The following is a 56,335-nucleotide window of genomic DNA, read 5'->3' as shown; positions in this document are numbered from 1 at the left end:
CCGGCATGAGCGAGTGGCCCGACCCCGCCCTGGACTACGTCCAGGCCATCACGGACACGAAGCTCGTCCTGGGACACCGCTACGCGCAGTGGTCCCTGACGGGTCCCTCGCTGGAGGACGACATCGGCGGCGCCAGCGCCGCCCAGGAGGAGGTCGGACACGTCCGCCAGCTCTTCCGGCTCCTCGAGGACCAGGGACGCGACTCGGACTGGCTCGACGGACACCGTGACCCCGAGGAGGTCAACAACGTCGCCAGCCTCGATTCGATCGACGGCGAGTGGCCCGAGTACCTCGCGACGATCGCCACCGCCGACCGCGCCGCGTGGTATCTGCTCGACGCCATCGACCACGAGGACTTCGGCGGGATGGTGACGAAGATGGGCGAGGACGAGTACTTCCACCTGGAGTACCACGACGCCCGCCTGGAGAGCCTCGCCGAGAAGGAGACCGAGGTCATCCAGTCGACGCTCGAGGAGACGTTGCCGCAGGCGCTGGCGTTCATCGGCCCCGCCGAACACGACGCCGAGTCGGACCCGCTGTACGGGGCCGGCTTCACCGACCGTCCCGTCGCCGAGATCCGCGAGTCCTACCTCCGCCACTTCGAGGACCTCTTCGAGGGAACGTCGGTCTCGCTCGAGAACGTGGACCGCTCGGCGCCCGACCTCGAGGCGTGGAACGAGACGCGCCGCCGCGTGAACGGCGGATCGATCCCCGAAGCGGACCTCGTCCAGATCCGCGGCGACAGCAACGAACTGTACGTGATGGATTGATGACGGTGACCTCCGAGAACCGAACCGGCGGGGACGTGGACCCCGACGTCGAGGGCGCGGACGCCGACGAAGGGGATGCGGATCCCGACGTCCCGGATTCGGACGCTGACGTTCCGGATTCGGACGTCGACGCCGCCGCCGGGACCGACCGCGGCGACGACGAGCCGACGGTCCGGTGTCCGTTCTGCGAGTCGACGGACGTGGAGCAGGAGTCGCAGTTCGGCAGCGAGATCTCGAAGTCGCAGTACTACTGCAACGGCTGCCACACCGTCTTCGAGCGGATCAAGTACGACGGCAAGCGGCCCGACACGAGCTGAGGGTCGCAGCCGTCGGATCGGCCGAGGACACCACGGCCGCGACCGTCGGAACGCGACGTGAACGCCCGACCCGGAATCGACGTAGAGCGCGGCGAGAGCTTCTGCTGCGGCGATATACGCGTCGTTCGGTATGAGAAGCTATTTATATACTGGTTCCGATCCTACGGATACATGCAATCGTTCACCGAGCTCGACCTCGAGTACTTCGAGACGAACCTGGACGACCACGTCGGCTACCTCCGGCTGGACCGCCCGCCGGCGAACGCCCACCACATCGACGTCCTGCTGGAGCTCCAGCGTGCCGTCGAAGTGATCCGGTTCGACGACGACGTCCGCGTGGTGCTGTTCGGCAGCGCGAACGAGGACATCTTCTCGACCGGCTTCGACATCGGCGTCCTGCAGGAGAAGTCCGGCCAGCAGATCGGCTACGCGAGCCAGACCAGCAAGGAGGTCATCATGAAGATCCGCACCACGGACACGATCTTCATCGCGATGGTCAACGGCCACTGTATGGGCGGCGGGCTCGAGCTCGCGCTCGCGTGTGACTTCCGCTACGTCGGCGACGACGACGACTACAGCGTCGGGATGCCGGAGGTCCACCTGGGCCTCATCGCCGGCGAGGCCGGCACGCAGCTCCTGCCCCGGTACATCGACCGCTCGACCGCGCTGAAGATGATGATCACGGGCGAGACGCTGACCCCCGAGGAGGCGACCGAGCGCGGCATCTTCGACGAGATCCACCCGCCGGAGGAGGTCGAGGACGCGGCCCGCGAGTTCGCGGACCAGATCGTCCAGAAGCCGAACCTCGCGGTCGGCAACAACAAGCTCGCCGTCAACGAGGGGCTCGAGCTGCCGCTGTCGGACGCGCTGGCCCACGAGCGCGAGCTCCAGAACCGCCTGCTCGGCTCGGACATCGCCAAGGAGGGCGTCGACGCCTACATCGACAAGCGCGACCCCGACTTCCTCGCCGTCGAGAAGGGCGAGAAGGAACCGGGAAGCAGCGAGTAACGACCGAACGCGCGACGTCACGGCTCGACGCGCGGTCTCATACCGGGTCTCCCGTTTTTCAACGACGACGCTCCTGATAGCGTCCCGTTCGTTCGATCGAGCGCTTCCGTCCGGATCGACCGTTTCGGTTTCGTCTCGATCCCGGCCGGGTGATACGGCAGCGGTCGATCAGTCACGGTAGCGGTCGATCAGTCACGGTAGCGACCGACCGTTGCGGCGAGCGACGGCCGAGCGTCCGCCGTCGACTTATAAATCGAGCGCGTGCTCGGCGACCGTCGTCTTCTGGATCTCGGTCGTTCCGCCGATGAGGCTGAGGATCTTCGCGTCGCGGAAGTAGCGCTCGAGGGGGTAGTCCGTTCGGTAGCCCTTCCCGCCGTGGATCTGGATCGCGTTGCGGGTGACGTACTCGACGACGTCGCTGGCGACGTACTTCGCCTTGCTCGAGGCGCGGGTGTCGCCCTCGCCGGCGGCGATGTCGTGGGCCGAATCGTAGACGAGGTGGCGCGCCCCGTCGAGCTTCGCGTCCATCTCGGCGACGAGCACCTGCACGGCCTGGTACTGGCCGACCGGGTTCCCGCCCTGTTCGCGGGCGCCGGCGTACTCGATCGCCTCCTCGAAGGCCGCCGTCGCGATGCCGGTCGCGATCGCGCCGAGGCCGGTCCGCGCCATGTCGATCGTCCCCATCGCGATCCGGAAACCCTGCCCGACCTCGCCCAGCAGCGCGTCCGCGGGGACCGCCACGTCATCGAACGCGGAGTCGCCGGTGACGTGCCCACGCATTCCCATGAACTCCACGCGGTCGAAGGTGAATCCCGGCGCCTCCTCGGGGCTCGGGACGAGGAAGACGCTCACGCCGTGCCCCTCATCGGGTGCCGGGCGCTTGCGCGCGACGACAAGGTGGACGTCCGCGACGCCGGCGTTCGTCCCGAAGGCCTTCTCGCCGGTGATCGCGTAGCCGTCGTCGGTTTCCTCGGCGACCGTCTCGAGCTCCGTCGGGGAGCTGCCCGCGCCGGGCTCGGTGAGCAGCATCGCGCCGATCGACTCGCCGCGGGCCATCGGTTCGAGATACGCCTCCTTCTGGGCGTCCGTGCCGTGGCGGGCGATCGGCAGCGCCGCGAAGGTGTGGCCCTGGATGCTCTCGGCGACCGCCCCGCTCGCCTGCGCGATCCGCTCGACCACGAGACAGTACGAGAGGAAGTCGGACCCCTCGCCGCCGTATTCCTCGGGCAGCAGGACGCCGAGCAGCCCGCGGTCGCCGGCTTCGGCGAGGACGTCGCGGGGGAACTCGTCGGTCTCCTCGATCTCCTCGGCTCGCGGGGCGACCACCTCGGTGGCGAAGGCGTCCGCCCGGTCACGGAACTCCCGATGCTCCTCGGAGAGCGTGCTCTCGATGAGGCTCATAGGCGTGATAGCGGCACACATCCTAATAAGTGCCCCGAGGTTCGCCGAGCTCGCGTCCTCGTCCGTCGCTCCCGTTCACGTTCTCGTCCGTCGCTCCCGTTCGCTTCCGAGCCCGGAGGGGACGATTTATGTGGGACGACCTCCCACTGGCGACCATGAGGGATGTGTACGTCATCGGGGCCGGCCAGTCGCCGTTCGGCTCGTTCCCCGACGAGACCTACCTGTCGCTGTTCGAGACGGCCTACGAGAACGCGCTCGAGAGCGTGGGCGGCGAGCTGGATCCGGACCGGATCGACGAGGCGTTCCTCGGGACCCTGGGCGTCGGCGGTCGACAGATCGGCCTGAGCAGCCCGGCGGTCACCGAGCACCTGGGACTGCACGGCGTTCCGACGACCCGCGTCGAGAACGCCTGCGCGGCAAGCGGCTACTCGTTCCGGTCGGCGCTGACGGCCGTCCGGGCCGGGACTGCCGACGTCGCGCTGGCCGGCGGCTACGAGGTGATGACCGACACGAGCGCCGACCAGACCAAGTGGTGGCTCGGCGTCAGCGGCGAGACGGAGTGGGAGCGCACGAGCGGGACGACCTTCGCCGGCGTCTACGCCCAGATGGCGAGCGCCTACCTCGACGCGTACGACGCGACGGTCGACGACCTCTCGCGGGTCGCGGTGAAGAACCACGGCAACGGCGCGAAGAACCCCAAGGCGCACCTCGGCTTCGAGTGCTCGCTGGAGGACGCGCGCTCGGCGCCCGGCGTGGCCGACCCGCTCAACCTCTATCACTGCTGTCCGACCACCGACGGCGCCAGCGCGGCCCTGCTGGCCAGCGAGGAGGTCGCCGCCGAGTTCGACGGCCCGGCGGTCAAGGTCGCCGGCGCCGGCGCGGCCAGCGGGCGCGTGGGGCTCTTCCAGCGCGAGTCGCTCACGAGCATCCCCGCGAGCGTGCAGGCCGGCGAGCAGGCCTACGCCGAGGCGGGGGTCACGCCCGACGACCTCGATTTCGCCGAGGTCCACGACTGCTTCGCGATCGCCGAGCTGCTGGCGTACGACGACCTCGGGTTCTGCGAGCGCGGCGAGGCCGGCCGGCTGCTCCGTGAGGGCGTCGTCGATCCCGACGGCGAGCTGCCGACGAACACCAGCGGCGGCCTCAAATCGAAGGGCCACCCGATCGGCGCGACCGGTACCGGCCAGGTCGTCGAGGCGTTCTCCCAGCTCCGCGGGGAGGCACACGTGCAGGTCGACGACCCGACCTACGGGCTCACCCACAACGTCGGCGGCAGCGGCGGCGGCGTGACGGTTCACGTCTTCGAGCGCACGGAGGTGGACGCATGAGCGCCGACCGCGACGACGCGGCCGATATCGCGGCCGACGGCGGATCCGCGCCGGACGCCGACGCGGTCGGCATCGAGACGGCCGCGATCCGGCTGCCCGAGTACCGTCTCTCGAGCGAGGCGATCGCCGAGGCGTGGGGAACGAGCCACGCGCCCGGCGTCGAGCGCAAGGCCGTCGCCGGCGCCGACGAGGACGCGCTGACGATGGCGGTCGCCGCCGCCGAGCGCGTGCTGGCCGACGAGGCCGACGGGACGACCGACGGCGACGATGGGACGGCAAGCCCCGGCGCCGTCGATCCCGACCGCGTCGACCTCGTGGTGACCGCGACGACGACGCCCCCGATGGAGGAGGGCGAGTTCACGCCGCGGCTCGTTCGCGCGCTCGGGCTGCCGGCCGACGTGGCGACCGCGACCGTCGGCGGCTCGACCGCCGCCGGCGGCGAGGCGCTCGCCCGCGGGCTCGAGGCGGCCGCCTCGCGGACCGCGCTGGTCGTCGTCTCGGACTGCCCGGCCGGCGATCCGGCCGAGACCGACCACCCGATGGGCGCCGGCGCGGCCGCGTTCGTGCTGTCGAGCGATCCCGCGGTCGCGGTCGGCGAGCCGGCCTGGCACGTCGAGGAGTATCCGGGGATCCGCCACCGCGAGCGCGGCGCCGAGACGGTCGACACTCTCGACATCACGACCTACCAGCGAACCGCGATCCGGGAGTCGATCAGCGCGGCGACCGAATCCCTCGCGCTGGATGCGGACGGCGTGCTCGACGCCGAGTCGCTCGCGGCGGTCGACGCCGCGGCGGTCCACCAGCCCGACGGGAGCATCCCGTACCGGGCCACCGGCGACCTCCCGTTCGATCCCGGAACGGTTCAGGCCGGAACGGTCGCCGACCGGATCGGCGATGCGGGCGCCGCGACGGTTCCGATCGGCCTGCTCGCTGCGGTCGCCGACGCGAACGTCGAGTCGGACGGTGCCGAGTCGGGCGACGCCGACCGCCGGAGCGTCGCGGCCTTCTTCGGCGGCGGCACCGCGGTCTCGTTGGCCTGTCGGGGCACGCTGTCTGTCGCCGGCGTCGAGGAGCTCGACGGCGGCGAATCGATCACCTACGACGAGTACCTCCGCAAGCGCGGCACGATCGTCGACGGCGATATCGCGGGCGGGGGCGCCCACGTGAGCCTGCCGAACTGGCAGAACTCCCTCGACCAGCGCTACCGGCTCGTCGCCGGTCGCTGTCCGGAGTGTGGCGGCGTCACGTTCCCGCCGACCGGCGCCTGCCGGGAGTGTCACGAGCGCGTCACCTTCGAGGAGTTCGAGGCGCCCCGGACCGGGACCGTCCGGGCCGTGACGGTCATCGGCCAGGGCGGCGCGCCGCCGGAGTTCGCCGGCCACCAGCAGCGCGACGGCGCCTACGGGGTCGCGATCGTCGACCTCGGGGCGGGCGACGACGAGATCACCCTACCCGGCCAGCTGACCGACGCCGACCCGAACGCCGTCGAAGTGGGCGATACCGTCACGGCGACGGTCCGGCGGATCTACGAACAGGAGGGCGTGCCGCGGTACGGCGTGAAGTTCGTTCCCGAGGCTGAGGCCGAGTGAGGGCGAGGTCGAGTGAGGGCGAGGGGATCGATCGTGAGGACGGGGTATCGACGGTCGTCCGTAACCGTCACTCCCGGCCGAGGTCGAACTCGTCCCAGCGCTCCGCCACCGACTGGCGGACGTTCTCCGGGAAGGACTGCTCGAAGGTGACCCGCGGCGCGATGTACTCCTCGTCCCAGCGCGGGTCCCACGTGGCGGCGATGTGGAGCCGCGAGCCGGTCTCGCCGTCGCGCCGGTAGCGCGTGGCGGTCGCGCTCGGGGCGTGCGGCTCGCTGAACGCCCAGTCGTTGGCCGGGTGCGCCTTCACCCACATGTCGTCGAGCGCCTTCGCGAGGTCGGTCGGGTCCGAGCTCTCGTCGACGATCAGGACCTTGTCGAAGAGCCGCGAGAAGGAGAACAGCGTGTTGGCGAGCTGCCACTCGAAGCCGGCGTAGAGGATCTCGCTGGCGACCAGACACATCCCGAGCCCGCCCTCCGGCGGGAGCCTGACCCACCGGACCGGGGAGACGCCCCAGTACCCGTTCACGCGCCGGTAGAGCCGCGCGGCCTCGACGAGGCTCACGAGCTGGGTGTCGTCCGACAGCGGGGCGCCCAGCGGCGAGACGGCCACGATCGGGTCCTCCCGGGTCGCGATCCGGTCGACATCCAGCACGACCGTCGCCGTCTCGCAGGCCGCCTCCCAGGCCGCACGCCGACCGTCCGTCGTGGTCGTCGTGCTCGCCGGATCCGGCGTCGAACCGGTGACCGTCAGCTCCCCGCCACCCGGCGCCGCCATCCGGAGGCGGCCGTCGATCCGGACCTCGGCGTCACGCGGGACGAGCCGGCCGTCGACGCGGGCGGTCGCCGTCGGCGCGATCCCGGCGGCGAGCTCGGGAACGTCCGTCCGCACGCGGTCGCCGATCCACCCCTGTAGCGCCGCGACCAACACCGGAGCGGAGACGCCGAGCAGCAGGCTAACCGCCGGCGGATCCGTCGGCGTTCCGGGTTCACGTCCCCCGCTTTTTGCGCCGCTCTCCTCGCTTCCATCCACCTTGTTCCCGTCCTCCTCGGCCGCGGCCGTAAGCCGCTCGCGGAACGCGCGCGGAACCACGAGCCGGAGCCGCGAGCTGCCCCGGACGCCGCCGCGAACCGGGACCCACGTCGTTCCGGATTCCGGGCCGAGATCGACCGCGAGCACCCCCAGCGAGACGACCGGGCGCGTGTTCGCCGAGAGGGTCGGCAGCCCGAGGGCGTGCAGGTCGAGCGTCGGATCCGGGGTCGCCGCGGGCTCGCCGTCGACCGACTCCGCCGACTCGGTCCGCTCGCCCGCCAGCAGCTCGAGCAGGTCGCCGTACTCGTGGCTCGGCGGCACGGTCGCGGGATCCTCGCCGGCCGTCAGCGCGTCGCCGATCCGGTCCCACGGCTCCCGGTCGCGGGCGGCGAGCTGGTCGGGGCCGCCGAACGCGCCGGCGACGAACCGGACGCGTCCGGGCGTGTGCTCGAACGCGAGCGCGGAGGCGCCTTCCCGTGCGGCGATCGCGGCGATCGCGGCCGCCTCCTCGTCCCAGTGGACGCGGTCGTCGATCGCGACGAGGTCCCCGCGCTCGCGCAGCCGATCGAGGTGGGACCGAAGTCCGGTTCCGCTCATCGGTGCCGCCCTCCCGCGCTCATCGGCGCCGCCCTCCCGCGCTCATCGGCGCCAGCCCCCCGTCGGCTCGTCGCGAGGCGGTCGGTCGCCCAACAGCGCGTCCTCGACGTTGACGTCGACGCCGGCCGCCCGAAGCGTCTCGCGTGCACGCCGCTCCAGCTCGGGCGGCCGGTCCGGCGCCGGCTCGGACCGCGTCGCGTCGATGTAGGTCTTCGCCGTCTTCGCCTTCGAGGTGCCGGTCTGGATGTCGCCCTTCTCGCTCGGCGTCTGGTAGATGTTGAGCGGCACCTTCGGCATCGTCTCGACGCCGAACTGGTGGAAGTCCGCGTCCGGGTCCGCGTGCAGCGCCAGCGCCTCGACGACCGCCCGGGAGTCCGTGGGCTCGACGTCGGCGTCGACGAAGACGAAGAAGTCGACGTGTAACATCCCCCAGGTGGTGAAGATGAAGTTCGCGAGCTCGTGGAGGTAGCCCGGCTCGCTGCGGTCGGTGGCGATGACGTAGACCGTTCGCGGCGTCGAGGTCCAGGGGACGCAGCACTCCACGTCGAAGCCGGCGGTTCGGAGGCCGAGCGTCGCGTCGGGGCCGACGCAGCCGGCCTCCATCGAGCTCGTGGAGTTCTCGGCGTAGCCGACGCCGGATCCCTCGACGCAGAAGGGGATGATCGGGTTCTCGCGGTGAGTGATCGCGGACACCTCCAGGACGGGCATCGACCGCCGCGGGCCGTGCATATAGCCGAAGTAGTCGCCGAACGGCCCCTCGTCGCGTCTGGCGTCGGGGAGGATCTCCCCCTCGATGACCAGCTCCGCGTTCGCCGGCACGCGCAGGTCGGTCGTCTCGCACTCGACGAGCTCGACCGGCTCGCCCTTGAGCCCGCCGGCGAACTCGGCCTCGCTCCGGTCGGTCGGGATCCACATCACCGAGGTGTACTCGACGGCCGGCTCGGCGCCCACCACGATCGCCACGGGCATCGGCTCGCCGCGGCGTTCGTACTTGTAGTAATAGAGGTTCGGCGTCTGCTCGCCCGCAAGCAACAGCACGCTGGCGGTCTCGCCGTCGTGAACCATCGCGCGGTGGTACGACCAGTCGACCCACTCCGAGTCGGGGTCGGGGGCGACGAGCGTGTGCAGGTTCGAGTAGCGCCCGCCGTCGCCGGCATGGATGTACGGCCACGGAAACCGGAGCAGGTCGACGTCCGCGCCCGTCACCGTTCGCTCCTTGACCGGCGCGTCGGCGGCGTCGACCGACGTCGGGGGGATCGGGTTCTGGAGCCGGTCGATCACCGCCTCGTAGAACTCGTACCGCGAGAGGTCCCTCGGGAGGTCGAGCCCGAGCGCGATCCGGTTCCAGGGACGGCTTCCGCTCCCGCGATAGGGATCCCCGACGAGCCTGGCGGCCTCGGTGCGTTCGAACAGCGGGATCCGCGCGTCCCGCTCGTTCGCCAGCATCGTGATCGCGCTGGCCTCGAGGTTCCAGGAGACCGACTCGTCGATCCGGGACAGGTCGTCGTGTGCCTCGAGGACGGTCAGGTACTCCCGCAGGCTGTCGATCGTCATCGGCGATCACCGCCGGACCGCCGCGCCGCTCGGGTCATTCGCCGGCGTCCGTGAGCGCCGACCGGAGCCCGTCCCGGTCCCGTTCCACCTTCCGGTCGATGTACGCCTCCAGCAGCTCCGGATACTCCTCGGCGAGGTGATCGAGCATCAGCTGCCGGCTCGCCTCCGAAACCGACTCGAACTCGCCGGTCCGCTCGAGGTACAGCAGGATCGCCTTCACCTCGCGCGACCGCGTGTTGATCACGTTGTTCCGTGCGGCGGTCTCGTCCATGATCGACTCGAGCAGCTCGACGTCGACGTCGGGCTCCTCGACGTCGGTCTCGATGACGTCGATGTACCACCGCTCCTCGACGTTCTCGTGGGGGCCCTTCAGCACCGTCAGCGGCTCCGGGTCCTCGAGCGAGTCGGGATCGCGGCTGACCCGGGCACGCGTGTCGAAGATCTCCTTCGTGTGTTGGTCGGTCACCTGCAGCCGGATCTCCCCGTCCTCCGGGTCCGGGGGCAGGTTCGTTTCCGAGGTCACGTACGTGCCGGGCATCGTCTGCCGAGTGGTACGGGGGGACGATAATAAAGCCTTGCTGGACGCTCACCGGTGCGGTCCGGTCCTCAGTCGGCGGCCGGCGGCTCGGCGGCGTCCGCTGCGGCGGCGTCGCCGTCGTCGTCCGCCCGCGGGAACTGGCCGATCGTCTCCGCGCGGAACGCCTCGACGTCGAACTCGTGGTCGTCGTCGAGGAACTCCAGCACCTGCTCGGCGTCCGCCATCGCGTTCTTCAGACACGTCGAGGCGCCCGGCGAGGGCGTGATGTTGAACAGGACGTCGTCGCCGGTGATCTTCGCCTCGCCCATGTCGAGGTCCTTCGCCTCGGTGTCGACGATCTGCGGCCGGACGCCGCCGTAGCCCGTCGCTCGCTCGATGTCGGACAGTTCGACGGTCGGAACGACCTTCCGAACGTTCGGGAGGAAGGCGCGCTTGCCGACCTCGGGAACGTCGTAGACGAGGTTCCGAAGGACGTACGGCAGCAGGATCCGGTCGGCGAGGATGTTCGCGTAGCTGAGGAACGAGTCGGGCGAGAAGCCGAAGACGTCGAGGAAGTCCCCGACGGTCGAGAAGCGGCCCCGCTCGAGGGTCGGCACGACCTTCGCCGTCGGGCCGAACCGCGTGATGTCCCCGTCGTGGACGTCCGCGTCGCCGTGGACCGCGGCGAACGGGAGCTTCTTCATCTGCAGGGTGTAGACCTTCCCGTTCAGCAGGTCGTCGGCGAGGAAGAAGCTCCCCGCAACCGGTAGCAGGGACATGTTCTGCCCGTAGCCCATCTCCTTGGCGATCTGGAGGCTGTGGGACCCGGCCGCGACGACCGTGGCGTCCGACTCGAAGATGCCGTTGTCGGTGGTGATCCGGAACCCCTCGCCGTCGTCGTCGATGTCGGTGACCGTCGTGCCGGTGTAGACGTCGACGCCGTCCTCCTCGTCGGCCAGGTCGACGAACGACTTCGAGACCGCGCCGTAGTCGACGACGTAGCCGTCGGGCGTCTGGAGCGCGCGCAGTTCCGTGTTCGGGTCGCGGCCCTCGACGACCTTCGGCTCGAGCTCCGCGATCTCCTCGCGACCGATCGAGCGCAGCTTGGGATACAGGTCGCCGAAGCCCTCATCGTGGTACCGCGACTCGAGCTTCTCGACCTCCTCGTCCCCGACCGCCAGCACCATCTTGCTGCGCTTGCTGTGCATCTCCCGGTCGGGGTCGTGGTTCTCGAGGTAGCCGGCCAGCAGCTCGGCGCCCTCCTTGACCTCCTCGGCCTTCTCGAGGGTGTAGTTCGTCTCGATGTCCCCGAAGTGCAGCGTCTGGGAGTTGTTCGTGTGATGGGAGTTGATCGCCGCGATCTCCGGCTCCTTCTCGATCAGCACGACGTCCTCGACGTCCGTGAACTTCGCTACCGTGTACAGTAGCGACGCCCCGCTGATGCCTCCTCCGATGATGGCTAGGTCGTATTCATCCGTCATGGTTGGCGTGAGGTGCTCTCGTGTTCCTCTGGAGCGTCAGCGGTTAATTTACTTTTCATACGCGATTCGCCCTCGGACAGCCCGAACGCGGAGACCGTGTTTGTGGCTCGATGACCTCGGGGTTGTGTCTCGATGACCTCGGGGTTGTGGTCCGATGACCTCGGAGTTGTGACTCGATGACCTCGGGGTTGTGGTCCGATAACCGCGAGGTCGTGGCTCGATGGCCCCGAAACGAATTTGTCCGCCCGCGGAGGCAACCCGGTATGGACCTCCGGATCGACCACGTGACGATCGCGGGACGGGACCTCGAGCAGCTCACGGCGGCGTTCACCGCGGCCGGGCTTCCGGCCGAGTACGGCGGGACGCACTCCAACGGCGTCACCGAGATGTCGATCGTCGGGTTCCGCGACGGGAGCTACCTCGAACTCGTTTCGACGGTGGAACCGGGACTCGAGTCGCCGTGGTGGGACGAACCGATCCGCCGCAACGGCGGCCCGTGTGCGTGGGCGGTCGGCGTCGACGACATCGCGGCCGCAACGTCGACGGTTCGCGACCGCGGGATCGCCGTCGATGGCCCCGCGGCGTACGAGCGCCGCCGCGAGGACGGCGTGCTCGTGGAGTGGGACCTCACGTTCCTCGGCGACGGCGACCCGGGATCGCTGCTCCCGTTTCTCATCAGCGATCGCACGCCGCGGAACCGTCGTGTCCGGCCGACCGGCGACCTGGCGTCGGCCCCGGTGTCGGGAGTCGACGTCGTGATCGTCGGCGTCAGCGACCTCGCTGCTGCCGTCGACCGGCTGCGGACCGGCCTCGATCTCGACGCGCCGGTTCGTGGCTCCGTCGAGCAGCTTCACGCCGACGTCGCCGTCTTCGAGGACGCGCCGGTCGCGCTGGCCAGCCCGCGGGACGACGGCTGGCTCGCCGAGCGCCTCGCGACGTTCGGACCGCTTCCGGTCGCGTACCTCCTCGGGAGCGACCCCGGCGTGACGGACCGGTTCGACGACCTCGAGACCGGATCGATGGCCGGAAGACGCGTCGACTGGTTGCCGCTCACCGACCCAGTCGGTCGACGATACCTGGGACTGGTCGGTCACGCGGCGGAAGCGGGAACGTGAGGCGAGGCGGAAACGTGAGGCGAGTGAACCGGTCGCGTCTGCGAACGCTTTTCACCCGGCGATCCGAGGGATCGGATATGCGTATTACCGACGACGACGGGGTTCGGACGGTCACCTTCGACCGGCCGGATTCGAAGAACGCGTTCACCGAACAGGCTGCACGGGACCTCGCGTCGGCGATCGACGGGACGTCGACGGCCGACCACGACGCGATCGTGCTCACGGGTGAGGGCGACGCGTTCAGCGCGGGCGGCGACGTCGAGGCGATGGCCGCCCGCGAGGAGACGGCGGCCGAGTCCTTCGAGCGCGTCCAGGACACGCTCGGGCGCGTCGTCGAGGCCGCGATGACGAGTCCGGTCCCGATCGTCGCGAAGGTGAACGGGGACGCCGTCGGCGCCGGGCTGGCGGTCACCGCCGTCAGCGACTTCGCGTACGCGGCCGCCGACGCCACCTTCGGCTGCGCGTTCGTGCGCGTCGGGCTCGTGCCCGACACCGGCGGCACGTTCCTGCTCCCGAAGCTCGTCGGGCTCCGGGCGGCCAAGCGGCTCGCGTTCACCGCCGACTTCTTCGACGCCGCGGAGGCGGCCGAGCTGGGTCTGATCAACGAGGCCGTTCCGGCGGACGAGCTGGACGCGACCGTCGACGACCTGCTCGAGACCCTCGGGAAGCGCCCCTCCGAGACGATCGGGCTCGCCAAGCGCGCGATGCACGAGAACCTGGGAACCTACTGGCGGGAGGCGCTCGATCAGGAGCTGTTGACCCAGTCGTTGGCCTACGGAACCCCGGACCACGAGGAGGGCGTGTCGGCGTTCCTCGAGGGACGCGACCCCGACTTCTCCTGACCGAGGCGATCCCCCTCGACCACCCGCGTCCGCGATCGGCTCCGTGAACCGACGTTTGACGACGCTCTCATATCAAATATAAATAACTGATCGAAAGTTTATATGTCTGGTCACGTGCCGCTCGACGGGCTCCCGTGACGCGGGATCGACGGTCGTCAGACCGCCGATTCGGAACGCCGCGACGCCGCGACGCCACGGTTTCGAGACGCCGGCTCTGCGACGCCGGCTTCCGACGCCACGACGTCAGAACTCCGCGACGGACGTGCCGGCGTCGATCACGGCGTCGGCGTCCTCGGGCAGCAGCGCGACGACGAGGTAGTCGGCGAACTCCTCGAAGTAGTCGACCACGCGGGCGATCCGGTCGGCGTCGATCGCCTCGAGGGAGTCCAGCAGCATCACCGGCAGCTCCTCGTAGACCTCGTGGACGAGGTAGCCGGCGAGCGCGAACACGAGGCCGATGACCTCCCGCTCGCTTTCGGAGAGGTGGTCGATCGTGTCGCGGTAGGTGGTCCCGTCGTCGGCCACGCGAACGATCTGGAGGTCGAAGGTGCTTTTCGTCACCTTTTGGCGCCCCTCGCGGACGTTCCGCGTCTTCCGCTCGATCCAGATGCGCTCGATGTTGTCGTACTCGAGGACCTCGAGCACGGAGGCCATGTGGTCGTTGAACGATTCGACCGACTCCTCCTCGATCCGGTCGACGCGCGTCCGGAGCTCGGTGAGCTCGTCGGCGATCTCCTCGCGCCGCTCCTGGAGCGACTCGTGCTGCTCCTCGGCGCTTTCGCGCTCCTCGATCTGGGCGTCGATGTCCGCCAGATCGGACTCCAGCCGGTCGATGCGGAGGTCGAGCTCGTTCGCCTCACGGTGGAGCTCGAGGACCTCGTCGTACTCGCCGCCCACGGTCTCGGTTTCCGCCTCGAGCTCCTCGACGCGCTCCTCCTGGTCGGCGATGCGCTCCTCGAGGTCGGCGATGCGCTCCTCGGTGGTCTCGATCTCGGCCTCGACGTCGTCGAGGCGGCGTCGGGTACGGTCGAGCTCGCGCTCCTTCCGTTCGATCTCCGACTTCTCGGAGGTGAGGTCGTTGATCCGTTCCTGAAGCTCGTTGCGCTCGCTGAGCTTCTCGGTCCGGAGCTCGCGGAGCCGGTCGACGGTCGCCTCGATCCGGTCGGCGTCGACCTCGGACCCGCAGGTCCAACAGACCGTTCTGTCCTCCGCGGCGACGAGCTGGTCGGTCAGCTCGCCGGTGCCGCCGTCGCCCGCGACGTCCGCCTCCTCGAGGTCGAGGCCGTCGCCCTCCAGCATCTCCTCGTTGAAGCTGATGACGCTGCCGAGCTGGCTGAGCGTCTCGTTCAACGCGCGCTGGCGGTTTCGGAGCTCCTCGATGCGCCCGGCGAGCCGCTGGGGGTCCTCGTCGGCCGCCTCGGCCTCCGCGAGCCGCTCCTCGAGCTCGTCGCGCTCGTCGGTCAGGTCCTCGAGGGTCGTCCGCTCGGCCTCCAGCTCGAACTCGAGGTCCTCAAGCTCGGAGCGGGCCTCGCGGAGCCTGTCGAACGCCTCCTCGATCTCGCGCTTCTGGGACCGGCTCTCCTCGAGGCTGACGTCCGCCTCCTCGATGGCCGTCTGGAGCTCCTCGCGCTCCGCGCGCGCCTCCTCGAGCTCCGTTTCGATCTCGTGGCGTTCCGTCTCGAGCGACGGGAGCTCGCTCTGGAGGCGCTCGTACTCCTCGATCTGCGAGTCGATGCGCTGCTTCTCGCGCTCGAGCTCCGTGATCTCCGACTCGATGTCGGCGGTGTCGACCGGCCGCATGATGAGGTCCCGGAGGTCGTCGCCGCGCTCGACGGCGCGGCGCGCCTCGTTGTTCTCGAGCAGGAACGCGAACAGGTCCGCCAGCTGCGGGTCGTCGAGGTACGGGTCGCCGCCGTAGGACACCTGGTCGCCGTGTCGGGTCAGCGTTCGCGTGTACGTCTCGTCGCCGATCTCTAGCTCGACGAACCCCTCGTCGGCGTCGCCCTTCAGCGAGGAGCGCTCGCTGCCGAGGCCGGCCATGATCGCCTGGAGGAACGACGTTCTGTTCGTCGCGTTCCGTCCGCTCAACACGGTGACGCCCGGTGCAATCGTCAGCTCGTCCGAGTCGATCCCCCCGATGTTCTCGGCTGCCACGCGGACCTCCCGCGCGGGTGTATCCTGACTACTCATTGGTGGCGTAACGAGCGCCTCATTGATAACTGTTCACCTCTCGGAGCGGTATGCCGGCCTCGAAGCAGCTCGAGCCCGTCGGCGCGTGCCGGCCACACGCGGTCGACGACGTCTCGCATCGGATCGCGAACTCGCATACCTGCGGGCTCGCGCTCGCAGTCGCAGTCGCACTACGCCTCGCAGTCGCACTACGCCTCGCAGTCGCACTACGTCTCGCAGTCGCAGCCGCCACGCCGAAGGAGTTCGCTCGCGGTGTAGTCGGTCCCGCACTCGCTGCAGACGACCCGCACGTCGACGAACACCTCGTACTCCCGGTCGGTGAGCTGGTCGCCGGAGACGAGCGTCTCGATGGTGGACTCGGTGACGGCGGTCGTTCGCCCCTGCAGCCGTTCGAGCGTCTCCGTCTTGCGCTCCAGCAGGTTCTCGGACCGGTCGGGAAGCTCGGCCTCCCGATACTCGGTCAGGTACGTATAAATGGCCTGATGGGTGACGAAATCCGAGAGGACGTCGTCGACGTCCACGCCCGAGCTTTCGAGCTCGCGTCGCTTGCGCATCTCGTCAGCTCGCGGGACGTCGTCTCCCGTGAGCGTTCGATAGGCGCTGTCGATGTCCGTCTCGGCGACCGCTTCGCCCGCCTGCCGGAGTGCGGCCTCGAGCACCGACCGGTTGAACTCGTCGGCCAGGTCCCGGAGACTCGTCCGGTCTCCCGTCGCGCCCGTCCAGTCGTCCTCCAGCTGTGCGCCCTTGCCGGCGAGGTCGTACTTGTCGATCACGCGTGCGACCTTCGTGTTCGGCCGCGATGTCTCGCTCATACCGTCACGTTCGGGACGGAGGATTACAAATATATCGGTGTAAATCCGATCGATTAATCATTTTATTATTTACAGTAGTAAATATTATACTTTCTTCAAATAGACGGATAACGATCACTTCATTCCTCCCCGATCCGGCAGGCCACGATCCGGCTCGGTACGTGCCGCACGCTCCCGTGTGGATCGATACCGATCGGGACACGACGGGGATCCATACAGATTTATCAGCCTTGCTGCTCCGTGTTCATACACGATGTCCAAGCCACTGATGGCGGCTCGGCACCCATCCTCGGCGCTCCCGGACCCGGAGACCGCCGAGAACGTCATCCACAACCCGTCGCTGGAACGACTGCGATCGTTCTCGCGCGACCTCGAGACGACCACGGAGTTCGGGTCGCCCTCGTACGTCAGCCGGGAACGCTCGCGGAACGCCGACGCGACGATCAACGCGGTCGACCACGAGTTCGACGCCGACGACGAGGAGCTCGTCGCGGACGTCGTCGAGTTCGCGGCGGACGCCGAGATGGTCTGTCTCGACCGTCAGGTGGGCCGACATCCGAACAACACCTACGTCTGTCGGTACTACGTCCCGAAGGCATACGGGCGCATCGCGCTCGCGGTCGCGAAGCTGTTCGAGCCCGTCGACGGCGACCGCGAGCCCGACTTCTACACCGTGCAGATCCCCGACTGGGACGAGGTCGCCGTCCGAATCCTGCCCGAGGCCGGCTTCACCGCGGTCGTCGGCAGCGACTACACCGGCGAGGCGAAGAAGTCCTTCCTTCGGCTGTTCATGTACTACGCGAAACGGCAGGGCGGGCTCGGGCTCCACGCCGGCAGCAAGCGCGTTCGGCTGCTGAAGGAGGACGTCGAGTCACCCACCGACGACGTCGGCGAGGCGATCGACGCCGACGCGGCCGAGGGGCTCGAGACGGTCGGCCAGCTCTTCTTGGGCCTGTCGGGGACCGGCAAGTCGACGCTGACGGCCCACGGGCTCTGGCTCGACGAGCCCGAGGACGCGACGATGCTCCAGGACGACGTCTGTGCCCTGCTGCCCGACGGCTCCGTGGCGGGCAGCGAGGGACAGGGCCTGTTCGTGAAGACACACGGGCTCGATCCGGAGACCGAGCCCGCGATGTACGACGCGACCACCGACGAGAGCGCGGTGCTCGAGAACGTCGACGTCGCCGAGGACGGGACGGTCGACTTCGACAGCGACCGATACACGACGAACGGCCGCGCCATCATCCAGCGCGAGGAGCTGTCCTCGGCCGGCGACGACATCGACCTCGAGACGGTCGACCAGGTCTTCTTCATCACGCGCAACCCCGCGATGCCGCCGGTCGCGAAGCTCACCCCGGAGGAGGCGGCGGTCGCGTTCATGCTCGGCGAGTCGATCCAGACGAGCGCCGGCGACCCGACCGCGGCCGGCGAGTCGATCCGCGTCGTCGGGACCAACCCCTTCATCGTCGGATCGGAGGGCGAGGAGGGCAACCGGTTCCGCGACCTCATCGCCGACCTCGACGTCGACTGTTACGTGCTCAACACCGGCAGCGTGGGCGACGTCGACGTCGGCGTCGAGGACACGATCACGCTGCTGCGGTCCATCGCCCGCGGTACCGTCGAGTGGACGGCCGACGAGGCGACGGATCTCACGGTGCCCGCGGCGGTGCCCGGGATGGACGTGAGCCGGTTCGACGTCGCGAGCAACCTCGAGAACCACGAGGAACGGCTCGCCGAGCTCCGACGGGAGCGGGAGGCGCACCTCGAGCGGTTCGAGGACCTCGACGACTCGATCGCCGACGCGCTGTACTGAGTCGTTGACGGTCGTTGACGGCTCACCGTCATCCACACTCCCGCGTCTTTGCCGCCATCGTTCGTCGCCTCACGGTTTCGCCGCCATCGTTCGTCGACCCGCTCTTTCGCCGCCAGCCGGCGGCCCGGAACAACGCTTTTCACGCGACGCGGCGACGCAGCGGTATGTTCGACCCGATGCCGGCGGCCGGCGAGTCACGCGCCGGGCGGACGGCGCTCGAGGCGATCGCGGCCGGCATCGACGCCGCCCGCCCCGAGACGGTCGTCGACGAGCGGATCTCGGTTTCGGGCTCGGGTTCCGACCCCACGAGCGGTTCGCTCCGGATCGGCGAGGAGCGGTACGATCTGAACGCCTACGACGAGGTCATCGTGCTGGGCGGCGGCAACGCCGCCGGGCGACTCGCACGGGCGCTTGCCGATCGACTCGGGACCCGGCTCGACGGCGGGGTGGTCGTCACCGACGATCCGGTCCCGGCGGGACCGGTCGAGGTCCTCGAGGGAACCCATCCGGTTCCGACCGACGCCAACGTCGCGGGGACGCGCCGCCTCCTCCGGCGGGCGCGCGATGCCGACGAGGGGACGCTCGTGCTGGCGCCGATCACCGGCGGCGGCAGCGCGCTGTTGACCGCCCCGGCGGACGAGATCACGACCGACGAACTGGCGTCCCTGACCGACGCCCTCCTCGCGAGCGGCGCGCCGATCGAGCGGATCAACGCGGTCCGGAAGCACGTCTCGGCGATCAAGGGCGGCCGGCTCGCGCGCGAGATCGCGCCCGCGCCCGTTCTCGGACTCCTGATAAGCGACGTGACCGACGACGACCCGGCGGTGGTCGCCAGCGGTCCGCTCGCGGGCGACCCGACCACGTACCGCGACGCGCTCGCGGTCCTCTCGGAGTACGACGTCGATGCCCCCGACTCGGTCCGGCGACTGCTCCAGGCCGGGATCGGCGGGAACCGACCCGAGACGCCGACCGCGGCCGACCCGGCGGTCGAGGGGGTATCGACCCACGTCCTCGCCACCAACCGGACCGCGTGTGCCGCCGCCGTGGAGACCTGCGAGGCGGCCGGGTTCGAGACGCTGTTGCTCTCCGCGTCGGTCCGCGGCGAGGCCCGGGAGGCCGCGAAGACCCAGGTCGCGATCGCCGAGGAGATCCGCCGCTCCGGCGCGCCGCTGGACCCGCCGGCCGCGGTCGTCTCGGGCGGGGAGACGACGGTCACGATCGCCGGCGACGGAACGGGCGGTCCGAACCAGGAGTTCGCGTTGAGCGCCGCGATCGAACTGTCGGACCGGGCGACGGTCGCAGCGGTCGACACGGACGGGATCGACGGCCCGACCGACGCGGCGGGTGCGATCGTCACCGAACGGACGGTTCCGGCCGATGAACCATCTTCGACCGACGACGGGACGACCGCGACCGGTGACGAGGCGGCCCCGGCCGACGATCGGGCGGCCTCCGGGAGGAACGACGTCCTTCAGGAGGCTCGAGCACGGCTGGCGGAGAACGACGCGTTCCCGTTCCTCGATCGGCGGGACGCGCTGCTCGTCTCCGGACCGACGGGGACGAACGTCAACGACCTTCGGGTCGTGATCGTGCCGGAGTGACGGAACGACCGCGTCCGCTCGGCGGTCGTTTTCCCGCCTTCCTCGTGATCTCCCAGTGAGTCGATCGCCACAAATATATAATATATTTATATACTATATAATTGATGGGATGGGTAGTTATGTCTTCGGATACCGTCCCGTCCGGCTCGGGAGCGACTCGCGAACCGGCATCCGGCGTCCGAACTCATCACGCGTGATGGATACGTCATCTGCGGCCGGAATCGTGCTGTATACTTCCGGTTTCCGTGTTTTCCCTCCCTCGTTTGGGGTCGAGATCGTGGTTTTCAGCCAACGCTCGAGGGGTCCCGAAAACGTCCGAAAGGGCGGCATTCACCCGTGGTTATGGCTCGCTTGCCCGAATGAGGCTTCGTCGGTGATCGGCGTTTCCGAGGTGCTCGACGACGATCTGACCGCCCAGTCATTTATATAGTTTAAAATATATTCATTCTATTCTATCATTTATTAATCATATCTGTGGTAGGCTCGATCCGCGATCGAGGCCCGCCGCAACCCGTCGCTCACCGGAACCATCGGCTTTGCTGCCGTATCCCCCGTCCCCGCCGGACTCGACCTGCCCGTTCAGTATCCGGACCCGAGCGCCGCGTTGCCGGCGAGGAGAAGGCCGACGACCGCCAGCAGCCCGGCGAGGCTCCCCACGGAGACGCCCCAGCCGAACAGGTCCGCGAGTACGCCCACCACGACCGACCCGCTCGCCGCGATCGTCATGTAGGTCGTCCGAAAGAGCCCGAAGCCGAAGCTCCGCTCCGCGGGCGTCAGTCGGTCGATGAACCGGGGAAAGACCGCGGCGCCCCAGCTCATCCCGAGCCCGAGGAGGAGGCAGCCGACGACGATCGCCGGGAGGCCGGTCGCGGCGATCAGCAGCGCGATGCCGGCGATGCCGGCGGCCATACAGCCCCCGATCGCGGGGTCGCGACCGAACCGGTCGGCGAGCCGGCCCACGCCGATCTGGAGGATCCCCTGCGTGAGAAAGTAGACGCCGAAGAGCGTCCCGGCAAGCGTCGTCGAATGACCGTGATACCGGACGAGAAACGTCGGGAGGAACGACGCCAGCGACTGCCAGGTGAACTCCGTGAGGACCGCGATGGCGCCGGTGAAGAGGACGGGCGGGCGCGAGAGGAGTCGACGGATCGGTCCGATCGCGAACACGTCGCGCATCGGCCGATCCGGCGTCCGCGGCTCGCGTGTTCGTATCCCCCGTATGGCCAGCAGCAGCGTCGGGACCGCCACGAGGACGGTGAGGCCGACGGCGACCCGCCAGCCGTACCGGACGACGGCCCACGCGACGACGACCGGCGCGACCAGCCCGGCCAGCGGTGCGCCGCCGTTGTGGATCCCGATCGCGGTCCCGATGTCGTCGTAGAGCCGCGTGATGAGCGTGGTCGCGACCGAGTAGTGCAGCCCCGCGAGCGCCCCGAGAAGGACCGTCCCGAGCAGGAAGACGCCGAAGGCCGGCGCGGCGACGATCGCCAGCGTGGCGGCCGCGGTCCCGCCGATCGAGAGGAGGATGACGGGCCGGTCGCCGTACCGGTCCGCGAGCACCCCGCTGGGGAACTGCGTGAGCGCGTACGCCAGCCACATCCCCGACAGGGCGAGCCCGATCCGGCCGTTCGAGACTTCGAAGGTCTCGGAGATCTCCGGGACGACGGGACTGATCGCCAGCCGGCCGAACACCGTGACGAACAGCGCGAGCGTGCAGACGGCAAGCACCGCGTCGCGGGACTGCCATCGCATCGTTACGACGAGGGATCCACGAGCCCCGCAGTAAACCGTTCCGGACCTCCAAACTCCTTCCGGACCTCCAGACCCTCTCCGGATCCTCTGGAACACCCCCAGGGGATCGCCGGACGGGGGGATCCGGCGAGACATGGCGACTTGCCGCGACACGGCTCTTCCCCGGAAACTCAATACTTATACGAGTCCCGCGACTGGGTCCCGGTAATGAACGCCTTCGCGAACGGACGGTGGTTGGCCGATGAGTGACTCCCAGAACGACATCCGGGCGTACACGCTCCGGCTCGAGCTGGTCGACGAGCCGGGCGAACTTCTCCGGTCGCTGCACCCGATCGCCGACAACGGCGGCAACCTCCTGTCGATCTTCCACGAGCGCGGCAACGTCACCCCGCGCGGACACATTCCGGTCGAGGTCGACATCGAGGCGACCCCCGACCGCTTCGAGAAGATCGTCGACGCCCTCCACGAGGCGGACATCAACGTGGTGCAGGCGGGCACCGAGCGCTACAGCGAGGCGCTGACGATCGTGCTCTCCGGACACGTGATCGAGACCGACCTCTCGGACACGCTCGAGCGGATCCAGGCGTCGGCGAACGCCACGGTGACCGACGTCTCGCTGTCGGCCCCCGAGGGGACGGCGGACACCTCCAGCGCGCGCCTGCAGATCGCGGCCGAGTCGGGCGCGACCGGCTCGGTGCTCGAGGGCGTTCGCGAGGTCGCCGCCGAGAAGGACCTGCGTCTCATCGAACCGCTCACGACGGAGGGGGACCGATGAGGATCGCCGTCATCGGCGCCGGCGCGGTCGGATCGTCGGTCGTCGAGCTGGCCGGGGAGTACGGCCACGACGTGACCGCCTTCGCGGACTCGCGGAGCGCGGCCGTCGACGCCGAGGGACTCGACGTCGACGCGGTGCTCGACCGCAAGCGGACGGACGGGATCGTGGGCGACGCCGACCTCGAGGACGCCCTCTCGGGTCCCTACGACGTCCTCGTCGAGGCGACGCCGGTCACGCTCGGCGACGCCGAGCCGGGGATGACCCACGTGGAGGCGGCCCTGACCCGCGATCGCCACGTCGTGTTGGCCAACAAGGGCCCGGTCGCCGAGCGGTACGGCGACGTTCGCGAGCTGGAGGCCGACAGCGAGGGACGCGTCCTCTTCGAGGCCACCGTCGGCGGGGCGATGCCGGTGCTCTCGACGATCGCCGACGTCGGAGCCGACCACATCACCGCCGTGCGGGGCGTGCTGAACGGGACGGTCAACTTCGTGCTCTCGCGGATGGCCGCGGAGGGGCTCGATTACGAACACGTCCTCGCGGAGGCCCAGGACCTGGGCGTCGCCGAGACCGACCCCTCCTTCGACGTCGAGGGGACCGACACCGCACTCAAGGGCGTCATCCTGGCGAACGTGCTCTCGGAGGACCGGGAGTACACGCTCGACGACGCCGAGGTCGACGGGATCGTCGACATTCCCGGCAGCGTGCTCGAGCTCGCCCGGGAGGACGGCCGAACGGTCCGGCTGATCGTGGAGGTCCGCGAGGGCGAGGTCCGCGTCGGGCCGCGGCTCGTGCCCGAGAACGCGGCGCTCGCGCCGACGGGGACCTACAACACGGTGCAGTTCGAGACCGAGCACGCCGGCCAGCTGAACGTCTCCGGGCTCGGCGCCGGCGGTCCCGAGACCGCGAGCGCGATCCTCGCCGACGTCGGCCGGCTCGACCGAAGCTGATCGGCGGATCGAACCGGCCGCCGAGCCGCAGTCACTCGGTTCGGGTCGGGTCGGGCGCCGCGCCGCCGTCGTTCTCGCGTTCGTCGAGCGTCTCGCGCCCGTCGTTCTCGCATCCGTCGTTCTCGCGTTCGTCGAACCGCTCCAGTCCGTCGAACGGCTCCAGGTCGCCGAACCGCTCGAGCGAGTTCCCCTCGACGCGGGTCGATTCCACGAGCGACGCGAGCTCGCGCAGCGGGATCTGGCCCGGAGCGTACTCCCCGTCGTCGTCGACGAGCGGAGCGTATCCCAGTTTGGAGCCGTAGACGTGACCGATCACCCGGACGTGGCTCCCGAGTTCGCCCATCGCGATGCCCGCGACGTCGTGGCCTGCGGCCGTGGCCGCCCGGACCACGTCCAACACCGTGAGGGTGTCCGCGAGGTCGGTCGGGAACGTCGCGACCTTCGCGACGTCGCCGTAGTCGGCACACTCCTCGACGATCGCCGCCAGGACGTCCCGGCCGGGCGTCGACTCGAAGTCGTGGTGGGAGACGATGACGTCGACGCCGTTGTCCCGGAGGTCGTCGACGATCCACTCCTTGGCCCGGGCGGTCTCGAGCTCCACGTCGACGAGGACGACGTCGTCGAACCGGGACGCCGAAAAGAGCGCGTCGAGCCGGCCGGGGTCGGGCGCGTTTCCGCCGAACCACCGGTTGCGGTTGGTCGCGACGATCGGCAGCTCGCCCTCGTAGGCCGCCAGCTGGTCGATCGGGTCCGCGGCCACGTCCATCCGGAACTCGATGAGGTCGGCCGCGTCCCGCGCGTCCGCCTCCCGCGACAGGTCGTCGGTCGTGGCCGCGAGGGCGAACTCGTCGATCGTCATATCTCGCAGGTTGCCCGCTCCCGACCATAAATGTTGAGCATCGCCCGACCGCGGTCGGACGGCTGACTCGTCGGTCGATGGCTCGTTGCCGCCTCTCGCAACGGAGGCCCGATCACGACGCGTCGCCGGTTCCGCCGGGGATCCGGAGCGCGAACAGTGCGGCGACGCCGGCGACGAGCGCCAACAGCAGGATCGCCTCGGTGAAGTGGTCCGCGTCGGCGAGCACGCCGATCACGGTCGGGGCGCCCGCGCCGATGCCCATGTATCCGGTGCGAAGCAGCCCCAGCCCGGTCCCCTGGACCGTCTCCGGGAATGCGGCCGTCAGCTCCGTCAGCGTGATCGTCGCGTAGCCGAGCATTCCGCTGGCGACCACGGTGGCGCCCGCGACCGCGAGGGTCCCCTCCACGAGCGCCAGCATTCCGATCCCGACCGCTCCGAACCCGAGCGCGACCGGGAGCGAGCGACGGATCCCGTAGGCGTCGTAGGCCGACCCGGCGGCCAGCTTCGAGACGATGCCGAGCGCGAAAAACAGGCCGAACAGTGCGGTCGCGGTCGTCTGTGGAATCCCCTTGATCTCGACGAGGTACGTCGGGTAGAAGGCCGTCAACCCCTGCCAGACGCAGTAGCCGAGCAGCTGGGCCACGGTCACCACGAGCACCGACGGCCGCCGGATGACCCCGGCGAGCGTCCGGGCGGTGCTCACGATCCCGGGGGCCGATTCCGTCCCGGCCTCCCCGTCATCGTCGGCGGACCGTTCGTCCGCGGGCGTTCTCCGTTCGTCCGCGGATCCTCCGTCCGCGGACTCGCCTCGTCCGTCGGACGGGATCACGAGAAAGATCCCGACCGCGGCCGCCAGGAACGCCGGAATCGCGAAGCCGAGTCCGGCCTCCCAGGCGATCGCGACGGCGAGGGCGCCGCCCAGCGGCGGCAACAGGGCGTTTCCGAGGTCCCCGGCGGCCATCGTCGCGCCGATGGCCGTCCCCGCCCGGTCGGCGTAGTTGTTCGAGAGGATCGTAAATCGCGTGACGCCGTAGAGGGCGGTCGTGAGGCCGAACAGGATCGTCGCCGCGAACAACACCACGGTGGATCCCGCCGTGACCACGAGCGCGAGCGCCGTCGCCGAGACAGCGGTGCTCGCCACGAGGACGCGCCGGCCGCCGAACCGGTCGTCGAGGATGCCGCCGGGAAGCTGGCCGATCGCGTACGCGATCCACAGCGCGGTGACGAGCAGCCCCGCGGTGGTGAGATCGAAGCCGAAATCTCCCCGAAGCTGCGGGAGGATCGCGGGATAGACCATCCGGACGCCGATCGAGAGGAACCACCCGCCCGCGACCGCAACCAGGATCGGCCCGCGCCCGCCGCCCCACAGTTCCGTCGCAACCCCGCGGAGATCGCTCGCTCGGTCACGGACGGTCATGGATCCGGGAGTCCGCCGCCGGCCTGGGTATATCCTCCGGTTCGGGCGATCGGTTCCGGAAGGCGGGGCCGTCGGCACGGCACCGCGGGCCGGTCAGTCCTCGGGACGGTCAGTCTCCGGGACAGCCGAGTTCGTACTGGTTCTCCTCGACGGTGGCCGCGGGCGGAATCGTCACGGAGACCGGCTCGCCGTACCCCCGGTAGGTCGTGGTGAGGGTGGCGGTCGCGGTCGCGTCACCTCGGGCGATCTCCAGCCGAAGCCGGGACCTGACCGGCAGGTCCGTCTCCGGATCGACCCAGAGCCGTGCGGTGGCGTTCTCCAGCGACGCGTCCGCGAGCCCCGTTTCACCGGCGGTTTGCCGGCGTTCCGCGAGCGACTGGATCGTCTCCCGGGTGGGATACGCCTCGATCAGCACGGTTCGGTTCCCGTCGACGGTGCGATCTCCGCGCCAGTACACCCGGGACCGCTCGAGGAGCGTCAGGTGGTTCGACAGCGGCGTGGCGTCCCGCCAGCGGTCCGACTCCGGGACCGACTCGACGGCCCAGCCGCTCCACGGCGGGCGACACTGTCGGTAGGACGTGTTCCCGTCGACGTACGTCTCGATCGTGGCCTCGTTTTCACCGCCGGCGGCGAGTGGCCCGTCACCGTCATCGACCCGTGTCGTGGCGCGCAGTCGTTCAGCCGAGACGTTGACGGCCCCGGACCCCTCCGCGGTGGCCGTCCGCTCCCGGTCGTCGGCGGTCGCCGAGGCGCGCATCCGGGCCTCGAAGCGGTAGGTCTCGACGTCGGATGCTGCCGCGGCCGTTCGGTCGAGCGTCTCGAGGGCACGGTCGTCGCTCGGCGGGCGGTCGTCGCCGAACGGGAGGGCGGTACAGCCGGCCAGCACGACGAGGAGGGCAAGCGAGAGCGCGAGGACGGCGCGTCGCATACGTCGGCGTGGGGACTGGTATATATAAATAGCCGTTGCCGTCCGAACGTCCCGCACTCGGAACGCCGCGCCTCGCACTCGGAACGCCGCGCCCAGGAGGTCGCCGCCGACGGGGGCGTCAGTACACCACGAGCGACAGGTAGAGTTGCCCGACGCCGGCGACCACCATCACGACGCCCGCGAGCCGCTTCAGCCAGCCGGAGTAGGCCATCAGGCGGCCGGCGTTCGTGAGCAGGCCCATCCCGGTGGCGACGGTGGTCGCGACCAGCAGGACCGCGACGACCCCGGCGTACACGCCGAGCAGGAGCACGGCGACGTCGGTCGGGAGCGCGATCGCCCGCGCGACGACGCCGAGGAAGATCGGGGCGACGCAGCCCGCCCCGGCCAGCGCGTAGCCGGCGCCGAAGAGTCCGAACCCGAGCACGCTCGACCGGCGTTTCGGCAGCGGGATCGAGATGGAGGGAGCGCGTCCGCTGGCGACCAGCAGTCCGAAGACGACGAGGAGTCCGCCGACCAGGGACTCGAAGACCGTGAGGTTCGAGATCGTCGAGTGGCCGATCCGGACCGTCGCGCCCGCCAGGACCGTGAACGTGGCCAGCACGCCGATCCCGGCCGCGATCCCCCGGGTTCCGGCGCCCGCGATCGAGACCGAATCGGCGTCGGCCTGGTTGACGTAGAACCCGACGTAGCCGGGCAACAGGGGATACGCGCACGGCGAGAAGAACGTCGCCACGCCGGCGGTGATCGCGAACGGAAGGTTCGTCGCGAGCGTGGCGTCGGTCATCCCGTGATCACTTATAAGGCCGTCTCGATGCCCGCGAGCAGTTCGTCGGCGGTGTGGACGCCCGAGTCGGACCAGCGGACGCGGCCCGTCTCGTCGATCGCGACCGCCGTGGGATAGGCCCCGACGTTCAGCTTCGAGGTGAGCGCCGCGGTCACGTCGCTCGCGACGAGCCAGTCGCCGTCGTGCTCGCGCCACCAGTCGGCGATGGTCCTCCTGACGGCGTCCTGGCTTGCGTCCTCGGGGGTGACGGAGACGAACCGAACGCGGTCGTCGACCTGCGGCCGCACGTCCGCCAGGATCGGCATCTGCTCCTCGCAGGGGGCACACCAGGTCGCGAAGAAGTCGACGAACGTCGGCCGGTCCGGCGCCGGGATCGTCACCTCGCCGGCCGTGCTCCCCGGGGCGTCGATCGTCGGCAGCGTGACCGGGTCGACGGGCTCCGTATCGGATCCCCCGAGCACCGACGGGACGTTCCCGGTCGCCAGCAGACCGGCCCCGCCGAGCGCGGCCGTGCTTGCGACCCCGGCGATGACCTGGCGGCGGCGCATCCTACGCGGTCACCACCCGCTCGAAGTCGTTCACGACCGTCTCGATGTCCACCGTGGGACCGTTCGGATAGGCTCGCTCGACGTATCCCCGCTTGTTCGCCAGGAGGATGAGCCCGTAGTGAGGGAACTGATACTCGAGGTTCTCGTAGTCGTCGGCGGGCGCCTTCTCGATGACGAGTCCGAACTTCTCCTCAAGCAGCGTCTGCCCGGCCTCGTAGGTCTCGGGGCGGAGGAAATGCCAGTTGCCGGCCTCCAGGCTCACGCCCTGCTGGGTGGCGTACTCGCGGAGAACCTCGGCGGTGTCGCGCTCCGGATCGAAGGTGATCGGGAGGAACGCCGAGTCGTCGCCGTACCCCTCCTCGGCGGCGACCTCCTGGGCGCGCCGGAGGCGCTGGATGAGCGCGGGACAGACGCCGTCCGGACAGTGCGTATAAAAGAACGTCAGCAGGACGGCGCGGTCGCGCTCGTCGAAGATCCTGGCGGTCGAGACCTCCTCCCCCGCGATCGGGTCGGGAAGCGTCACCGCGGGCAGCTCGTCGCCGTAGCTCGGGTGGGCCGCCTCGCTCAGGTCCTGCTCGGGCGGGCCGAGCACGACGTTCTCGTTCCCGAACCCGGGCACCGACCCGAGACAGCCGGCGGTCCCGACGACGCCCGCGCCCGCAAGCGATCGCAGATAGTGACGCCGATCCATATCCGTGGTTACGTCCCGATATATAAATGCCCCGCGTTGATCGTCAGCGCGTGCGAACGCCCGTCAGAGCGTGTGTCCCGTTGGGACCGGGCGTGGCCGTTGGGACCGGACGTCGGGTCCCCACGAGCCATACCGGACGTCGGGTCCCCGCGAGCCATACGTGGGGTCGCGCGTGACCCGCCCGAGGAGACTGTGTGCCGTCCTGACGCGGCCGAACGGAACCCGATCGATTCAAACCCGTCGGGGCGTACTGTCCGGTATGGACGGAGACGACGCCCACGAGGGCGATTCACCCGACGACGAGACCCGCGAGAACGTCGTGCCGGGCAGCGAGGAGGCGCTGTCCACCCCCGACGTGCGCGGGCCGGACTTCCGCGGGGACCTCGACATCGGCGAGCTGCTCGAGACGTACGCGACCACCGGCTTCCAGGCGACCCACCTCGCCGAGGCGATCGACATCGCCGAGCGGATGCAGGCGGAGGACGCGACGGTCTATCTCACCTTCACCTCGAACATCGTCTCCTCGGGGTTGCGCGAGACGGTCGCGTCCCTCGTCCGGGAGGGCTACGTCGACGTGCTCATCACGACCTCGGGGTCGCTGACCGAGGACATCATCAAGACCGCCAAGCCCTTCAAGATGGGCGAGTGGGACGCCGACGAGGCCGAACTCCGCGAGAAGGGCATCAACCGGCTCGGGAACATCTACGTCCCCTCCGACCGGTACGTCTGGCTCGAGGAGTTCCTCTACGACTTCTTCGACGACTTCTTCGCCGAGAAAAAGGTCCGGACGCCGACCGCCTTCGCCCGCGAGGTCGGCGAGACGCTCGACGACGAGGACTCCGTGTTGAAACAGGCCGCCGACAACGACGTCCCCGTCTACTGTCCGGCCCTGACCGACGCGGAGGTCGGCAACTTCCTCTACTACTACCGGCAGGGGTACGACTCCGAGATCGGCATCGAGATCCTCGACGACTACGACTCGCTCATCGAGGACGGCCTCCTCGCGGGCAAAACCGGACTCATCGCCGTCGGCGGCGGGGTGCCCAAACACCACGCGATCATGACGAACCTCTTCCGCGGGGGCGCCGACTACGCGATCTACATCTCGACCGGGATGGAGGGCGACGGCTCCCTGTCGGGCGCGCCGCCGAACGAGGCGGTCTCCTGGGGGAAGATCAAGGACGAAACCGAGACGAACTACACGCAGGTCGAGGCCGAGGCCACCCTGGTGTTCCCGCTGCTGGTGGCGGGCGCGTTCGCCTGACGGAAACCGGAACCGGCCGGAACGGTTGGCCGGTCGAACGGGCGATGCGGACGTCGAAAGGACTACAAACGGACGGCTGCCTTGAACGCTAGAGCAAGCTCAGATGGACCGACCCGAGACGACGCGGCTGCTATCAGCGATCCTGATAGCCGCGCTCGGGGTGTTGTTGGCGGGCGTCTTCACCGGCGACGTGTACCAGGACGTCGTCCTCGAAGGGAACGCCGTCTGGACGGCGCTCCTCGAGAACAGCGTCCCGTACCTGCTGAGCGCCGCGATCGTCGGCGTCGGACTGTGGCTCGGAGCGGCCGCCGAGGAGGTCGACGCGACGACGGTCCTCCGGTGGACCGTTGCGAGTCTCGTCGTCGTCCTCGCGTTGGCCGCGTGGGTCTATCTGATCCAGCAACGGCAGGGTCGCGTCAAACCGCGGATCATCCTGGCCCAGCTGTCCGCCGCGGCGATCCTCGGCGGGATCGTCATCGGGCTCTACAGCGAACGTCAGCGGCGCCGCCAGGTGGAACTCGCCGTCGAGAAGTCCCGGCTGGAGGCGCTCTTCGAGAACACCTCCGATGCGGTCGCGCGGATCGCCTTCGACGGGACGGACCCGGTCATCGTCGACGTCAATCCCGCCTTCGCGGAGACGTTCGGGTACGCCGCCGGCGAGGCGAACGGCCGGTCCTTCGACGACCTGTTCTCGGAGGACCACTCGGACGACGACCTCGCGGCGTTTCGCGCGCACGCCCGACGGGGGGAGCGCTACGAGACCGAGATCGAGCGCGAACGCGCGGACGGGGTGACCGGCGTCTTCGTGGTTCGGTTCGTCCCGCTGGATGACGCCGCCACGACGGCGGACGGCTTCGCGGTCTACACCGACATCACCGAGACGCGGCGGTACGCGGACCGCCTCGACGCGCTCCACGAGGCGACCCGCGATCTCATCGCGGCGAGCACGCGGTCGGCGGTCGCCGACCGCGGCGTCGACGCGGGCGCGACGCTGCTCGATCTCGAGATCTCCGGGATCTACTTCCACACCGAGACGCCCGACGGCCCGGCGTTGGAGCCGGTCGCGACCACCGAGGGCGCGGAGCGAACGTTCGGGACGATCCCGACCCTGCACCCGGGCTCCTCGCTGGCGTGGGCGGTCTACGAGTCGGGCTCGATCGCCCGCTTCGACGACGTCCGCACCGCGGACGGTCTCCACAATCCCGAGACGCCGATCCGCAGCGAGCTGATCGTGCCGCTCGGCGACCACGGCGTGTTCATCGCGGGGTCGCGCTCGGTCGGCGCCTTCGACGACGCCGACGTGGCGCTGGCCCGGATCCTCTGTGCGAACGTCCGGAGCGCACTCGACGGCGCGGGCCGCGAACAAAAGCTCCGCGCCCGCGAGCGCGAGTTGGCCGAACAGAACGCCCGGCTCGAGGAGTTCACGAGCATCGTCAGCCACGACCTCCGGAACCCCCTGAACGTCGCGACGGGGTACCTCGAGATCGCACGGGAAGAGGCGTCGGCGGACGGAAACGTCGACCCGACCGTCCTCGAACAGATCGACGGCGCCCTCGACCGGATGAACCGGCTCATCGAGGACCTGCTGACGCTCGCGCGGCAGGGCGAGTCGATCGGCGAGACCGAACGCGTCGACCTCGCGGCGGTCGCCGCGGCCGCCTGGGAGCACGTCGATGGTCCGGACGCCACCCTGTCGGTCGAGACCGAGGCGACGGTCGAGGCCGACCCCGACCGCCTCCAGCAGCTCCTCGAGAACCTCTTCCGAAACGCCGTCGAGCACGGCCCTTCCGACGTGCGGATCGTCGTCGGGGACCTCCCGGACGGTGCGGGATTTTACGTGGCCGACGACGGGCCCGGCATCCCGGAGCCGGACCGCGAGCGGGTCTTCGAGTCCGGGTACACGACCCGCGAGGACGGAACCGGGTTCGGACTCGCGATCGTCGCCGAGATCGTCGAGGCCCACGGCTGGGAGATCGCGGCGACCGAAGGCGAGGCGGGCGGCGCCCGCTTCGAGATCACCGGCGTCGCCACCGCGGAGACGTCTGCTGCGGAGGACGCGGACTAACGACCCGGCCGGCCGAAACGGCCACTCCGGCGTCCCCGTGCTCTCCGAACGCCGACGCCGGCGTCACTCGAGCAACTCCGCCGCGGCCGACGCGAGCCCCTCGATCGACCGGTCCCGGAGCCGGTCCGTGCCGAGTTGGAGCCTGAGCCGGGGGCGGCCGACGTCGATCGGCACCTTCTCCGTGTCGATCACGCCGTGGTCCTCGAGGTCGGTCTTCGTCCGCGAGAAGGTCGCCTTCGAGGCGATCCCGACGTCCTCGCCCCACTTCGAGAGGTCGTACAGCAGGACGCCGTGTTTCGCGGCCACCAGCAGCGCGACCGCGACCGCGTCGAGGCGCTCGGCGAGGTCGGTCCCGTCGATCGCCTCGAGCATCGCCTCGAAGTCGGCGCGGGGCTCCTCGCCGAGCGCCTCGTCCATCGTCTCGCGAACCCGGTCGAGCGCCGGCGTTCGCAGCCGGTAGTCGGCCGCGTCGGCGAACCGGGCGCGGTAGGCGTCGCCCACCGACTCGCGGAACGCCTCGTCGGTCGTCGAGAGCACGCCGATCCCGTCGGTCGCCTCGACGAGCGCGGCGACGCGGTCCGTCGAGACGAGCAGCGTCGTCGAGAGATCCGACTCCGGCGTCCGGATCGTCAGCTCCCGACGGTCGACCAACGCCGCCGCCTTCGAGGCGAGCAGAAACCCGTCCGTCGCGTCCTTGATCGTTCGTTCCTCGACGAGCAGTCGAACGTCGGGGACGCCGCTCGTCTCATCGTCGATGCCGGCGGAAACGATCGCCTCGATCGTCTCCCTGGAGGGGTTAACGACGAGCAGGGATTCCTCGCCGTCGGCGGTTGCCGATGCAAGCACGCTCTCGACATCAGCTTCCACGGTACTGGAGACCATTCGTTGTCCATCATATCCGCTCGTTCGTACTTAATATTATGGGTGACAATGGCTATATCATTACTGAGAATAGATAAAATAACCGTCGGCGCCGAACGAACGATCGGAGAAACCGTGGGAAGGAGAACGGACTCGACGTACGTTCAATTTCGACGGCCATTCGACCTCGACGGTCACTCGTCCTCGTGGTCTCGCCGAGCGGTGCGTTCCGCCGTCGTCCTGTCCATCACCTCGCGGCGGTCGTGTTCGGACCGCACGAGGCCATAGAGGACCAGCGGCGCGACGATCGCACCCAGGAGGACGACCGCGACGATCGCCGCGGCCGACATCAGCCGAGGAAGACGTCGACGACGTCGCTCGCGCCGGAGGTGGTGTCGCGATACAGCTCCGAGTAGCCGCACTCGGTACACGAGACCACCGTGAAGCTGTTCGTCTGGATGTCGAACATCTTCGAGAGGCCGCCGCCGGTCGTGGAGATCGTGCCGACCTCCGTCTCGTCGTGGCCGCACTTCGGACAGCCGCGGTCGTCGGCGTCGGCGCTCGCGTCGCTTCCGGTCTGCGTGTCGGGGTGGGGGACCATATCCGGCGATCGGTCGGTCTCAGTAATCAATCTTCTCCCGTGATCGTCGTTCTTTCGGGCTGTCCTTCTTCGGGGTCGTTCTTCTTCGGGGTCGTTCTTCTTCCGGGCTCGTCCGTCCCGGATCGTTCGCGGGCCGCGCGTCGGCCGCCGGACGAAGCGGATTTACGCGCCGGTCCCCGACGGATCCGTAATGAGCACGCCGACCCCCGAGGCCTTCGAGCAGGGGCGCGGGATGGACGCGCACAACGCGGTGATGCGCGAGGTCCGCGCCGAGCGGGACGAGACGTACGACCCCCACGAGCCGACGCGGGTGTGGATCGACGAGGACAACACCCCCGACGGCGTCCGCCAGTCGCTGACGATCATCCTCAACACCGGCGGCTGTCGGTGGGCCCGCGCCGGCGGCTGCACGATGTGCGGCTACGTCGCCGAGTCCGTCGAGGGCGGCAGCGTCTCCCACGAGGCCCTGATGGACCAGATCGACGTCTGTCTGGACCACGAGGAGACCAACGCCGACGAGCCCTCCGGGCTGGTCAAGATCTACACCTCCGGCTCGTTCCTCGACGAGCGGGAGGTCCCCGCCGAGACGCGCGCCGCGATCGCCGAGACGTTCGCCGACCGCGACCGGATCGTCGTCGAGTCCCTGCCGGACTTCGTCACCGCCGAGGCCGTCAGCGACTTCACCGACGTCGGCCTCTCGACCGACGTCGCGATCGGGCTCGAGACGGCGACCGACCGCGTGCGCCGGGACTGCGTGAACAAGTACTTCGAGTTCGCGGACTTCGAGGCCGCCTGCGAGGAGGTCCGTGCGGTCGACGCCGACGTCGGCGCCGATGACGTCGCCGACGAGGCAAGCACCGATGCCGGAACCGACGACGTCAGCGCGGGCGTGAAGGCGTACCTCCTGTTGAAGCCGCCCTTCCTCGCGGAGCCGGAGGCCGTGGACGACATGATCGCGTCGATCCGGCGCTGTGCGGCCGTCGAGGGGTGTCACACCGTCTCGATGAACCCCTGTAACGTGCAGCGGTACACGATGGTCGACGAGCTGTTCTTCGAGGGCGGCTACCGCCCGCCGTGGCTCTGGAGCGTCGCGCACGTCCTCGCGGAGACGGCGGACGTCGACGCGATCGTGGTCTCGGACCCGGTCGGCCACGGCTCCGACCGCGGCGCGCACAACTGCGGGGAGTGCGACGACCGCGTGCAGACGGCGATCAAGGACTTCGACCTCCGGCAGGACCCGAGCGTCTTCGAGCAGGTCGACTGCGAGTGCGAGCGGACCTGGGAGCACGTGCTGGCCGCGGAGACGAGCTACAATATGCCGCTCGCCCGATAGCTGCTTTTCACCTGATAGCTGCTTTTCACCTGATAGCTGCTTTTCACCTGATAGCTGCTTTTCACCTGATAGCTGCTTTTCGCCGGCCTACGTGCTTGTCGCCCGCGGCGAGTCGATTCCCGGCGCAGTGCCGTCACTCGCCCGCGGTTCGATGAAGCCACGTCGCACAGCCGATCGCGATCACGCCCGCGACCGCGCCGATCGCGAACGCAACGCGGTAGCCGGTCATCGTGTACACGCGGACGCCGTCCAGCAGCTCGCCGGTCCAGTAGGCGTCGAGGGCCGTCCCCATCAGCGTCGGAAAGGTCGCGGCGCCGAAGAAGGAGGCGCCGTTGATCGCCCCGAGCGCGACCCCGCTCGCGCGGTCGTCGTACCGTGATCTGACCATCGGATACGTGAGCACGAAGGCGCCAACGAGGCCGCCGAGGGTGAGAAAGACCGCGCCGACGACGAAAAACGGCGGGTCGCCGACCGCGGCGATGGTGGCCAACGCGGCCGTGTGGACGAGCGTCGCGGCGACCACCACCGGCGTCCGGATCCCGGTCCGGTCCGAGAGCCAGCCGAACGCCGGGGGGCCGACCGCCGTTCCGAGGCCGCCCAGAAGGGTGATCGTCGAGGCGGTCGTCACCGAGACGTCGTAGACCTGGACGACGTAGGGGATCCCCCACAGGCCGATCAGCGTCAGCTGCACGCCGCCGGTGCAGTACAAAAGCAGCGCGACGGCCCACGCCCAGCGGTCCGAGAGGACGCGCGCGGCGTAGCGGCCGACCTCGGCGGTGGAGGGGCGATCCTGCGACGACGCCTCGGTGATTGCGGCCAACCCCGCCTCGGACGGCGTGTCGCGGACGAGGATCAGGAGCGCGACCGCGACCGCGATCCCGGCGGCGCCGAGGCCCGCCATCGTCGTCCGCCAGCCGGCCGCCGAGACGACGACCGCCAGCGGCGTGGTCGCCAGGAGACCGCCCGCGCCGCCGACGGCGAACGAGAGGCCGCTCATCGTGCCGAACTCGTCCGGGCGATACCAGTTCGCACAGAAGCGCAGCACCGCCACGAAGATCAGGCTGCCGCCGAGGCCGATCAGGAACCGTGCGGCAAGCGCCGTCGCGTAACTGCCCGCCAGCGCGAACCAGACCGCCGCGAGGTTCATCACTGCGGCGCCGGCGGCGGCGGTCAGCCGCGGCCCGAACCGGTCGACCAGGATCCCGGTCGGCAGCTGCAGCAACGAATAGACGAGGAAGAAGACCGCGTGCAGGGTGCCCAGCTGGGCGCCGCTCATCGAGAGCGCGCGCATCAGGTCCGCGGCCAGCACCGCCGTCGACAGGCGGTAGAGGCTCACGAGGAGGAACGCCGTCGCGAGGATCCCCCACAGGATCCACCGTCGCCGGTACGGATCTCCCCAGACGCGCCGGAGCGCTCCCGCGGTCATCGCTGCCGGCGGAAGCCCTCGAGGTCGTCGATCGCGATCGGGCTCGCGGGATACGGCGGCGACGCGTCCGGGTCGTTGAACGCGCGCGGCGCCACGTCGTTGGGTCCGTTCGGGTACAACAGCGACGCCAGGACCTGTATCTGTCCGCGGCCGACGCCGAGCTCGAACTGTCCGCCGCCGTAACACCGGATCCCGTTCTCGCGGCAGTACTCGACCGTCTCGAACAGCGACCGGATCGAGCCGAACCGGGACGGCTTGACGTTACACCAGCCCGGGTCGACGGGCAGCGACCGGAGGCTCTCGACCCCGGTCACGGGGTAATCGAACGAGAGTCGGTCGGCGACCTCCGCCAGTCGGTCGCGCGTGTCCTCGGTGAACGCGGCGTCCTCGACGACCGCCGTCGGGAACGCCTCGAGGACGCGCTCGTAGAGCTCGGGGTCCGCGGGGACGTCGACGTCGGTCCCCTCGTACCAGCCTTTTAAGTCGAGCACCCGGACGGCGTCCGTCTCGGCGAGCGTCCCCATCAGGTCCGCGGTCCAGTCCGGCGTCGGGTCGAGTTTGAACTCCAGGTCGGGGTTCGCCTCGAGCAGTCGCGCGACGCGGTCGGCGCTGGGCGGGTCCCCGAGTCGGGTCGAGACGACGAACCGGACCGGATCGAGCGCCCGGTCGAGCGCGCCCGCGAGATCCGCGTCGGCCTGCCGGAGGGCCAGGTCGAGGGCCGCGCTCTCGTAGGCCCACCGGCGGTACGCACGGAATCCCTCGCGCTCCGGCGGCTTCGTCTCGAAGAGGTCGATCTCGGCGAGCCGGTCCGACAGCGAGTCGACCGTCCACTCGCCCTCGATCCCGACCGGGGGAGCGTCCGCGAACGCCTCGTGGTCCGCCGTCTCGTAGGTGACGTCCTCGCCGCGGCCGGTCTCGCCGTCGCCCGACAGCGCGATCTCCGTGGTGACGCGCTCGAAGCCGCTGGTGGTGTCGGCGCGGCGTCGCGTCCGGCGCTCCGCCTCGACCGTGACCGGAAGGTCGGCGACCGCCTCGTAGAGGTCCATACCCGACCGACTCGGGGACCGTACTTGAAGGTTCCAGCCCCGGATCCGACCGCCGGAACCGTTCGTTCGGCGGCCGATCCGCCGTCGACGTCGCCCCGATCGACGTCGCCACGGTCAACGTCGCCCCGGTCGGCGACCGGTGGCCGTCCTCGTCGCCGTGTCACCGGTTCCCGCGTGCTCGCTCGATAGGAAAGGCATTTGAGTGGGCCACGAGACAGTTGTCACATGACCGAGGACGCCGACGAGGCCGTAGAGACCTTCTACTCCGAAGAACGCTGGCAGAACTGGATCTCCCGGATCGAGGAGGAGGAGCTCGACCCCGAGAACGAGGACTCCGCCCGCCTGCTGATCAACCTGCAGGACGACGCCGCGATCGCCGTCGCCAAGGTCCTCTCGGCGTACGAGGACGGCCGGATCGACGAGGACCGCGCGCTCGATGAGCTCGAGGACGTCCGCGAGATCGTGCTCACCGAGGTCGACTTCGAGGACGAGGACAAGACGATGCTGATCGACGGCGTCCAGACCTCGCTGGTCCCCGTCTTCTACGCGGCCGAGGAGTACGTCGTCGGCGGCGTCGTCGAGGGGAACCTCGACGAGTACATCGACGCGGCCGCCGACGCCGAGGCCGACGAGGACCTCGACGCGGCCCTCGGCTACGTCGTCCAGGCCGGCACGCGCATCATCGATGGCGACCGGCTCGACATCGATCTCGTGGAGAACATCGAGTACGGCCTCGTCTCCGAGTGGGTCAACGGCCTCGACTCGCTGCAGTCGGCGATCCAGGACCCGGAAGTCGTCGAGGAGGACTGAGGATCGTTCGACCGGCCGTTCGGCGTCTCGAACGTGGAGGCCGATTCTCACGTGAGGATCTCCATCCGGTGGACGAGTTTCCGTGAACGAAAACCGTCGGGATCACTGTCTTCAACCTAGTTGTTTCCCTGTCCTCCACCCTGTCCACCCCCTTGGCCGCCTCCTTGACCGTTCCCGCCACCGCCTCCTTGTTGCCCCTGCGGCCCCTGCGTAACCTGGATATCGTATGACGCCGACTCGTAGGTCTCCGATCCGTCCAGTATCGTCGCCGTCACGGTGTACTCCGTATTCGCAGTCGGGCCGGTGAACACGACCTCCGCGCGGCCCCCGGCGTTCGTGGAGATGGTCGAAGGGCCGACGAAGGAGCCACCGTTGGTAACCGAGAACTCGACGGTGGCGCCGCTTACCGGGTTGTTGTATCGGTCGCGAACCTCGACCACGATCGGGAGTTCCGTATTGGGTGGAACGACCCGGCTCTGTCCGAGGACGGTCGTCACGTAGGCGGGGTCGGGTTCGCCGTTCGTGGTTCCTCCGTCATCGCCGTCCTGGACGGTCACCACCGCGGTCTGGAGCCGATAGCGGCGCGTGCCGTCGAGCGTGACGACGACGTCTCCGCCGGTCGATGCGACGTCGATGACGCGGTCGTTCGACGACTCGAGCCGCGCGCCCGTGGTCGCGACCCAGCCGGAAGCGTCCACGCCGGCGGGGGGCTGGAACCGGAGTTCGATGTTGTCCTGTCCGTCCCGTGACCCCGTGACGACCACCGTTTGCGTCGCGGCGCTCGTCGTCGCCGCCGTGAGGCTGACGCTCTCTCCGCCGGCATCGACGTCCCCGCGGAGGAGGGTGACTCGGATCCGGTCGTCCTGCAGCAGCGTCTGGCTCGCCATCGGGATCGGTCGGTTGTCGGCGACGCGATACGCCTCCTGTCCGGTGACGACCATCGGCTGACCCTCGAAGACGTTGTAGTCCGGGTCGAACCGGACGTCACGCGTCGCGTAGGCGCGCCCGTCGACGCTCGACTCGACGAACGTCCGGACGTTTCCGGGCTCGCCGTCGACCGCCTGCACGTTCTCGATCGCGATCGTCCGCTCGTCGGTCGTCGCCAACCGGTTGGGTGGCGGACCGGGGTTGACGAACAGCAGCCGGTTCGGGTAGTCGACGCCGGTGTTCACCGTCGTGCCGAGGGCTGCATCCCGGCTCGCGGCGGCGAGCACGTCGTTGCGGACGTCGGTGAGGTCGGCGGCCGCCTCCTGGTAGGCCGCGAACTCGACCTGCCGGTTCTGGTCGGGGATCACCGTCGCCTGCATCACCGAGATCGAGACGATCAGAAAGCCGAACAGCAGGATCGCCCCGATCTGCATCGACTGCGCACGATCCCCCCCACGAGCGTCCATTACGTGTATGAAGGGACCCCGACCGGCAAATAGTTGGTCCTCGGCGTCTCGCCACGTCGGAGCAACGACGAACGGACGCGGCTGATCGGGCGACGATCGCGATCCGGATCGGATATTTATAAACACCGGAGGAATAGGCGTGTTATTACACGGATGGACAGAATTTCGCTAGCGGGTGAGAATTTAAACAATATCATAATATATTATTTTAAGTGAAAAGCTTAGTTAAAATAGGAATTAATATTTATAATATTGGTTAATATGGAATCAGAGTGGAGATTGTTATATATGATAGAATTACCATCGTGGCTGCTTTTGATATATTACTTAAAAATCGGCTATTCGTTGCCGTTTGATCATACCGTTCGATCCGGAGATCGATCTTTTGCGAGTGGCAAAATATTCGCAGCTGAATTACAGACATATCCGTGTTATAATTACTCGATCCGGCCGTCGAAACGAGCCAAAACACGCCCGGTTTTTGCGGCTCGCAAAAAACGATCCCGGCGATCGGTCGGGCGTTTGCGGGGGGATCCGCCGGTCCTCATTCGTGGAGGCCGATGAGTCGCCGAACGGGCGACCGAGACGGAACGAACGACGTCATAAACTGGCACTGCACGGAACCACGGAACGCTCCACGCTCGACGTGCTCGGACGGAGACCGACGGCGGGAGGCGGAAGTCGAGACGACTCCGACCCGACTACGCGAGCCGGTCAGCCAACAGCTCGAAGCACTCGTCCATCACGGCGACGCCGCGGTCGAGCTCGTCGTCGTCGATGACCAGCGGCGGATTGATGCGGATGGTGTTCCCGTTCCAGCCCTGTCCGGCCGGCAGGATCAGTCCGCGATCGATCGCGTCTCGACGAAGGTCGAGGCTGTGTTCCTTCGCGAGCGGGGATCCGTCGTCCGGGTCGATGAGGTCCACGCCGACCAACAGGCCGCGGCCGCGGATCTCCCCGACGAACGGATACCGCGACTGCAGGTCGTGCAGCTGGTCGAGGAGGTACTCGCCGGCCTCGGCCGCGTTCCCGGCGAGGTCCTCCTCCTCGAAGACGTCGAGGCTGGCGAGCCCGGCGGCGGTCGCGACCGGGTTCCCGCCGAACGTCGAGAAGTAATCCATGCTCTCGAAGGCGTCCGCGACCTCGGGCGTCGCGATCGTCGCGCCGATCGGCATCCCGCCGCCGAGGGCCTTCGCCGTGGTCATCACGTCCGGCTCGACGTCGTAGTGGTCGATCCCGAACGGCTTCCCGGTCCGACCGAATCCCGTGATCACCTCGTCGGCGATGAAGAGGATGCCGTGCTCGTCACAGATCTCCTTGATGCGCTTGAAGTACCCCTCCGGCGCCGGGATGTTGCCCGCCGTCCCGAACATCGGTTCGGCGATGAAGGCCGCGACGTCCGAGACCTGATACTCGAGGATGTACTCGAGGATCTCCGCGTACTCGGCGCCGGTCTCGGGCTCCCCGCCCGGGAACTCCTCGCAGTTGTAGGAGGGAACGTGGGTGACCGACGGGAGGAACGGACCGAACCCCTCCCGATACCCCGACCAGCCGACGAGCGACCGCGCGCCGTACGTCCGGCCGTGAAAGGCCTCCCCGAGGGCGAGAAACTCGTGATTGCCCGTGGCGCGACGGGCGAGCGTGAGCGCGACCTCGACGGCCTCCGACCCGGAGTTGACGAAGTACGACCGCTCGAGGTCGCCGGGCGCCACCTCGGCGAGGCGTTCGGTGAGTCGCCTGCTCGGCTCCGTCGGGAAGTCGTAGGCGCTGAAGTTGAGCCGCTCGGTCTGTTCGCTCACCGCCGAGACGACCTCGGGATGCGAATAACCGTGGGACATCGCCGCGTGCTGGGCGAAGAAGTCGACGTACTCGTTCCCGTCGGCGTCGACCACCGTCGCTCCGTGTCCCTCGACGAGCTCCGGCGTCTCCTCGCCGATGAATCGCGATACCGCTGGCATGAACTGCCCGCTCTGTGACCCCATATCAACCTCCGACACGAACCACCTATATAAATATTTCTGAGAAATCCCGACGGGATGGCTCCCGAGCCGGCGCCACGTCCCGCCAGCCGGGAATCCGGCGTTACGTCTCTCGCCGGCCAGGGGCCGCATCACACCCCGCCGGTCAGGGGCGGCGTTACGTCTCGCCGGCAAGGAACCGACGGCACGCCGACGCGATCACGTCGCCCGCGGCGAGGACGTCGTCCCACTCGATCGACTCGTTCGGGAAGTGGGCCTGGTCGATGGTCCCGGGACCGAAGATGACCGTCGGGATCCCGGCCTCGATGTAGAACCGCGAGTCGGAGCTGTACGTCTTCCCGACCGGATCGACGTCCTCGTACCCTGCCTCACCCAGCGCCGACTGCATCGCGCGAACGATGGGTGCGTCCGGGTCCTGCTCGGAGGGTTCGAAGTGGATCGAGCGGCGCTCGAACGAGGGGGGATGCGCCGACAGCCACTCGTTTTCGGCCACGACCGCCTCGAGGCGGTCCTCGTACTCCCGTTCGACCTCGGCGAGCGTCTCGCCCGGGAGGAACCCGATCCGGAACTGCGCCGTGGCGGTCGCCGGCACGTTCGAGACCCAGTCGCCGACCTGCGCCGTCCCGACGTTCATCGGACAGTTGATCGGGTAGTCGTAGAGGGGATGCTCGAGCCGGTCGTGCCGTTCGGCCTCGAGGTCGCGGAGCGCCCGGTGGATCCGCTCGAAGTGAACGAGGGCCGATTCGCCGCGCCAGCGCGTGGCCGCGTGGGCCGACCGGCCGTGGACCGTCAACTCCTTCATCAGGACGCCCGCGGTCGCGGTGACCACGTCGAAGTCCGTCGGCTCCGTCACGATCGCGGCGTCACGCTCGAAGGGATACGGGTTCGAGAGCGCGGCCGCGGGCGCGGCGATGCCGCCCTCCTCCTCGCCGGTGACGCTCTCGACGACGAGCCGTCCGTCGAGGTCGTCCCGATGCTCGTCGTGGAGCCACTTCGCGACGAAGACCAGCAGCGCGAGGTTGGTCTTCATGTCGGCCGCCCCGCGGGCGGTGAGCGTCCCGTCCTCCCAGTGCGGCTCGAAGGGATCGGTCTCCCAGGACGACTCGTCGACCGGGACGACGTCGACGTGGCCGTTCAACACCACCGTCGGCCCCGCGTCCGGGTCGCCGAACTCGAGGACGCCGGCGACCCCGGGCCGGTCCGCGGCGTCGATCTCCGCGGCCGCGGGAAACGAGTCGATCGTCGCGAGCGCCTCGGCGTCGACGTCCCATCGATACGTCTCGAACCCCAGGTCGGCTAACCGGTCCTCGAACCAGTTCTGTGCCGCCAGTTCCTGGCCGCTCGTCGATCGGAATCGAAGCAACTCCTCGGTGAACCGCTCGAGGTCCTCGCCGTACACGCTGGCAAACGATCTCACACCACGGCGATCGCTACCCGGGGAGATATACCTTTCCACGTGGTCGACGTTTCCACGCGGTCGACGTTTCCACGCAGTTGATGTTTTCACGTGGTCGATGTGTCCACGTGGCCGACGTTTCCACGCGGTCGGTGGTCCTCACTTCTCGGTCGGGTCCCCGTTTCGGAACGGATCGGCCCCCGAAACCCGCTCGCCCGATTCGGAGCGGTCCCCGGGTGCGGGATAGTCGCCGGTCTGCAGGTTCACTTCGATCACGTTGGCGACGCTCAACAGCCGCTCCGGGACGGTCCGAGTGAATCGGTCGCCCTGGAGGCGGCTCCGCGGCGCGGAGAAGCTTATCGCACCCACGGGCGCGTCGTCCTCGTCGAGTATCGGTGCGCCGACGGCCCGGATGCCGCGGATCTCCTCCTCGTCGTTCAGCGCGTACCCGCGCTCGCGGACGGTCTCGAGCGCCGACCGGAGGGTCTCACGGTCGGTGATCGTCTCCTCCGTCGCCGGTTCGAGGCCGTGTTCCGCGATGATCTCGTCGACGCGCTCGGAGGGGTAGTGTGCCAGCAGCGCCTTTCCCGCGGCGTGATTGTGGAGGTAGTGCGGCGGGATCGTCCGGGACCGAACGTGATAGCTGGTGCCGACGGCGTTGTCGCCGAAGGCCTCGTAGATGAACACGCTCAGTCCGTTGTTCTCGACGAGCAGGTGTGCACACTCGCCGGTTTCGTTCGCGAGGTCGTCGAGTTCCGGCCGTGCCGCCTGATACAACGGGGTGTGGTGCTTGACGAACTCGCCGAACGGGACCAGCTGCGGGCCCAACCGATAGGTCGTTCCCTCCTTGACGACGAGCCCGTACTCCCGGAGGGTCGCGAGGTGTGTGTGAACCGCACCGACCGACAGGCCGACGTGATCGCTCAACTCGGAGACGGAGAACCCGTCCCTGGTACGCATGGCCTGGAGGATCTCGCAGGTACGCTGCACCGCTCCGATACGACGGCTGTCCGATCGGTCGGGCATACGAACGCGAACGGGTCGCGCCGACGTAAGTTTTGTGAGCGTCAAAACATTGGGCGTGGGAGTCGAAGCGCCGAACGAAGTCGAAACGCCGGACGAGAACGATCGCCCGTCGCGAGGCGACGGTCCCGGCGCGACGGGACAACAACATTTATTAAGGGTTGCCACAACTTGTGCCTATGTCGTTTGATACCAACGATGTCACGCGGCGTGACGTAATGCGAACCGCAGCCGCCGGCGGGGCGATCGGACTCGCCGGCTGTATGGGCGGCAACGGCGGAAACGGCGAGGACGTGAACCCGGCTGATCTCGAGGTGCCGCCGAGCGACCTGGAGGACAACGTCAACGTCTGGAACTGGTACGACGGCTGGGTCGACTGGGCCGTCGAGGAGTTCGAGAGCGAGTACGACACCTCCGTCTCGACGGCGGCGTACTCGAACCCGAGCGAGTGGTACACGCAGCTGGAGGCCGGCAACGAGGAGATCGACAGCATCTCGGCGACGAGCGCCTGGGTCGTCCGGTCGATGAACAACGACTTCCTCCATCCCCTGCCGGCCGAGCAGATGGAGGGATGGGAGGCGCTGAACGACCTCGCTCGCTCGGACGCCGAGGAGTACTACTCGGCGGACGGCAACATCTACGCGATCCCCGAGACGATCGTCGCGCACCCGCTCACCTACAGCACGGACTACTTCGACGAGGACCCGGGCTCGTGGGACGTGCTCTGGGAGTCGGACCTCGAAGGGATGGTCAGCATGCAGGACTGGGGCGAGGTCGCCTGCCGCGTCGCCGCGATGTACACGGGCCAGGACCCGAACGACCCGGACGACTTCGACGAGCTCGAGGAGGTCCTCATCCAGCAGAAGGACCTCAACAACACCTACTGGCAGGACCACTCCACCGTCCTCCAGATGTTCGAGAACGACGAGATCGTCGCCGCCGTCTACACGGACGGCCGCACCTACGACGGCCGGTTCAATCAGGGCATTCCCCTCGGGATGTCGAACACCCAGGAGGGATTCATGTACACCTACGACACGTTCGTGATCCCGCAGGGCGCGCCGAACCCGCGGGCGGCGGTCGCCTGGACCGACTTCGGGTCCAAGCCCGCAAACGCCGCGCAAAAGGCGCCGACGATGGGATACGTGGCTCCGATCGACAGTCTCGAGGAGGAGCTGTCGGATCAGCTCTCCGAGGAGGAGCTCGAGTTCCTGCAGTGGCCCCAGACGATGTCGGACAACGCGATGTTCATCGAGCCGCTCTCGGACGAACTGCGCGAGCAGTTCGACCAGATCTGGACCAACGTCAAGGCCGCCTGAACCGCCACAGGCGCGGTGGGCCGTGGCTTCCGCTGGATCGACGCCGCCGAACTCGAGGGTAGCGATCTCCGTCCCGGAGGTCGCGTAACGACCCATTCTTTTTATACACCATCGACGTTTCGGAGAGGATCGTGCGGGGAGCGGATTCCTCCGTCCGCCAAAGCCGAACGGGACCGATCCTGATCGAGGCTCATCGTCTGTAACTGATCCAGCTATGGTTCGGACATATCGATCCGGCGTTGGGCCGATGTCCGGCACGGGTCACGCCACGACGGCGATCGCTCCCCGGAAGCGTCGGCCACCCCTCCGGCCCCGATGGGCTCGTCCGGTTTCGGGGCCCCCGCCCGGCCGGATGGAACACAAATTTTATAACTCATCATAGGCACCGTCAGGGTATGCCGTTTGATCACAATATTACCGGCCGGCGAGACGTCATTCGGGCGTCCGCCGACGACGGCTCCGGTACGTCGAGCATCGGATCGACCCGCCAGTGTGCCCGTCCGTCCGTGCCGACGACCGGGGTAGCATGCCCGGGCCACGCCGGGACCGAGTGCTCGGGACGCGCACCGACCATCCGCCGCCCACGGTACACGTAGTATGTCGGTCCTCACGATATCCGACCTCCGAAAGGAGTTCGGCGATCTGGTCGCGGTCGACGACGTGAACTTCGCGGTTGACGACGGGGAGTTCGTCTCCATCCTCGGCCCGTCGGGATCGGGCAAGTCGACCATCCTCCGAATGATCGCGGGCTTCGAGACGCCGACGGCCGGAACGATCGAGATCGAGGGCGAGAACGTCACCGCCGCCCCGCCGTTCGACCGCGAGGTGAACATGGTGTTCCAGAGCCTCGCGCTGTTCCCGCACCTCACGGTCGCCGAGAACATCGGCTACGGCCTCGTCGAGAGCGGCGTGCCCGAGGACGAGCGCCGAGAGCGGATCGCGGAGATGCTGGAGGTCGTCGAGCTCTCGGGGTATCAGGACCGGAACATCGACCAGCTCTCCGGCGGGGAACAACAGCGCGTCGCGCTCGCGCGGGCGATCGTTAACGAGCCCAAGATCGTCCTCTTCGACGAGCCGCTGGCGAGCCTCGACCGGAAGCTGCGCCAGCATATGCAGTTCGAGCTCCAGCGGATCCAGGAGGAGACCGGGATCACCTTCCTGTACGTCACCCACGACCAGGAGGTCGCGATGGCGGTCTCCGACCGGATGCTCGTGCTCAACGACGGGGAGATGGAACAGCTCGACAGCGTCGAGACCATCTACGACAAACCCGCATCGAAGTTCGTCGCGCAGTTCATCGGCGACATCAACCTCGTTCCGGCATCCATCGTCGAGGCGAACGGGACCGACGTGACCGTCGACTCGCGGGGCAACCGGATCCACGTTTCGGACGCCGCCGGGCGATGCGTCGACGCGGTCTCGCTGGAGGAAGGCGCCGACGTCTCGGTGGGCATCAGGCCGACGGGGATCACGCTGGGCGACCCCGACCGCGAGGACGTGTTCTCGGTGCGCGGCGAGATTCAGAACCGTGGGTACGCCGGGGATGAAACGGTCTACACCATCGACACGGAGTACGGGTCATTCACCGCGAACACCGAGGACCGTTCCTATGACATCGGCGACGACGTCACCGTTTGGTGGCCCGCCGACGAGGTGTACCTCTTCGCGCCGGAGACGGAGACGGCGTCGGTCTCGGACGGCGGAGGTGAGCCGTGAGCGTCGCGAACCGCGGTCGTCAGGTGCTCGAGTCGGGCGCCGAATACGTCCGCGAACACCGCCGGGCCCGTCTCGGGCTGCTCGTCGGCATTCCGGCCTCGGTGCTCGTGGCGTTCTTCATCCTGCCGTTGCTGACGATGGCGTGGATGTCCTTCCTCGCGGACATGCCGCCAGCGCCGTTGACCCTGGAACACTACATCCGGATCTTCACCGGCGACACGTATATTACGGTCCTGTGGCGAACGGCGGTGCTCACCGTACAGTCGACGATCATCGTCGTCGTCCTCGGCTACGTGCTGGCCTACAGCATCGCCCGCTTTACGAAGCGCGCGACGATCGTCCTGCTGTTGATCATCCTTCCGTTCTGGACGAACTACATCGTCCGGATGTACGCGCTCATCAACATCTTCCAGAGCGGCGGCGTGCTGGACACCGTGATGATCCTGGTGGGGCTCGCGAACGAGCCCAGCGGGATCATGTACTCGCACACGGCCGTGCTCATCGGGCTGGCGTACGTGTGGCTCCCCCTGGCGACGTTCCCGTTCTACGCCTCGTTGACGAACATGGATGGCGACCTGATCGACGCCTCGAAGGACCTCGGGGCCGGGCCGATCAAGACGTTCCTCCGTGTGACACTCCCGATGACGAAGAACGGCGTCATCGCGGGGATCGTCCTCGTGGCGATCCCGGCGTTCGGGTCGTTCATCACGCCCGCCCTGCTCGGCGGGACGAACGTGTTGATGGTCGGAATGGTCATCGAACAGCAGTTCGCGGCCTCGTTCAACTGGCCGTTCGGGTCGGCGCTCGGGATGGTCGTCACCGTCGGCGTCGTGCTCCTCATTGGGGTCGGATCGTGGTTGGGTGCCGGCGGCAAGCTCGCCGGAGGTGGTGACGAATGAGCGCGCTCAATACGCTTGAGGGGTTCATCCACCGACACGGAGACCGCATCGGTCGCGGCCTGATGGTCCTCATCCTCACGCTCATCTGGATCCCGATCGGCGTGGTGGTGCTGATGTCGTTCGCCGGCGAGGGGGTCCTCTCGTTCCCGCCGGAGACGTACACCGTACGGTGGTACGCCGAGGTGTTGAATAACGACGACGCCATCAGCGCCACGCTGACGTCGCTGCGTGTCAGCCTCGTCGCCACGCCGATCACGGTCCTGATCTCGCTCCTCGCGGCCTACGGCGTCGCGCGATACGACTTCCGCGGGAAGAACGCCCTGCAGGCGCTGCTCACGCTCCCGATCATCGTCCCGCTCGTCGTGACGGGCGTCGCGATGACGCTGTTCTTCGGGAACATCAACCTCTCCTCGGGGTTCACGACGGTCGTGATCGCACACATCGTCCGAACCGTGCCGTTCGCCGCCCTGATCATCATCCCGACGGTGATCGGCTTCGACCGGACGCTCGAGGAGGCTTCGAAGGACCTCGGCGCGAGCGAGCTCCGGACGTTCCGGCGGGTGACGCTCCCGAACATCATGCCGGGGGTCATCGCCGGCGGGCTCCTCGCGTTCACCGTCTCGTTCAACGAGTTCGTCTACACCTACTTCGTTCGGGATACGGCCACGCAGACGCTCCCGGTCTACCTGTGGGGACTGATCCGGTACGGGTTCAGCCCCGAGGTGAACGTCATCAGCGTGCTGTTCCTGCTGTTGGCGGCCGGGATCCTGCTCGTGGCGGTGTCGCTCACCGGACTCAAACAGGTCATCCTCCGCGGCTGACCGCCGCGGGACCGTCCCTCTCGGTTCGTCCTCCCGTTGCGGTTGCTCTCGGTTCGTCGTTGCTCCCGTTTTGCGGTTTCCCTCGGCTCGCGGTTTCTCGCCGACGGGGCCCGTCGTCCGTGGGATCGGGCCCGACTCACCTCAGTCCCCTGGGATCGAGCCCGACTCGCCTCAGTCCCGTATCGGGACGTTGAGCACCGTCGGACCGCGTTCGTCGATCGCCGCGGCGAGTTCCTCCTCCAGGGCCTCGCGGCCGACGACGTCGACGCCGGTGGCGCCGTGACTCTCGGCGTTGGCGGCGAAGTCGATGTGGGGATCGAAGTCCATCGCGGTGAAGCCGTAGTCCTCCTCGGACCCGCCGAGGACGCGCATCGTGTTGTCCTTGAGGATCCGGTAGTTCGCGTTGTTGGCGACGACCACGGTGAGGTCGACGTCGTGTCTGACCGCCGAGTAGATCGTGTTCGGGTAATAGAGGTAGGAGCCGTCGCCGATGACGCCGATCACCGGGCGGGGATCCTCGCGGTCGTTCTCGGCGATCGCCACGCCGACCGACGCCGGGAGCCCGTACCCGAGGCCGCCGGATTTGTTCCCGTGGAGCTGCTCCGGGCCGAGGCCGAACTCGGAGAAGACGGCCCGCCGGGTGGTGACGCTCTCGTCGACGAGCCGGGCGTCGGGCGCGACCGACCGGATCCCGTCGATGAGCCCCGCCTTCGAGAGCCGGCCGTCGGACTCCGGCCCCGCCGAGGTCGATTCGGCGGGTCGGTCGCGCTTCGTTGCCCGAACGGCCTCGAGCCGACGCTCGCGCTCGGCGTCGGTGACGCGGGAGTCGACCGCATCCGCGAGCGCGCCGAGCGTCGCCTCGATCTCGCCGACCAGGCTCACGTCCGCGGGGTCGTTCTTCCCGAGCTCCCAGGTGTCGACGCCGACGTCCACGACGGTCGTCTCCGGCCCGACGACCGGGTCCGTGAACCCGAGCGTCGGCGTGTTGGTCGAGCAGCCGATCCGGACGAGCACGTCGGTGTCGTTGACGCTCCGCATCCCGTCCGCGGTCGCTCCCGAGACGGCCACCCACTGGTCGTGCTCCATCGGGAAGGCGACGTTGGACTGCAGGATCTCGCCGTAGACCGCCGCGCCGGCCGCCTCCGCGAATCGGGTTGCCTCCTCGACGGCGTCCGAGCCGGCCCAGGCGATCTGGTCGCCGACCACCACCGTCGGCGCCCCGTCAGCGTCGACGATCGCGTCGGCGGCTCGCTCGAGGTCGTGAGCGTCGGCCATCCCGAGCGACGGCGGGGGAGTCAGGGGGGCAACCGGCGCGTCGGTCTCGTCCAAGAGGACGTCGAGCGGCAGCGCGAGGAACACCGGTCCCGTCGGCGGCGTGAGCGCGACCTTGAACGCGCGCCGGAGCATCTCCGGCAGCGATCCGACCCGCTTCACCTCGGCGCTCCACTTCGTGAACTGGTCGGTCATCTCCACGAGGTCGCCGTGGAGGATCGGCTCCTGGTGCTGGACGTCGGTCCGGTGACAGCCGGCGGTGACCACGAGCGGGGCGTTCGAGACGCTGGCGGCGTAGAGGTTGCCGAGTCCGTGGGCCATCCCGGGCGCCACGTGGAGGTTGACGACGCCGACCGGGAGGCTCTCGTCGGACCGGACGGCGTCGCCGATCGCCGAGCCGACGCGGTCACGCCGGCTGCAGGCGTACCCGGAGGCCATCCCGACGGCGACGTCCTCCTGGAGTCCCAGCCTGTACTCGATGTCCGTCCCGTCGATCGCCTCCATGATCGGGACCTCGGTCGTTCCGGGGTTCCCGAAGAGATACTCGGCGCCGTACGATGCCATCGCCTCGACGAAATACTCCGCTCCTGATCGGGTCATACGGGGCTGGCTGTATGAGATGGCCCCGCCGTTAATTAGCTATCGCTTGAACTGGATTCGATAGCGCTCCCGATGGGTCGTTCCGAATCCGATGATCGTCGCACCGACAGAACTAATCCCCAGGCCGTGGGGTGTGGGGGTATGGACCATTCCATCGAGATCGATCCGGATCGGTTCCGACGCAGCTTCGAGGAGTATTCGGCGATCGGCGCCACCGATAACGACGGTCTCCACCGGTTGACCCTCACCGACGAGGACGCCGCGGTCCGCGACCTGTTCGTCTCGGATCTGGAGTCGCTCGGGCTTGAGGTGACGATCGACGAGATGGGGAACGTCTTCGGGCGGCGCCCCGGAACGGACCCGGACGCCGACCCGGTCATGATCGGATCACACCTCGACTCCCAGCCGAAGGGCGGCCGGTTCGACGGCCAACTCGGCGTGTTGGTCGCGCTGGAGACGATGCGCGCACTCGAGGACGCCGGGATCGAGACCGACCGCCCCGTCGAGATCGTGAACTGGACGAACGAGGAGGGCTCCCGGTTCGAGAACCCGCTACTGGGAAGCAGCGTCTTCATCGGCAACACCTCGCTGGAGGAGGCCTACGATCTCACCGACGACGACGGGATCCGGTTCGAGGACGAACTCGAACGCATCGGGTACAAGGGCGACGCGCCGTGTGAGGCGCGGCCGATCCACTCCTTCCTCGAGCTGCACATCGAACAGGGCCCCTACCTCGAGGAACACGGGAACGCCGTCGGCGTCGTCGAGGGCGTCTACGGAATGGCGTGGCTCCAGGCCACGATCCACGGCCACGCCGACCACGCCGGCCCGACGCCGATGCACACGCGGACCGACGCGCTGACGGCCGCCGCGAAGGCGATCCGGGAGGTCGAATCGCTCCCGCTCCGGCTCTCGGAGGACGCGGTCGCGACCGTCGGCCGGATCGACGTCGAGCCCGACTCGATCAACGTCATCCCGAGCCGAGCGGACTTCACGATCGACGTCCGGAGCTACGACGACGACGTCGTGGACCGCGCGATCGAGGAGGCCGAGTTCGAGGTCGCGACCGCCGCCGACCGGGCGGGCGGCGAGTACGACTTCGAGCAGATCTGGCGCATCCCGCATACGGAGTTCTCCCCGTCCGTCGCGGACGCGGCGGCCGCGGCCGCCGAGGCGGTCGACGCCTCCTACGAGCGGATGGTCTCGGGCGCCGGCCACGACGCGAAGTACCTCAACGAGATCACCGACACCGCGATGCTGTTCGTGCCGAGCGCCGACGGAAACACCCACAACGAGGCGGAGTTCACGCCCTGGGAGGACTGCGTCACCGGCGCGCGAACGTTCGCGGAGGCGACCCGCCGACTGGCAACCGAGTAAGCGGAGGCGGCACGTCGCTCCCCGGTCGTGCCAAGCGAGACGTCGACTGCAACCGACGTCAGCGTGCGTCCGCGACCGCCTCGCGGAGGTCCCGCGTCGCCGCACCGGGGTCCTCCGCGGCGGTGATCGCGGAAATGACGGCGACACCGGCCGCGCCGGCCGCGACTACCGGTGCGGCGTTGTCGGCGTCGATCCCGCCGATCCCGACGACCGGGATCGGGACCGCCGCGGCGATCTCGCGGACGCGCTCGGGCCCGATCCCGTCCTTTCGGTCGGCGACCGCCTTCGAATCGCTCCCGTAGACCGCGCCCACGCCCAGATAGTCCGCGCCCGCCTCGGCGGCCGCGGTCGCCTCCGCGACCGTCGAGGCCGAGCAGCCGACGATCGCCGACGGACCGAGCCGCTCCCTGGCGACGCCGACGGGCAGGTCCGATTGGCCGAGGTGGACGCCGTCGGCGTCGACGGCGGCGGCGAGGTCGATCCGGTCGTTGACGATGAACGCGACGTCGGTCCCCGCGGTCCGGTCCCGGAGCCGCCGTCCCAGCCGGTAACGTTGGCGGGCGTCGACGCCCTTCTCACGGAGCTGGATCGCGTCGATCCCCGCCTCGATCGCCGCCTCGGCGATGGCCGTCGACTCGCGGCCGGCGGATCGGTTCCGCTGCGTCAGGAGGTACGTGCGCCACTCCGCGGGTGGTTTCGGCTCGACGGTCCCGTTCGATCCGGACGTTCCCGACGACATCGGGTCGCGGTACGCGGTCGACGCCCTTCGGCGTTCCGGCACGAGGCCCGGACAGCGCTCCGGTACGGCGCCGATCGGCGTTCCGGCACAAGACCCAAGACGATTCCGGCCGAACCGGACGTATGGACACCTCCATCGACGTCGACCCGCCGGCCGACGGGAGCGGCTCGTCGGTCGGCGGGGCCGACCCGTCGGGGCCCTCCGCCGACCGGTCCCGGGTCGGAATGAACGGCCGGCTGTTCGCGGTGCGGGCCTTCGCGGTCGCCGCGGTCGCGCTCGGCGTCGGCGGCTTCCTCGGTGGGCTCGTCCCGATCGTCGGCGGGACGCTGGGGCGGGCGGTCGGGGTCGCCGGCGCGGCGTTCCTGCTCGGCGCGCTCCTCGCCGACCGCCGGTACGTCGAGACGGCCCTGGCCGGGATCGTCGTGGGCGCCGCCACCTCCCTGCTCGGGCTGCTCACCGTCGGCTTCCTGCCGGTCGGCGTGCGGTTCCTCGGTGAGTACGGGGTCGGCGTGGCCGGCTTCGGCGCGCTCCTCGGGCTGGTCCTCGCGGTCGTCGGCTATTACTTCGGCCGCGACCTGCGCGACGGGTTGACGCGCGAGGTCGGCGCCTGAGCGGTTACCGAACGACGAACCGGTCGCCGTCGCGCGCGAGCAGTCCCGCCCCGCGGAGCCGGGCGAGCGCGTCCTCGGCCACGTCGGGCGGGGATCCGACCTCCGCGGCGACCGACTCCGGGGTGCCGTCCGTCTCGACGACCGCCGCGATGACCTCGGCGTAGAAGCGGCTGTCCGCCTCGAGGCCGAACCGGTCGTCGATCCGCGAGAGGACCGCCTCGATGCGGCCGTGCACCCATCGCTGTGCCAGCGACAGCTCCCGGTCGAGCTCCCGCAGCCGGTCGTACTCCATCGCCAGGTCGGCCAGGTCGGTCGGCTCCTCGAGATCCTGGAGGTCGGCCGGATCGTCCGGACGTCCGGTCTCGGAGCCGCCCGTGCGGTCGTCCACGTCGCCGTCGAGTGCCTCCCGGTCCGGTCGGTCGATCTCGATGGAGAGATGGGGACACCGTCCCGACATGTCGAGCCCGGGATTGGCCGGATAGGCGCTCTTGGCCCCGAAGCCGTACGGCGAGACGTTCACCTCGAGCCGGAGGCTCCGGGAGATGCGGAAGTACTTGCGTCGTTTCTCGTCCGTGGTCGACTCGATCAGGCCGGCCTCCTCCAGCTTCCGGAGGTGGTCGATGACGGCCTTCGGGCTGACCCCGAGGTACTCGGATATCTCCGTCACGTAACAGGATTTCCGGGAGAGCAGCCGAAGGATGCGTCGGCGGTTCTCGTTACCGAGGAGATCGAGCAACACCGCGGAGTCCATTGACGTGAGGTTAGCGATAGCCATATATAAATGCACGCATCGGGATCCGCGACCGGAGTCCGGGAGTCGTCGGTTCCCGGAGGTCGGTCACCGCCCCGTCCCCTCGTCGCCGGAGGCCGCGATCGGGTCCAGATCCGTCCGTTCGTCGACGTACGCCGCGACCTCGCGGGCGATCCCCTCGTCCATCGGGGGACGGTCGTAGGACTCCTGCAGCTCCCGGACCCGGTCGGTCGCGGACTCGAACGCGGATCGCGCCCCGTCGTCGGCCCACGCCTCGTGGGACCGCTTGTCGACGACCGCCGACCGGTGGAACTGCGGGTCGGTCGCCGACTCGGGTTCGAGGTCCTCGAGGAAGTGTCCGCCCGGCTCGACCGCGGCGAGCCGGTCCAGCGAGAGCGTCTCCGCGTCGACCCGGATGCCGTCGCGGAGCCGGTCGACCGCCCGGAGCGTCTCGCAATCGAGGACGAACTTCTCCGGGGAGACGGCCGAGTAGGACTCGAGGACGCCAGCCGCGTTGAGGACGAAGTCGACCCCGCCGAGCGCGGTGGCGGTCCCCACGAGCGTCGATTCGAAGCCGCTCTGGTGGTCGACCCGCTTGGCGTCCGAGAGGCTCCCGCCGCCGCGGGAGGGCAGCCCGTAATGGGCGGCCATCCGGCCGGCGAAGGCGGCGAACAGCGCCGACTCGGGGCCGCCGATCGACAGCGACCCGTACCGGTCGTCGACGACCGCCGACGGGACGCCGTAGACGACCGGGGTTCCCGGCGCCACCAGCTGCGCCAGCGTGATCGCCGCGAGGTTCTCCGCGTTCGCCTGCGCCATCGCGGCCGCCAGCGTCGGCGGGCCGGAGGCGCCCGCCATCGTGAACGAGGAGACCACGAGCGGCTGGCGGCGGTCCGCGTAGGCCAACAGCCCCGCGAGCATTTCCGTCCCGATCCGCCGCGGCGGTACCGTGTTGATCAGCCCGGCGACCACCGGCCGCGACAGGTCCGGATCGTCGGTCGCGATCCCCACGAGTTCGAGCCCCTCGCGGGCGCGCTCGGCGCCGTAGGTCGGCCCGAGGACCGGTTTATCCGACAGCGTCAGCGACCGCTCGAGCATCGCCAGGTGGCGATCGCTGCGTTCGACGTCGGCGGGCTGACAGAGGTGATAGCCCGCACAGGTGATGACGTCGGTCGCCTGCGCGAGCCGCGTGAGCCGTTCGTAGTCGGCGAGCCGGGCGTCGCGTCGCCCGTCGGCCGCCGTGTGGATCGTCGCGGGGCCGTAGCCCGGAGCCCGGACCGGCGGCCCCTCGCCCCCGACGACGACGTCGTTGTCCGGGTTCCGAGCGTGGAGCGTGAACGACGCCGGCGCCCGATCGACCGCTTCGGCAACGAGATCGCCCGGGATCCGGACGATGTCGTCCGCGTCGACCGTGGCGCCGTGGTCCCGCAACACCGCGCGGGCCCGCTCGTGGTCCAGCTGGACGCCGAGCTCCTCGAGGACGCGGATCGACGCCTCGTGAACGGCCTCGATCCCCGCCTCGCCGAACGGGTCGATCGACATCCCGGCCGACGGCCCTGTCTTGAAACGCGACACTGTCAACACGTTTTCAACAGCGACTTATAAGGGTTTACGAGGCCCCATCCGTTCGATTCGAATATCCGATTGAGGACGCCTCTATTCCCCGATATCAGGACGAATCCGGCTGGATCGAGTATTGGAACGCATCGTTCAACGACGTGATTGATATCTGGTATTTTGTGGATGGGGTTCGACGTCGGGTCGGCTCACGACGAGCGAACGGTACGTATATGGACCGGGAGGCTCGATCCGGGAGCGTATGAAGCGACTCGTCAGCACCGACGACGCTCCCGCCGCGGTCGGCGCGTACAGCCAGGCGACGACGAACGGCGACCTCCTGTTCACGGCCGGACAGCTCCCCCTGACGCCGGAGGGCGAACTGCTGGACGACGAGCCGGTCTCGGTCCAGACCGAGCGCTGTCTCGCCAACGTCGAGGCGATCCTCGAGTCGGAGGGACTCGGCCTCGAGGACGTGCTCAAGACGACGATCTACCTCGACGACATCGACGATTTCGAGGAGATGAACGAGACCTACGGCGCTCGCTTCGAGGACGAGCCCCCGGCCCGGAGCGCGGTCGAGGTCGGCAACGTTCCGAAGGGCGCGGCCCTCGAGATCGAGGTCGTCGCGGACGCGAGCTGAGTCGCGCGACGGCAGCCGAGGAAGTTCCCCCGGAGCTGCCACTCGCTCCCGGGACGCCGACGGCGTGTTCGCGTTCGTCCTACTCCGGTTTCCGCCGTCGATCCCGCTACTCCGGTTTCCGCCGTCGATCCCGCTACTCCAGTTCCGCCGTCGATCCCGCTACTCC

The 56,335-nt window shown here is 68.9% G+C and carries 50 protein-coding genes (1 of these 50 only partly in view); 23 read left to right on the top strand and 27 right to left on the bottom strand.

Annotation, left to right across the window (positions count from 1 at the left end; all coding sequences use genetic code 11):
- The 4 genes from BLV25_RS03020 to BLV25_RS03005 all read left to right on the top strand — a co-directional run.
- A protein-coding gene (locus BLV25_RS03020) for a hypothetical protein (protein WP_021073345.1) crosses the window boundary here: on the top strand, positions 1 to 9 show its end. 198 nt of this gene lie to the left of the window's left edge; the window shows 9 of its 207 coding nt (coding positions 199-207); its start codon lies off the left edge, out of view; it ends in the stop codon at positions 7 to 9.
- Entirely contained in the window at positions 6 to 770 is a 765-nt protein-coding gene (locus BLV25_RS03015; RefSeq protein WP_021073344.1) for a Phenylacetic acid catabolic protein, read from the top strand. The genes BLV25_RS03020 and BLV25_RS03015 overlap by 4 nt, the downstream gene beginning before the upstream one ends.
- On the top strand, positions 770 to 1,087 hold the full coding sequence (locus BLV25_RS03010; RefSeq protein WP_092730707.1) for a PaaD-like zinc ribbon domain-containing protein: 318 nt from the start codon (positions 770 to 772) through the stop codon (positions 1,085 to 1,087). The genes BLV25_RS03015 and BLV25_RS03010 overlap by 1 nt, the downstream gene beginning before the upstream one ends.
- A gap of 171 nt (positions 1,088 to 1,258) precedes the next feature.
- Positions 1,259 to 2,095, top strand: a complete 837-nt coding sequence (locus tag BLV25_RS03005; protein WP_021073342.1) for an enoyl-CoA hydratase/isomerase family protein — start codon at positions 1,259 to 1,261, stop codon at positions 2,093 to 2,095.
- Between the two features lie 246 nt (positions 2,096 to 2,341).
- On the opposite strand, the gene BLV25_RS03000 is transcribed toward BLV25_RS03005, so the two are convergent.
- Positions 2,342 to 3,496, bottom strand: coding sequence for an acyl-CoA dehydrogenase family protein (locus BLV25_RS03000; RefSeq protein WP_092730705.1), 1,155 nt, complete (start codon positions 3,494 to 3,496; stop codon positions 2,342 to 2,344).
- 155 nt (positions 3,497 to 3,651) lie between these two features.
- On the opposite strand from BLV25_RS03000, the gene BLV25_RS02995 reads away from it, so the two are divergent.
- Together BLV25_RS02995 and BLV25_RS02990 are read left to right on the top strand one after the other, a co-directional pair.
- A complete protein-coding gene (locus tag BLV25_RS02995) occupies positions 3,652 to 4,824 on the top strand; it encodes a thiolase C-terminal domain-containing protein (protein WP_039400799.1) in 1,173 nt (390 codons plus the stop codon).
- Positions 4,821 to 6,413 carry a zinc ribbon domain-containing protein gene (locus BLV25_RS02990; RefSeq protein ID WP_092730703.1) on the top strand — a complete coding sequence of 531 codons (1,593 nt, stop codon included), beginning with the start codon at positions 4,821 to 4,823 and terminating at the stop codon, positions 6,411 to 6,413. Before BLV25_RS02995 ends, BLV25_RS02990 begins: the two co-directional genes overlap by 4 nt.
- Before the next feature lie 67 nt (positions 6,414 to 6,480).
- On the opposite strand, the gene BLV25_RS02985 is transcribed toward BLV25_RS02990, so the two are convergent.
- From BLV25_RS02985 to BLV25_RS02970, 4 genes are all read right to left on the bottom strand, one after another.
- Complete coding sequence (locus BLV25_RS02985; RefSeq protein WP_092730701.1) at positions 6,481 to 8,040, bottom strand: UbiD family decarboxylase; 1,560 nt, start codon at positions 8,038 to 8,040, stop codon at positions 6,481 to 6,483.
- A 42-nt stretch (positions 8,041 to 8,082) separates the two neighbouring features.
- Positions 8,083 to 9,594: a UbiD family decarboxylase gene (locus BLV25_RS02980; RefSeq protein WP_092730699.1), complete on the bottom strand. Its 1,512-nt coding sequence runs from the start codon at positions 9,592 to 9,594 to the stop codon at positions 8,083 to 8,085.
- A 34-nt stretch (positions 9,595 to 9,628) separates the two neighbouring features.
- Positions 9,629 to 10,132 (bottom strand): hypothetical protein, encoded by a 504-nt coding sequence (locus BLV25_RS02975; protein ID WP_092730697.1) that lies wholly within the window; start codon positions 10,130 to 10,132, stop codon positions 9,629 to 9,631.
- Between the two features lie 68 nt (positions 10,133 to 10,200).
- A complete protein-coding gene (locus BLV25_RS02970) occupies positions 10,201 to 11,592 on the bottom strand; it encodes an FAD-dependent oxidoreductase (RefSeq protein WP_021074892.1) in 1,392 nt (463 codons plus the stop codon).
- 263 nt (positions 11,593 to 11,855) lie between these two features.
- On the opposite strand from BLV25_RS02970, the gene BLV25_RS02965 reads away from it, so the two are divergent.
- Positions 11,856 to 12,707, top strand: a complete 852-nt coding sequence (locus BLV25_RS02965) for a VOC family protein (RefSeq protein ID WP_021074893.1) — start codon at positions 11,856 to 11,858, stop codon at positions 12,705 to 12,707.
- Between the two features lie 77 nt (positions 12,708 to 12,784).
- On the top strand, positions 12,785 to 13,549 hold the full coding sequence (locus BLV25_RS02960) for an enoyl-CoA hydratase/isomerase family protein (RefSeq protein ID WP_092730695.1): 765 nt from the start codon (positions 12,785 to 12,787) through the stop codon (positions 13,547 to 13,549).
- Between the two features lie 243 nt (positions 13,550 to 13,792).
- Here the strand turns inward: BLV25_RS02960 and BLV25_RS02955 are convergent, their stop codons facing one another.
- On the bottom strand, positions 13,793 to 15,739 hold the full coding sequence (locus BLV25_RS02955) for an archaea-specific SMC-related protein (protein ID WP_021074895.1): 1,947 nt from the start codon (positions 15,737 to 15,739) through the stop codon (positions 13,793 to 13,795).
- A gap of 206 nt (positions 15,740 to 15,945) precedes the next feature.
- Positions 15,946 to 16,551, bottom strand: coding sequence for a rod-determining factor RdfA (rdfA, locus tag BLV25_RS02950; RefSeq protein WP_021074896.1), 606 nt, complete (start codon positions 16,549 to 16,551; stop codon positions 15,946 to 15,948).
- A 253-nt stretch (positions 16,552 to 16,804) separates the two neighbouring features.
- Between rdfA and BLV25_RS02945 the strand changes: the two genes are divergently transcribed.
- Together BLV25_RS02945 and BLV25_RS02940 are read left to right on the top strand one after the other, a co-directional pair.
- Complete coding sequence (locus BLV25_RS02945) at positions 16,805 to 18,364, top strand: phosphoenolpyruvate carboxykinase (ATP) (protein WP_092730693.1); 1,560 nt, start codon at positions 16,805 to 16,807, stop codon at positions 18,362 to 18,364.
- Positions 18,365 to 18,528: 164 nt separating this feature from the next.
- Positions 18,529 to 19,965 carry a glycerate kinase type-2 family protein gene (locus BLV25_RS02940; protein WP_092730691.1) on the top strand — a complete coding sequence of 479 codons (1,437 nt, stop codon included), beginning with the start codon at positions 18,529 to 18,531 and terminating at the stop codon, positions 19,963 to 19,965.
- Positions 19,966 to 20,544: 579 nt separating this feature from the next.
- Here BLV25_RS02940 and BLV25_RS02935 read toward each other — a convergent pair.
- Positions 20,545 to 21,717 carry an MFS transporter gene (locus BLV25_RS02935; RefSeq protein WP_092730689.1) on the bottom strand — a complete coding sequence of 391 codons (1,173 nt, stop codon included), beginning with the start codon at positions 21,715 to 21,717 and terminating at the stop codon, positions 20,545 to 20,547.
- Between the two features lie 241 nt (positions 21,718 to 21,958).
- On the opposite strand from BLV25_RS02935, the gene BLV25_RS02930 reads away from it, so the two are divergent.
- Together BLV25_RS02930 and BLV25_RS02925 are read left to right on the top strand one after the other, a co-directional pair.
- Positions 21,959 to 22,492: an amino acid-binding protein gene (locus tag BLV25_RS02930; protein WP_021074900.1), complete on the top strand. Its 534-nt coding sequence runs from the start codon at positions 21,959 to 21,961 to the stop codon at positions 22,490 to 22,492.
- Complete coding sequence (locus BLV25_RS02925) at positions 22,489 to 23,439, top strand: homoserine dehydrogenase (protein ID WP_092730687.1); 951 nt, start codon at positions 22,489 to 22,491, stop codon at positions 23,437 to 23,439. The genes BLV25_RS02930 and BLV25_RS02925 overlap by 4 nt, the downstream gene beginning before the upstream one ends.
- Before the next feature lie 31 nt (positions 23,440 to 23,470).
- Here BLV25_RS02925 and BLV25_RS02920 read toward each other — a convergent pair whose 3' ends face one another.
- The 6 genes from BLV25_RS02920 to BLV25_RS02895 form a co-directional block, all read right to left on the bottom strand.
- Positions 23,471 to 24,298 (bottom strand): type I 3-dehydroquinate dehydratase, encoded by an 828-nt coding sequence (locus BLV25_RS02920; protein ID WP_092730685.1) that lies wholly within the window; start codon positions 24,296 to 24,298, stop codon positions 23,471 to 23,473.
- A 112-nt stretch (positions 24,299 to 24,410) separates the two neighbouring features.
- Positions 24,411 to 25,715, bottom strand: a complete 1,305-nt coding sequence (locus BLV25_RS02915) for an MFS transporter (protein ID WP_092730683.1) — start codon at positions 25,713 to 25,715, stop codon at positions 24,411 to 24,413.
- A 109-nt stretch (positions 25,716 to 25,824) separates the two neighbouring features.
- Positions 25,825 to 26,643, bottom strand: coding sequence for a hypothetical protein (locus tag BLV25_RS02910; RefSeq protein WP_176819421.1), 819 nt, complete (start codon positions 26,641 to 26,643; stop codon positions 25,825 to 25,827).
- A gap of 118 nt (positions 26,644 to 26,761) precedes the next feature.
- Complete coding sequence (locus BLV25_RS02905) at positions 26,762 to 27,427, bottom strand: cytochrome c biogenesis CcdA family protein (RefSeq protein ID WP_021073312.1); 666 nt, start codon at positions 27,425 to 27,427, stop codon at positions 26,762 to 26,764.
- Positions 27,428 to 27,438: 11 nt separating this feature from the next.
- The gene (locus BLV25_RS02900) at positions 27,439 to 27,975 is read right to left on the bottom strand and encodes a TlpA family protein disulfide reductase (RefSeq protein WP_092730681.1); all 537 of its coding nucleotides are present in this window, start codon (positions 27,973 to 27,975) and stop codon (positions 27,439 to 27,441) included.
- Between the two features lies 1 nt (position 27,976).
- Positions 27,977 to 28,666 (bottom strand): SCO family protein, encoded by a 690-nt coding sequence (locus BLV25_RS02895; protein ID WP_021073310.1) that lies wholly within the window; start codon positions 28,664 to 28,666, stop codon positions 27,977 to 27,979.
- 259 nt (positions 28,667 to 28,925) lie between these two features.
- On the opposite strand from BLV25_RS02895, the gene BLV25_RS02890 reads away from it, so the two are divergent.
- Positions 28,926 to 29,930, top strand: coding sequence for a deoxyhypusine synthase (locus BLV25_RS02890; RefSeq protein WP_092730679.1), 1,005 nt, complete (start codon positions 28,926 to 28,928; stop codon positions 29,928 to 29,930).
- Between the two features lie 103 nt (positions 29,931 to 30,033).
- A complete protein-coding gene (locus BLV25_RS02885; RefSeq protein WP_092730677.1) occupies positions 30,034 to 31,995 on the top strand; it encodes a sensor histidine kinase in 1,962 nt (653 codons plus the stop codon).
- Between the two features lie 63 nt (positions 31,996 to 32,058).
- Here BLV25_RS02885 and tbsP read toward each other — a convergent pair whose 3' ends face one another.
- The 3 genes from tbsP to BLV25_RS02875 form a co-directional block, all read right to left on the bottom strand.
- Complete coding sequence (gene tbsP, locus BLV25_RS02880) at positions 32,059 to 32,877, bottom strand: transcriptional regulator TbsP (protein ID WP_039400782.1); 819 nt, start codon at positions 32,875 to 32,877, stop codon at positions 32,059 to 32,061.
- Positions 32,878 to 33,050: 173 nt separating this feature from the next.
- Positions 33,051 to 33,206 carry a hypothetical protein gene (locus tag BLV25_RS17235; RefSeq protein WP_021073306.1) on the bottom strand — a complete coding sequence of 52 codons (156 nt, stop codon included), beginning with the start codon at positions 33,204 to 33,206 and terminating at the stop codon, positions 33,051 to 33,053.
- Positions 33,206 to 33,457 carry a zinc ribbon domain-containing protein gene (locus BLV25_RS02875; protein ID WP_021073305.1) on the bottom strand — a complete coding sequence of 84 codons (252 nt, stop codon included), beginning with the start codon at positions 33,455 to 33,457 and terminating at the stop codon, positions 33,206 to 33,208. Before BLV25_RS02875 ends, BLV25_RS17235 begins: the two co-directional genes overlap by 1 nt.
- 190 nt (positions 33,458 to 33,647) lie before the next feature.
- Between BLV25_RS02875 and BLV25_RS02870 the strand changes: the two genes are divergently transcribed.
- Positions 33,648 to 34,790 (top strand): archaeosine biosynthesis radical SAM protein RaSEA, encoded by a 1,143-nt coding sequence (locus tag BLV25_RS02870; RefSeq protein ID WP_092730675.1) that lies wholly within the window; start codon positions 33,648 to 33,650, stop codon positions 34,788 to 34,790.
- 133 nt (positions 34,791 to 34,923) lie between these two features.
- On the opposite strand, the gene BLV25_RS02865 is transcribed toward BLV25_RS02870, so the two are convergent.
- Together BLV25_RS02865 and BLV25_RS02860 are read right to left on the bottom strand one after the other, a co-directional pair.
- Complete coding sequence (locus tag BLV25_RS02865; RefSeq protein ID WP_092730673.1) at positions 34,924 to 36,216, bottom strand: MFS transporter; 1,293 nt, start codon at positions 36,214 to 36,216, stop codon at positions 34,924 to 34,926.
- Positions 36,213 to 37,262 carry an enolase-like domain-containing protein gene (locus BLV25_RS02860; RefSeq protein WP_021073302.1) on the bottom strand — a complete coding sequence of 350 codons (1,050 nt, stop codon included), beginning with the start codon at positions 37,260 to 37,262 and terminating at the stop codon, positions 36,213 to 36,215. Before BLV25_RS02860 ends, BLV25_RS02865 begins: the two co-directional genes overlap by 4 nt.
- Before the next feature lie 225 nt (positions 37,263 to 37,487).
- Between BLV25_RS02860 and BLV25_RS02855 the strand changes: the two genes are divergently transcribed.
- The gene (locus BLV25_RS02855; protein ID WP_092730671.1) at positions 37,488 to 38,072 is read left to right on the top strand and encodes a DUF2150 family protein; all 585 of its coding nucleotides are present in this window, start codon (positions 37,488 to 37,490) and stop codon (positions 38,070 to 38,072) included.
- Positions 38,073 to 38,188: 116 nt separating this feature from the next.
- Here BLV25_RS02855 and BLV25_RS02850 read toward each other — a convergent pair whose 3' ends face one another.
- From BLV25_RS02850 to BLV25_RS02835, 4 genes are all read right to left on the bottom strand, one after another.
- Entirely contained in the window at positions 38,189 to 39,466 is a 1,278-nt protein-coding gene (locus BLV25_RS02850) for an Ig-like domain-containing protein (protein WP_092730669.1), read from the bottom strand.
- A gap of 701 nt (positions 39,467 to 40,167) precedes the next feature.
- A complete protein-coding gene (locus BLV25_RS02845) occupies positions 40,168 to 41,448 on the bottom strand; it encodes an aspartate aminotransferase family protein (protein WP_021073299.1) in 1,281 nt (426 codons plus the stop codon).
- 154 nt (positions 41,449 to 41,602) lie between these two features.
- Positions 41,603 to 42,862, bottom strand: coding sequence for a M20 family metallopeptidase (locus tag BLV25_RS02840; RefSeq protein ID WP_256335634.1), 1,260 nt, complete (start codon positions 42,860 to 42,862; stop codon positions 41,603 to 41,605).
- Between the two features lie 138 nt (positions 42,863 to 43,000).
- Entirely contained in the window at positions 43,001 to 43,867 is an 867-nt protein-coding gene (locus tag BLV25_RS02835; RefSeq protein WP_021073297.1) for an IclR family transcriptional regulator, read from the bottom strand.
- A 176-nt stretch (positions 43,868 to 44,043) separates the two neighbouring features.
- Here BLV25_RS02835 and BLV25_RS02830 point away from each other — a divergent pair, with 176 nt between their 5' ends.
- The 4 genes from BLV25_RS02830 (at position 44,044) to BLV25_RS02815 (ending at position 48,619) form a co-directional block, all read left to right on the top strand.
- A complete protein-coding gene (locus tag BLV25_RS02830; protein ID WP_039400775.1) occupies positions 44,044 to 45,183 on the top strand; it encodes an ABC transporter substrate-binding protein in 1,140 nt (379 codons plus the stop codon).
- Between the two features lie 597 nt (positions 45,184 to 45,780).
- Positions 45,781 to 46,899 carry an ABC transporter ATP-binding protein gene (locus tag BLV25_RS02825; protein WP_021073295.1) on the top strand — a complete coding sequence of 373 codons (1,119 nt, stop codon included), beginning with the start codon at positions 45,781 to 45,783 and terminating at the stop codon, positions 46,897 to 46,899.
- Positions 46,896 to 47,798, top strand: a complete 903-nt coding sequence (locus tag BLV25_RS02820) for an ABC transporter permease (RefSeq protein WP_021073294.1) — start codon at positions 46,896 to 46,898, stop codon at positions 47,796 to 47,798. Before BLV25_RS02825 ends, BLV25_RS02820 begins: the two co-directional genes overlap by 4 nt.
- Positions 47,795 to 48,619 carry an ABC transporter permease gene (locus BLV25_RS02815; RefSeq protein ID WP_092730665.1) on the top strand — a complete coding sequence of 275 codons (825 nt, stop codon included), beginning with the start codon at positions 47,795 to 47,797 and terminating at the stop codon, positions 48,617 to 48,619. Before BLV25_RS02820 ends, BLV25_RS02815 begins: the two co-directional genes overlap by 4 nt.
- Positions 48,620 to 48,790: 171 nt before the next feature.
- Here the strand turns inward: BLV25_RS02815 and BLV25_RS02810 are convergent, their stop codons facing one another.
- A complete protein-coding gene (locus tag BLV25_RS02810; protein ID WP_092730663.1) occupies positions 48,791 to 50,491 on the bottom strand; it encodes a thiamine pyrophosphate-binding protein in 1,701 nt (566 codons plus the stop codon).
- Positions 50,492 to 50,632: 141 nt separating this feature from the next.
- Between BLV25_RS02810 and BLV25_RS02805 the strand changes: the two genes are divergently transcribed.
- On the top strand, positions 50,633 to 51,868 hold the full coding sequence (locus BLV25_RS02805) for a Zn-dependent hydrolase (RefSeq protein ID WP_021073291.1): 1,236 nt from the start codon (positions 50,633 to 50,635) through the stop codon (positions 51,866 to 51,868).
- A 58-nt stretch (positions 51,869 to 51,926) separates the two neighbouring features.
- Here the strand turns inward: BLV25_RS02805 and thiE are convergent, their stop codons facing one another.
- Complete coding sequence (gene thiE / locus BLV25_RS02800) at positions 51,927 to 52,607, bottom strand: thiamine phosphate synthase (RefSeq protein WP_092730772.1); 681 nt, start codon at positions 52,605 to 52,607, stop codon at positions 51,927 to 51,929.
- 122 nt (positions 52,608 to 52,729) lie between these two features.
- Between thiE and BLV25_RS02795 the strand changes: the two genes are divergently transcribed.
- The gene (locus BLV25_RS02795) at positions 52,730 to 53,218 is read left to right on the top strand and encodes a hypothetical protein (protein WP_092730661.1); all 489 of its coding nucleotides are present in this window, start codon (positions 52,730 to 52,732) and stop codon (positions 53,216 to 53,218) included.
- A gap of 4 nt (positions 53,219 to 53,222) precedes the next feature.
- Here BLV25_RS02795 and BLV25_RS02790 read toward each other — a convergent pair whose 3' ends face one another.
- A complete protein-coding gene (locus BLV25_RS02790; protein ID WP_092730659.1) occupies positions 53,223 to 53,969 on the bottom strand; it encodes an ArsR/SmtB family transcription factor in 747 nt (248 codons plus the stop codon).
- Positions 53,970 to 54,056: 87 nt separating this feature from the next.
- The gene (locus tag BLV25_RS02785) at positions 54,057 to 55,544 is read right to left on the bottom strand and encodes a trimethylamine methyltransferase family protein (RefSeq protein WP_143114375.1); all 1,488 of its coding nucleotides are present in this window, start codon (positions 55,542 to 55,544) and stop codon (positions 54,057 to 54,059) included.
- A 244-nt stretch (positions 55,545 to 55,788) separates the two neighbouring features.
- Here BLV25_RS02785 and BLV25_RS02780 point away from each other — a divergent pair, with 244 nt between their 5' ends.
- Positions 55,789 to 56,169 (top strand): Rid family detoxifying hydrolase, encoded by a 381-nt coding sequence (locus tag BLV25_RS02780; protein WP_021073285.1) that lies wholly within the window; start codon positions 55,789 to 55,791, stop codon positions 56,167 to 56,169.
- Positions 56,170 to 56,335: the final 166 nt, after the last annotated feature.

It is taken from the genome of Halopenitus persicus (assembly GCF_900107205.1).
Taxonomy (GTDB): domain Archaea; phylum Halobacteriota; class Halobacteria; order Halobacteriales; family Haloferacaceae; genus Halopenitus; species Halopenitus persicus.
This window is presented reverse-complemented; position numbering and strand designations above follow the sequence as displayed.

Bases quoted from the DNA above. Each gene is read 5' to 3' on its own strand.
- thiE (WP_092730772.1), bottom strand. From the start codon at position 52,607: ATGTCGTCGGGAACGTCCGGATCGAACGGGACCGTCGAGCCGAAACCA.
- BLV25_RS02825 (WP_021073295.1), top strand. From the start codon at position 45,781: ATGTCGGTCCTCACGATATCCGACCTCCGAAAGGAGTTCGGCGATCTG.
- BLV25_RS02905 (WP_021073312.1), bottom strand. From the start codon at position 27,427: ATGACCGACGCCACGCTCGCGACGAACCTTCCGTTCGCGATCACCGCC.
- BLV25_RS03010 (WP_092730707.1), top strand. From the start codon at position 770: ATGACGGTGACCTCCGAGAACCGAACCGGCGGGGACGTGGACCCCGAC.
- BLV25_RS02960 (WP_092730695.1), top strand. From the start codon at position 12,785: ATGCGTATTACCGACGACGACGGGGTTCGGACGGTCACCTTCGACCGG.
- BLV25_RS02815 (WP_092730665.1), top strand. From the start codon at position 47,795: ATGAGCGCGCTCAATACGCTTGAGGGGTTCATCCACCGACACGGAGAC.
- BLV25_RS03005 (WP_021073342.1), top strand. From the start codon at position 1,259: ATGCAATCGTTCACCGAGCTCGACCTCGAGTACTTCGAGACGAACCTG.
- BLV25_RS02855 (WP_092730671.1), top strand. From the start codon at position 37,488: ATGACCGAGGACGCCGACGAGGCCGTAGAGACCTTCTACTCCGAAGAA.
- BLV25_RS02980 (WP_092730699.1), bottom strand. From the start codon at position 9,594: ATGACGATCGACAGCCTGCGGGAGTACCTGACCGTCCTCGAGGCACAC.
- BLV25_RS02835 (WP_021073297.1), bottom strand. From the start codon at position 43,867: ATGCCCGACCGATCGGACAGCCGTCGTATCGGAGCGGTGCAGCGTACC.
- BLV25_RS02985 (WP_092730701.1), bottom strand. From the start codon at position 8,040: ATGAGCGGAACCGGACTTCGGTCCCACCTCGATCGGCTGCGCGAGCGC.
- BLV25_RS03000 (WP_092730705.1), bottom strand. From the start codon at position 3,496: ATGAGCCTCATCGAGAGCACGCTCTCCGAGGAGCATCGGGAGTTCCGT.
- BLV25_RS02925 (WP_092730687.1), top strand. From the start codon at position 22,489: ATGAGGATCGCCGTCATCGGCGCCGGCGCGGTCGGATCGTCGGTCGTC.
- BLV25_RS03015 (WP_021073344.1), top strand. From the start codon at position 6: ATGAGCGAGTGGCCCGACCCCGCCCTGGACTACGTCCAGGCCATCACG.
- BLV25_RS02915 (WP_092730683.1), bottom strand. From the start codon at position 25,715: ATGACCGTCCGTGACCGAGCGAGCGATCTCCGCGGGGTTGCGACGGAA.
- BLV25_RS02885 (WP_092730677.1), top strand. From the start codon at position 30,034: ATGGACCGACCCGAGACGACGCGGCTGCTATCAGCGATCCTGATAGCC.
- BLV25_RS02895 (WP_021073310.1), bottom strand. From the start codon at position 28,666: ATGGATCGGCGTCACTATCTGCGATCGCTTGCGGGCGCGGGCGTCGTC.
- BLV25_RS02790 (WP_092730659.1), bottom strand. From the start codon at position 53,969: ATGGACTCCGCGGTGTTGCTCGATCTCCTCGGTAACGAGAACCGCCGA.
- BLV25_RS02875 (WP_021073305.1), bottom strand. From the start codon at position 33,457: ATGGTCCCCCACCCCGACACGCAGACCGGAAGCGACGCGAGCGCCGAC.
- BLV25_RS02940 (WP_092730691.1), top strand. From the start codon at position 18,529: ATGTTCGACCCGATGCCGGCGGCCGGCGAGTCACGCGCCGGGCGGACG.
- BLV25_RS02935 (WP_092730689.1), bottom strand. From the start codon at position 21,717: ATGCGATGGCAGTCCCGCGACGCGGTGCTTGCCGTCTGCACGCTCGCG.
- tbsP (WP_039400782.1), bottom strand. From the start codon at position 32,877: ATGGTCTCCAGTACCGTGGAAGCTGATGTCGAGAGCGTGCTTGCATCG.
- rdfA (WP_021074896.1), bottom strand. From the start codon at position 16,551: ATGAGCGAGACATCGCGGCCGAACACGAAGGTCGCACGCGTGATCGAC.
- BLV25_RS02850 (WP_092730669.1), bottom strand. From the start codon at position 39,466: ATGGACGCTCGTGGGGGGGATCGTGCGCAGTCGATGCAGATCGGGGCG.
- BLV25_RS02930 (WP_021074900.1), top strand. From the start codon at position 21,959: ATGAGTGACTCCCAGAACGACATCCGGGCGTACACGCTCCGGCTCGAG.
- BLV25_RS02955 (WP_021074895.1), bottom strand. From the start codon at position 15,739: ATGAGTAGTCAGGATACACCCGCGCGGGAGGTCCGCGTGGCAGCCGAG.
- BLV25_RS17235 (WP_021073306.1), bottom strand. From the start codon at position 33,206: ATGTCGGCCGCGGCGATCGTCGCGGTCGTCCTCCTGGGTGCGATCGTC.
- BLV25_RS02865 (WP_092730673.1), bottom strand. From the start codon at position 36,216: ATGACCGCGGGAGCGCTCCGGCGCGTCTGGGGAGATCCGTACCGGCGA.
- BLV25_RS02870 (WP_092730675.1), top strand. From the start codon at position 33,648: ATGAGCACGCCGACCCCCGAGGCCTTCGAGCAGGGGCGCGGGATGGAC.
- BLV25_RS02810 (WP_092730663.1), bottom strand. From the start codon at position 50,491: ATGACCCGATCAGGAGCGGAGTATTTCGTCGAGGCGATGGCATCGTAC.
- BLV25_RS02830 (WP_039400775.1), top strand. From the start codon at position 44,044: ATGTCGTTTGATACCAACGATGTCACGCGGCGTGACGTAATGCGAACC.
- BLV25_RS02910 (WP_176819421.1), bottom strand. From the start codon at position 26,643: ATGCGACGCGCCGTCCTCGCGCTCTCGCTTGCCCTCCTCGTCGTGCTG.
- BLV25_RS02995 (WP_039400799.1), top strand. From the start codon at position 3,652: ATGAGGGATGTGTACGTCATCGGGGCCGGCCAGTCGCCGTTCGGCTCG.
- BLV25_RS02780 (WP_021073285.1), top strand. From the start codon at position 55,789: ATGAAGCGACTCGTCAGCACCGACGACGCTCCCGCCGCGGTCGGCGCG.
- BLV25_RS02975 (WP_092730697.1), bottom strand. From the start codon at position 10,132: ATGCCCGGCACGTACGTGACCTCGGAAACGAACCTGCCCCCGGACCCG.
- BLV25_RS02965 (WP_021074893.1), top strand. From the start codon at position 11,856: ATGGACCTCCGGATCGACCACGTGACGATCGCGGGACGGGACCTCGAG.
- BLV25_RS02860 (WP_021073302.1), bottom strand. From the start codon at position 37,262: ATGGACCTCTACGAGGCGGTCGCCGACCTTCCGGTCACGGTCGAGGCG.
- BLV25_RS02945 (WP_092730693.1), top strand. From the start codon at position 16,805: ATGTCCAAGCCACTGATGGCGGCTCGGCACCCATCCTCGGCGCTCCCG.
- BLV25_RS02890 (WP_092730679.1), top strand. From the start codon at position 28,926: ATGGACGGAGACGACGCCCACGAGGGCGATTCACCCGACGACGAGACC.
- BLV25_RS02920 (WP_092730685.1), bottom strand. From the start codon at position 24,298: ATGACGATCGACGAGTTCGCCCTCGCGGCCACGACCGACGACCTGTCG.
- BLV25_RS02900 (WP_092730681.1), bottom strand. From the start codon at position 27,975: ATGCGCCGCCGCCAGGTCATCGCCGGGGTCGCAAGCACGGCCGCGCTC.
- BLV25_RS02805 (WP_021073291.1), top strand. From the start codon at position 50,633: ATGGACCATTCCATCGAGATCGATCCGGATCGGTTCCGACGCAGCTTC.
- BLV25_RS02795 (WP_092730661.1), top strand. From the start codon at position 52,730: ATGGACACCTCCATCGACGTCGACCCGCCGGCCGACGGGAGCGGCTCG.
- BLV25_RS02990 (WP_092730703.1), top strand. From the start codon at position 4,821: ATGAGCGCCGACCGCGACGACGCGGCCGATATCGCGGCCGACGGCGGA.
- BLV25_RS02845 (WP_021073299.1), bottom strand. From the start codon at position 41,448: ATGGGGTCACAGAGCGGGCAGTTCATGCCAGCGGTATCGCGATTCATC.
- BLV25_RS02970 (WP_021074892.1), bottom strand. From the start codon at position 11,592: ATGACGGATGAATACGACCTAGCCATCATCGGAGGAGGCATCAGCGGG.